This window comes from Dorea amylophila, from assembly GCF_025567265.1.
In the GTDB taxonomy this organism is placed as follows: Bacteria; Bacillota; Clostridia; order Lachnospirales; family Lachnospiraceae; genus Dorea_A; species Dorea_A amylophila.
Genome location: NZ_JAOQJW010000003.1, coordinates 57,672 through 115,342, shown reverse-complemented (window position 1 = coordinate 115,342; position 57,671 = coordinate 57,672). Strand labels below are relative to the sequence as shown.

Below are 57,671 nucleotides of genomic sequence, written 5' to 3'. Positions count from 1 at the left end.
TCGGCGGAGGTACATCCGATATTGCCGTCATTTCACTTGGCGGAACGGTTGTAAATACATCCTTAAAGATTGCCGGAGATGATTTCGACGAGGCAATCGTCCGCTATATGCGAAAAAAACATAATCTTCTGATCGGTGAAAGAACAGCGGAAGATATTAAAATCAAGATCGGTACAACCTATCCAATGATCGAAGATGAGACGCTGGAAGTCAGAGGAAGAAACCTGGTAACAGGACTTCCGAAGACGGTAACGGTAACTTCGACAGAGACAGAAGAAGCACTCCGGGAGACAACGGGACAGATCGTAGAAGCTGTTATCAGCGTGCTGGAGAGAACACCACCGGAGCTTTCCGCAGATATCCTTGACAGAGGGATTATGCTGACCGGAGGCGGATCTATGTTACGTGGTATGGAAGAACTGATCGAGGAAAAGACAGGCATCAACACGATGACGGCGGATGATCCGATGAAGGTTGTTGCCATCGGAACCGGAGAATACGTAGAGTTTATGGGTGACAGAAAAGGAATCTAGATTCAGATAGGAATCCGGGTGAGTGAAATCGAATGGAAGAAATAAAAGGATACGTAGAACATATTGTTTACCGCAATGAAGACAACGGGTACACGGTATTCCATCTGAATAATTCAGATGGAGAAGTGACCTGTGTCGGAAGTTTTCATTATATTGAAGAAGGTGAACTGTTAAGACTGAAAGGAGGCTATACAACGCATAAGATGTATGGCCTTCAGTTCGCTGTGGAGGAATCGGAGATATGTGAGCCGGAAGATCTGGTATCCATCGAACGGTATCTGGGTTCCGGTGCGATCAAAGGAGTCGGAGCTTCTCTGGCGGGAAAGATAGTGAAAAAATTCAAAGAAGATACCTTCCGGATCATCGAAGAGGAGCCGGAACGACTGGCAGAGATCAAAGGAATCAGTGAACGGAAAGCAAGAGAGATCGCTTCACAGGTAGAAGAGAAGAAGGATATGCGGCAGGCAATGATCTATCTGCAGAAATTCGGCATTTCTACAACACTGGCAGCAAAGATCTATCAGCATTACGGACGTAATGTCTACCGCACGATAGAGGAGAATCCGTATCATCTGGCAGACCATGTGCCGGGAGTGGGATTTAAGACTGCCGATGAGATTGCAATGAAGATTGGCATACACACAGATTCTGATTTCCGGATCCGCAGCGGAATCTTTTATACCTTACAACAGAGTGTGAATGAAGGACACGTCTATCTGTATCAGGACGTGTTGCTGAAAGAGACGGGAGACCTTCTTGGAGTACAGATACAAGATATGGAAAAGTATCTTATGGATCTTATGATGGAAAAGAAGATCGTCATGAAGCAGTCAGAGCAGGGGGTGAGAGTGTATACTTCCCATTATTATTATATGGAGTTGAATACTGCGAAGATGCTGCATGATCTGAATCTTGATTTTGAAGCAGCTGATGTGACACTTCTTCACAGGATCAATCAGATTGAAAAGAACACAGAACTGTATCTGGACGAGATGCAGAAAGATGCAGTAATGGAAGCAGTCAGGCATGGTCTGATGATACTGACCGGAGGACCGGGTACTGGTAAGACAACGACCATCAATGCGATGATTCATTTCTTCGAAAGCGAAGGACTGGACATCTATCTGGCAGCACCGACAGGGAGAGCAGCAAAGCGTATGACGGAAGCAACCGGATGCGAGGCACAGACGATTCACCGGCTGTTGGAAGTGTCCGGTAATCCGGATGATGAGACAGTTGGTGGTTTCCAGCGCAATGCAGAGAATCCGCTGGAAGCAGATGTGATCATCATAGACGAGATGTCAATGGTAGATCTGCCGTTGATGTATGCACTTTTGAATGCGATCGTGCCGGGAACCCGTGTGATTCTGGTGGGAGATGTGAACCAGCTTCCGAGTGTAGGACCGGGAAGCGTACTGAAAGACATTATTTCATCCGGATGTTTTCCGGTGGTAAAGCTTACGAAGATATTCCGGCAGGCAGGCGAAAGTGATATTATCGTCAATGCCCACAAGATCAATCGGGGTGAACCGGTTGTGTTGGATAACAAAAGCATGGATTTCTTCTTCCTGAAACGTGATGATACAAATATGATCATCAGTAATATCATCACACTGATCCAGAAGAAACTTCCCAAATTCGTATCTGCATCAGAAGCAGACATTCAGGTTCTGACGCCGATGCGAAAGGGCCTGCTCGGAGTGGAACGGATCAATAAGATCCTGCAGGAATATCTGAATCCGCCGAAGCCTGGCAAACAGGAAAAAGAATATGGAGATCATCTGTTCCGTGAGGGGGATAAGGTGATGCAGATCAAGAATAATTACCAGCTTGAGTGGGAGATCACCACCCGGTACGGAATGACGATCGATAAAGGGATCGGTGTATTTAACGGGGATATGGGGATCATCAAAAAGATCAATACATATGAAGAGACCGTGACGGTCGAATATGATGAAAAGAAGCAGGTAAAATATCCATACAATCTGCTGGATGAACTGGAACTGGCTTATGCGATCACAATCCATAAAGCGCAGGGAAGCGAATATCCTGCAGTCATTATCCCTTTGTTACAGGGACCAAGACAGCTTTATTATAGAAATCTGCTCTATACGGCTGTCACAAGAGCGAGAAAATGTGTGACGGTGATCGGAAGTGAAAGCGTATTCCAGGAGATGATACAAAACACAAACCAGCAGAACCGCAATACGAGTCTCGCAGAGCGAATCCGTGAATTTAATGAATAAAAGTATCATACAAGATATCAAAGAAAATATAATTGTTCTGTTCTGGCCGGAAACCTGTCCATTCTGTCAGAAAGTCTGTAAAGAGGGCATCTGTACAGAATGCAGGGAAAGGCTGGAATTCTTAAGAATCAGAGAACCAAGGTGTATGCAATGCGGCAAGCAGATCCGTAGTATGGAAAAGGAATACTGTTATGACTGTATGCATACACATCATTATTATGAGCAGGGATTAAGCTTATGGAATCATAAAGCTCCTGTGAATCAATCTATCTATCAGTTCAAATACCACAATCAGAGAAGATACGGGGAACTGTACAGTCAGGAACTCGTGAAAAATTTTCAGAAAGAAATCCGGCGATGGAACCCGGATGTGATCATACCGGTTCCGCTGCACCGGGCGAGACGTAGAAAACGGGGGTATAATCAGGCACAGATTCTTGCAGAAAACCTGGGAAGGTTGCTGTGCATTCCAGTGGACAGTAAAAGCCTGGCAAGAAGAAAGAAGACCAGTCCGCAGAAGAAACTTGGACATAATGAGAGAAAAAAGAACCTGAAAAATGCATTTGCGGTAACACCGGCATTTCGCCCTGTCCGGAAGGTGCTGCTGGTGGATGACATATATACGACCGGCAATACACTGGATGCGGCGGCAAAAGCATTAAAGGAAAAAGGCGTGGAGAAGGTTTATTTTTTAACTATAAGTATTGGACAAGGGTACTGATATTTGTTATACTTAAAATGATGTTTTTAATGGAATTAATATCATGTTGAGGTGGATATATGTTAGATGAGAGAAAAGTAAAATTAATGACAAAGCTTGCTCTCTATGAAGAGACTTATGGAAAAGAAGATTTTAAGATCAGTTCCTATTATAGAAAAGATTATGCAAGCCTGCACGTTATATATGCATTTCTGAGCGTATCAGTCGGTTATGTGTGTCTGGTGGCGCTGCTTTTACTGGCCGGTGTGGAGGATATAATGAGTAATATGTCGAATGGTCTGATCCTGTTCCTTTTTCTGATCATTCTGGCAGGCTATGTGGGTGTGGTGATCGTATATTGCGGAATTGCCAGTCACATTTATAATGAGAAACACAAAAAGGCAAGGAAAAGAGTGAAAAAGTATAATCATAATCTGATTCAACTGCTGAAAATGTATGAAAAGGAGAAAAGATAGATGGACAATATATATGTAATACGTGAAAGAATAGAAGCGGTTTATGGGAAGCATTCCAAATCGTTTGATAAAGCCTTTCAGTTCATACTGGCAATGATAATATTTACAATGATCAATCAGAATACAGGATTTATGAAATCACTTTCCTCACCGGTGATCTCTCTGGGGCTGGCTGTGGTTGCTACTTTCCTGCCGCCGGCGGTTCTAGTGGTACTTGCAACGATACTGCTGCTTGCACATACACTGGCAGCGTCCATAGGTATATTCGCAGTGTCTGCACTGATCTTCCTGATCATGTATATATTTTATATCAGACTGGCACCGAAGATGGCATTTGTTGTGCTTCTGACACCAATTGCATTTGCACTTAAGATACCGTTTGTGGTACCGGTTGCATGTGCATTGATCTATACACCGGTAAGTCTTGTACCGATGGGATGTGGAACTGTTGTATATTATATGATGGAATATCTTAAGAAAATAAGTGCGGCATCTAAGACGTCTGGAAGTAAGGCAATGCTTGCCGAGATCAGCACATACGTACAGAAAGTGTTCCAGAATAAAGAAATGTGGCTCTACATAGTTGCATTTATCATTGGATTTTTTATCATTTATACCATCCGCAGACAGGAACTGGATCATGCCTGGAAGATTGGGATTATTGCGGGAGCAATTGCCAATGTGGTCGTAACGGCAATGGGAAGTATTGCACTGGGCGTAAACACCTCCTATGGTCCGCTGATCATAGGAAATATTGTGGCAGCCGTTGCAGGACTTGTGCTGGAATTATTCCTGTTCTCGGTAGATTATGCAAGAAGTGAACGTCTGCAGTTTGAAGACGATGAATATTATTACTATGTAAAAGCAATACCGAAGGTTGCCATGACAACGCCGGAGAAGACTGTGAAGAAAATCAATGAACGTCAGGAGACGGAGATCATCGATGCAGAAGCGGTAAAACGTTTGTCGCAGGATACGGCGGAAGAAGAGACAAAAGCCATCGATCTGGAAGTACATGCGGGACATGGACAGAAAAGAGAAGCAGAACGGAAGCCGTCATATGGTGATGCAGACTACAGAAGTCCGGCACAGATCCGGGCAAGTCAGGCAAGAAAGCATTCGCCGAAGAGAGGACCGGCACCGAAAAAGCATGACATGAAAGATGTAGATAAGATGCTTCTGACACAGAGTCTGGAAAATGAATTTCATGCAGGCAACCGCAGAAAAAGATAGAAAGACAGAAAAAATCATTAAAAACCATGCAGGGAGGTGAGAGGAATGGGACAGACAATTGCAGATTTTATTGATAAATATGGAATTGGACTTTATATTCCGAGAGTGCATATCACAGATATCATAGAAGTTCTGATCCTCACTTTTCTGATCTATCAGATCATCATATGGATAAAGAATACGAAAGCATGGATGCTGCTCAGAGGAATCATTGTACTTGCGGGCTTTATTCTTCTCGCAGCTATATTCAAGATGCATACGATCCTATTTATCGCGAGAAATTCACTGACGGTCATGGCTACAGCGGCAATTGTAGTATTTCAGCCGGAACTGCGGAGGGCATTGGAAAAGCTTGGAGAGAAGCAATTCCTGACATCAGTTGTTCCTTTTGAACAGAACCGGGAGATACGTTTCAGTGAAGAGACAAGAGAGGATATTATCCGTGCATGCTTTGCTATGGGAAAAGTCAAGACAGGGGCTCTGATCGTCGTAGAACAGGCAATACGGCTTACGGAATATGAAAGTACCGGAATCCAGATGGACTGCCTGGTATCGAGTCAGGTGCTGATCAATATTTTCGAACATAATACACCGCTTCATGATGGTGCGATCATCGTAAGAGGTGACAGGATCGTCTCGGCAACCTGCTATCTTCCCCTCTCGGATAATATGGGGATCAGCAAGGATCTGGGCACCAGACACCGTGCGGCAGTAGGAATGAGCGAAGTCAGTGATGCACTGGTCATTACGGTATCAGAAGAGACAGGAGCTGTGTCAGTCGCACAGGGAGGAGAGCTTACAAGAAGTATCAATGAAGCAGAACTTCGTGCGAAGCTGGAAGAAGTACAGCATAAGAGCAGTGAAACCAACAGAATAAAGGCAATGTGGAAAGGATGGCGGAAGCATGCGAAAAAGAATAACTAACAATCTTGCGCTGAAAATACTGGCTTTCCTGATTGCGGCATTCTTATGGCTGGTTGTAGTGAATATCGATGATCCGGTGGATGACAAGACATTTTCCAATATCCCGGTGCAGGTAACGCATGAAGAAGTGATTACAGACAATAATAATACGTATCAGATCGTGGATAACACACAGGAGATTAATGTAACAGTTACGGCACAGCGGTCGGTACTGGATAAGATCAGGACAGAGGATATTGTTGCGACAGCGAACATGAAAGAACTGACGCTTCGTACACAGGTGCCGATTGAAGTAACGGTCAAAGGATATACAGGAAAATATGAAAAGGCAACGGCAAATCCAAGAAACCTGCAGATCCAGATCGATGAGGAAGCGAAGAATAATTTCCCAATCACACCGACAACAACAGGAACGGTAAGAAACGGATATGAAGTGGGAAGCCTGAAAGCACTTCCAGAAAAAGTAACACTTCGCGGACCGAAGAGAATCATTAACAATATTGCAAAAGTAACAGCAGAAGCAAACGTATCCGGATTATCCGAAGATGAGACAGTAGAAGCGAAACTGGTACTGTATGATGCCAATAATAATGTGATCGACCAGACACTTCTTGCAAACAACCTTGGAAAAGAAGGTGTCAGTGTTGAGGTAGAACTGCTTCAGGTAAAAAGTGTGCCGCTTAAAGTGGATACATCAGAGGTGTCGGCAGCAGAAGGGTATAAACTTGGCAAGATTACGGTAGAACCGCAGGAAGTGGAAGTGACAGGTGATAAGAGTACGCTTGCCGAGATCTCGGAGATCGATATTCCACCGAGTGCCCTGAAATTGGAAAAACTGACACAGAGAACGGAGCAGACCATTGATATCTCATCTTATCTTCCGAGCGGTGTGTCCCTTGCGGAAGAGAATGCGAATAAGGTGGTAATATCCATCCAGGTACAACAGCCGGGAACAAAGAGCTTTGAGATATCGACAGGATCGATCATCCTGGAGAATATAGCGGACGGACTGAGCATCAATTACGGATCTACCGTTGATCTGGAGATACAGGTGAAGGGACCGAATGATGTGCTGAATCTGTTCTCACCTGCGAAGAAAGTCAGCATTGATCTTAAGAATTATACAGAGCCTGGTACATATACTGTTCCGGTGTCTGTCGAACTGCCGGATGGCTGCACACTTGTGAATGAAGTGAATGTGGAGATCACACTTGAAAATTCAAAGCAGAGCAGTAAAACACAGGGTGAAAGCCAGAACAGCAGTCAGTCAAAGACAGATGAAAACAATCAGAACGGCCAGAGCGAATAACAGACAGAAATGGGGAGAATACATTATGATCAGACAGAAAGTTACAATAACAAATCCGACGGGACTGCATCTCAGACCTGCAGGGATGTTCTGTAACATAGCAAGCAGATACAAATGCAAAGTAGAATTCATGTATAACGATGACACTGCAGCAAATGCGAAAAGTGTATTGAGTGTCCTTGGAGCATGCGTGAAATCGGGAGATGAAATCGAGCTTATCTGCGACGGGGAAGATGAAGAAGAGGCCATGAAAGCAATGATGGATGCGGTCGAAAGCGGGCTTGGAGAGTAAGAAAAAGTAATAAGGAAATATGACAGGCGGCTTGTGTGTGACATAAGCCGTTTGTTGTGTCTTGGTCTGTAATAATATATGATTCATAATAAGAAGTTGAATACTGTTATGAACATTAGAAATGTGAAACAACGAGAAGGGAAGAATAGGTAATTATGAAAGAAAAAATAAAAAATATGCTGGATATTACATTCTGGAAATTTGTATTGGTGGGAATTGTGAATACTCTGGTGGGTACAGGGGTAATGTTTGCTGCTTATAATCTTTTGCATCTGAGCTACTGGGTATCTTCTGCATCGAATTATGTGGTGGGAAGTATTGTGAGTTATTTCCTGAATAAATACTTTACGTTCCAGAATAAAGAAAAATCCTGGAAGCAGCTGGGAATGTTCGTGATAAATATTACAATATGTTATCTGTTGGCATATGGGATGGCGAAGCCGGTTGTGTCATGGATCCTTCATAATCAGAGTAAGAGTGTGCAGGAAAATCTGTCTATGCTGGTTGGAATGGGAGCATTTGTGGTATTTAATTATGGGGGGCAGAGGTTGGTTGTGTTTAAAAAGTAATTTGTATAAAGTGTGAAAAAAAGATGAAATTTTAATGATTTTGGTTGTAACACTTGTAAAAATTGTATATAATGTTTTCCGTCTAAAAACGAAAAATTAAGTGAAAAGAGAAGAATAATGAAGAAAAAACATAAGATAATCTTAGTTGCAGGGCTGGTTTTAAGCACAATACTGGCGTTGTTAGCATCGCTTCTTGCATTCAGTGCAAAATGGATGTTTAAAACATGGACAAATCTGACAATGGATGAACTGGTATATCATCTTACAGCACCTTTAGAGGGTACAAACACCGATATGATCAAAGACTATTGTAATGAATGTGCAGTTCCGGCGATATTGATTTTGGGATGTATTCTTTTTGTAATAGCGGCAAATAGAAAGCATGCAGGAATCTTGAAGAAAATTGCTATAGTATGTTTTGCAGGAGCTGTTGCAGTGACAGGAATTACAGTAGGTGTAACATGGAATGGATTAGATGTTTCGAATTATATGAAGGGGCAGAGTACATATTCTACATTTATTGATGATAATTATATAGATCCGTCAAGTGTAAATATTACCTTTCCGGAGCAGAAGCGTAATTTGATATATATTTTCCTGGAATCAATGGAAATGACGTATGCAGACAAAGAAAACGGTGGTGCATTTAAACAGAATGTAATTCCGGAACTGACACAGCTTGCTCAGGAAAATGAAGATTTTTCAGGGAAAAGCAATAAATTGAATGGCGGCTATTCCATGCCGGGGACGACTTGGACGATGGGGGCGATGTTTGGGCAGACATCGGGGCTGCCGTTGAATACCTCGATTGATGCGAATGGTATGGATACGCAGGATTCATTTTTCCCGGGAATAACAACGTTGGGAGATATTCTTCAAAACGAAGGATACTCACAGACACTTTTAATCGGTTCAGAAGCAACATTCGGTGGACGAAAATTATATTTTACAGATCATGGTCAATATGACATCATGGATTACGATTATGCACATGATAATGGTCTGATTTCGGAAGATTATAAAGTCTGGTGGGGATATGAAGATGAAAAATTGTTCGGATTTGCAAAAGAAAAATTATTAGAACTGTCTCAGCAGGATAATCCGTTTAATCTTACGATGCTGACAGTGGATACACATTTTGAAGATGGATATGTATGTGATATTTGTCCGGATACATTCGGAGATAATCAGTATGCGAATGTAATGGCTTGTTCAAGCAGACAAGTAAAAGAATTTGTTGACTGGGTACAGCAGCAGGATTTTGCTGCAGATACAACGATCGTCATATCAGGAGATCATCCAACGATGGACAGTGACTTTTGTGAGGATGTGGATAAGGATTACGAAAGACGGGTCTACACCACATATATTAATGCCGGAGCAGAGAAACAAACTAATGAGAAAAGAAATTATACGACCTTTGATAATTTTCCGACAACACTTGCTGCAATGGGAGTTGAGATAGAGGGTGATCGTCTGGGACTTGGAACGAATTTATATTCGACACAACAGACTTTAACAGAGCGGTTTGGAATCGAAAAAGAAGAAAAAGAATTGAAAAGAAAGTCTAAATTATTGAATCAGATGGCACAGATAGATAAGAAAAAATATGAAGAAGAGATAGCTGCGCAGACGGATCCGACAGCGAAGGCTAAGGCAGGAAAATACAATGCTGAAACAGAAGAAATTCCAATCACAGTAAAAAAAGTACAGTATGCGGATAAGGGAATACAGTCTATCATGGCGGCAGTTTGGAAATATGATGATCAGAGTGATCTTCAGTGGGTACCATTGGCGATGTATGATGGAGATGTATGGAAAGGTAATATCAACATAAGTGGATATGATTCACCAGAAGGGGCATACAATATTCATTTATATCTCGTGGATGGAAATGGAGATCTGTATAATATTGCATGTACATCGAAAAATATAAAAATAAATAATGAATAAAATGAAGATGCCTTTATCGGTGAAAAAACGATAAAGGCATTTTGTCTTCTCTAAAATTTGAATTTTGTGAGTAAATCGTGTATACTAGATGAGATTGTAATGGAAAGAAGGTTCATAATGAAGAAAATAATAAAAACAGGAATAGCAGTTGGAACTGTGATGATTTTTGTACAGATTGGAAATCTGATATATGCAGAAGAGAATCCAATACAAAACACAGAATATGTCGTTGAAAGTGAGAATGTATCAGAGAATACAGAAAATGTAACTGAGAGTTATACAGAAGATGTTGCAGGAACAGATGAATATGCAATAAAAAAAACGGGCTGGAATTTGGAAGGGAACGTATGGTATTATTATAATACAGATGGGACACAGAAAACAGGCTGGTTAAGATATAATAATAACTGGTATTATCTAGATACAGCAAATGCAGGGGCTATGCTTACTGATTGTAAGAAATACATAGGTGGTGCAACATACAGCTTTGATACAACCGGAATTATGCAGACAGGCTGGATCAAAAAGGCAGAAGGCTGGTACTGGACAAATTCAAGTGGGATTATGCAGACAGGCTGGCAGTTAATAGGGGGAGTTTGGTATTATCTGGACGAAAATAATACAACGTATCCGGGGTTGATGGCAGCGAATCAAAAATGTACAATAAACGGAGCCCGATATAGTTTCAATGCGAGTGGAGCAATGCAGACAGGCTGGATCCAAAGCGCAGAAGGTTGGTATTATGCCAATGAAAATGGAGTAATAGTAAGCGGATGGAAACAAATTGGCAGGACATGGTATTATTTGGATGGAAATAATACGACATATCCGGGGCTGATGGAAGCGAATCAAAAATGTATAATAAACGGAACCAGATATAGCTTCAATGCAAGTGGAGCAATGCAGACTGGTTGGATTAAAAGTGCAGAAGGCTGGTATTATGCCAATACAAATGGAGCAATAACAGAAGGCTGGCAGAAAATTAACGGAAAATGGTATTATTTGAATCCGGAAAAAGCTGGTATTATGAGCACTGGCTGGATTCGATTAGGAAATAACTGGTACTGGCTGGATAATAGCGGAGCAATGAAAACTGGTTGGAATAACGGTTACTATTTGGGTAGTGACGGAGCAATGCGGACAGGCTGGCAGTTAATTGATAATAAATGGTATTATTTTTATAAAGCGAATGATCCGAACACATCAGGATATAAAGAAGGACTAATGGCTACAAATACTGAGATCGATGGCTGGACGATTGGAAACAGTGGCGTTGCTGTTGAAAGTATCGAAAAGAAAATTGAAGAAATAAAAAAATATGTAACAACCCCTTACCTTTATGGAGGAGCTACAACGAAAGGCTGGGATTGCAGTGGATTTACACAATGGGCATTAAAATATCTGGGAATAACGATTCCAAGATCTTCATATGATCAGGCAACAGAAGGAATTGCAATCAGTAAAAAGGATAAGAGCTTATGGAAATCAGGGGATATTTTACTGTATGCTGACAAATCTGGAAGTATCAGCCATGTTGCGCTGTATCTGGGAGATGGAATGTTGATGCACGCACTTAATTCCAAGTACGGAACACTGATTCAGGGAGTAGACTATTATGAAACCTGGGATAAAGGGAATTCCTTAGTTGGAGTAAGAAGATATTTATAAGGACAAGGAGGAGTATTATGAAAAAGAGAAGGAAGGTTCTGGTTGCGTTGGCAATGGCTGTAACTATGCTGACACCGACAGGCATATCGGCAGCAGAATACGGTCAGGTGTCCGGACTGCCAAATGCACAGGAAGAGGTACAGGATGCAGACGGGATCACTAATGATTCGAATGAATTATCGATTGTTGATGAAAAAGATCAGGATAAAGAGAATCCGGATGAACCAAAAGACAATGAAGAAAAAGAACCAATTCATATCGGATGGTATCAGGCCGAAAGTGGAGAGTGGTATCTGTATGACGAAGCAGGAAACCTGAAAACAGGGTGGTGTCTGCAGGGAAATACATGGTATTATCTGGACGGTGAGAATCCGGAACATCCGGGAATGATGACAGCAGACCAGATTAAAGAAATCAATGGAAAGTATTACGGATTTGATGCAAGTGGAGCAATGCAGACCGGCTGGATTCTGAAAGAGGAAGGCTGGTATTATGCGCAGACAGACGGAACATTTGTAAACGGCTGGAATAATATTGGCGGAGCATGGTATTATCTGGATGGAAATAATGCAGAACACCCGGATCTGATGGTTGCAGGGCAGCAGAAAGTCATTGATGGAAATACGTATTTCTTTGCTGAAACTGGAACTATGAAAAGTGGTTGGCAACAGTATCCGGAAGGTTGGTATTATGCGACACCGGATGGTGCAAAAATCTATGGATGGAGAAATATCAACAGAGAGTGGTATTATCTGGACGAAAATAATATAGAATACCCGGGACTGATGGTTAATGATCCTGAGAAAATAATTGATGGAACCACTTATTATTTTAATGCAGATGGTGCAATGGTAAGAGGATGGAAACAATATCCGGAAGGTTGGTACTATCAGGATCCGTCAGGGGTCAGAGCGACAGGATGGAGAAGAGTAGCTGGAGCGTGGTACTATCTGGATGGAAATAATACAGAATATCCGGGGTTGCTTGTGACAAATTGCTCAAAAGTGATAAATGGTGTTACATATCATTTTGACAAAGCAGGAGCTATGCGTGAAGGATGGTATGCAGAAAATGGAGCGTGGTATTATTATAACGAATCAGGTCTGCCGGCATCCGGTTGGAAAAATGTGAATGGAACATGGTATTATTTAGATCCGCAGAATAATAATAAGATGGTATCCGGCGGCTGGAAAGCAGTCAATGGAAGCTGGTATTATTTCAATGGAAGCGGAGCAATGGCTAAGAACTGGCTGGCAGCAGGATCTGACTGGTATTATCTTGGCGAAGATGGTGCCATGAAGACTGGTTGGCAGTTAGTAGGTGGAAGATGGTACTATATGTATTACCAGAATGATTCGCATGGCGGAATCTGGGGTATGATGGCAAAGAACAGATATATTGACGGATACTACCTTGGAGCCAGCGGAGCAATGGTTCCGACAGACATGGCTATGATGACTGCAAAGGCACAGGCATATGCAAGTAATACCAATTATCTGATTCTGGTTAACAGGGCAACCTGCAGAGTTGGAATATTTAATGGTCGTTTAGGAGCATGGAATATGAGTAAATTTTGGCAGTGTGCACCGGGAGCAGCAGCAACACCGACCGTATCCGGAACATTTACGGTTCAGTCAAAGGGATATTATTTTGATTCCGGTTCAGCGAGATGTTACTGGTATACACAGTTTTATGGAAATTATCTGTTCCATAGTGTACTGTATAACAAGCGTAATGGAAGCCTGATGGATGGAAGAGTTGGAATTCCTCTGTCACATGGCTGCGTAAGATTGGAAATCCAGAATGCAAAATGGATTTATGATAATATTCCTGCTGGAACAAAAGTTGTTGTATATTAGAAGTAAAAAAGGGATCGCTACACATTTTTGTGTAGCGGTCCCTTTTTGTATGCTATAGATCAAAAAAATTAGTTGTTATTTATAATGAGGAGTTTCAGGAGTGGCCACACCGTTCTCATCAAAAGTGTAAATGACACCATCGATCTTATATCGAGTATTGGTTAATAAGAAACCGTGGGAAACATAGTATTTCTTTCCGTCTTCTTCATACCATCCTGTGATTGCTTTTCCGTCCTTGTCAAAACAAAGCAACCGATTGGAACCGGTTTTTGTATTGACATATTTATGACGACCAATCAGCATAATGCCATTTTCATCAAAGCCATATGTGGAACCGTCTATATCGCGAAGTGCGATATTTTCACCGATGTGTGGATCACTTGGATCACTTTTTGCTATATAACCATAGCTGTTGGCCCAATATTTTTTCCCATCGACAGAAAGCCATCCGGTATGTAATGTCCCGTCTTTGTCAAAATATAATTTACTGATATAGTCGGAACCATCATCTGCCCATCTGCTTTTTTCAGTATACCAACCAGTCAACATGCTTCCATCAGAATTGAAACAATACTCTTTGCCATTAATTGTCGATCTTCCGGTATACATATATGTATAGTCTTCATCAAAATAATATTTTACATTATTTAGAGTTAGCCATCCTTTATGTGCTTTTCCGGATCCTTCGTCACAATAGTGCCATAGGCCTGCTTGAAACCAACCGGTATGCATGGTGCCATCGGAATTGAAACTATAATAGTCACCATCTATTTCTGCCAGTGAGTCGCTATATTTCCAACCTTCTTCTTTATGGAAATAGTACCAGTTTCCATCAATTTTTTTCCAGCCAGTGACCATAGCACCGGACTCATCGTAATAATACCAGGTATCCAGCCATCCAGTATGCATGCTGCCGTCTTCGTTGAAATAATATTTTTTATTGTCAATTGTTTGGTTACCGGTCAGCATGATGCCGTTTCCATCAAAGTAATACCATGATCCACCGACTTTTTTCCAGTCGTTTGTTATCAGATAACCGGCAGAATCAAAATAGTACCAGTTATTATTGATTTCTTTCCAGGTATTTGCCGGATAAGATCCATCTTCGTTACGGTACCACCATTTCCCGTTTGTCTGCATCCATTTCGCAGGTTGGTAGTTCGTAAGCCAGACACCGTTAGAATCAACATAATAGTCACCAATCCAGGTATTGGTCAGCATGGTTCCATCTTCACCCATATAATAATATTTTCCGGATGATACAATCCAAGTATTGCTCTGCATTATACCGCTTCCGTTAAAATAATACCATTTCCCATTAATGATCTGCCAGCCGGAAGCCATATAACCAGAATTGTCAAAATAGTACTGCGTTCCATTGATTGTTTCCCAGGTGCCATGCGGATAAGATCCATCTTCGTTGCGATACCACCATTTCCCGTTTGTCTGCATCCATTTCGCAGGTTGGTAGTTCGTAAGCCAGACACCGTTAGAATCAACATAATAATTACCAATCCAGGTATTCGTCTGCATAGACCCATCTTCGCCCAAATAGTAATATTGACCGCCTGATGTAATCCAGGTATTTGTTAACAGAATACCGTCTTTGTAGTAGTACCAGGTGCCATCTTGAAGTGACCATCCGTTTTGTGTTGCGTTAACATCTAAAACAGTAAGGGTATCTTCTGCGTATGCATTTGTCGGAAAGCCTGTTAATAATGACGTTCCAAGAATGCTGGCTGCAAAAGTTAATTTTAGATATTGGGGAATCTTTTTGTTCATTACCATTTCCTCCTTTGATTTCTATTACATTATTATACAGGATAATAACATTTAATTAAAGAATTTTTTGCGGTAAAAATAGAATTATGAAAAAGTATGAAAAATATATGGAATAAGTGTGGAAATAAGTTAAAAAAAGATAATTTGTATGATAAAATGAGACATAATCATTTATACTATTAGGAGGAGAAGTGAATGAAACGGAAAAAGGTATGTGCATTGTTATGCATAACGGCAATCAGTACAGCAACAGTAACACCTGTTATGGCAACTGAAGGCAACACGGCGCAGGTGCAGAACGAAGCCAATCAAGAACAGAGGAATGTGACAGATGGAGCGGAGAATGATGAAGTGTCGGAGAATGCCGGGATAGGTAACAAGGAGACGACTGATCATACGGATCCAGAAGAAGCGATAGAGAATTCCGAACAGGCAGATGAAAACCAAGACAGTGTACAAGGTCAGAAGGATCAGCATACAATAATAGAAGAAGTGCCGGAACAATCAGAAACCCAGAGCGCAGATGAGGAAGAAAAAAATATTCCGAAAGAAGGGTGGTATGTTGATCAAAAAGGCAATACATATTATTATGAATATGGTGTGGCACTTGAAAATACAATAAAAGAAATAGCTTCGGAAGATGGCGTGAAGGCATTTTATTTTGATTATAATGGTATTATGCTGAAAGATACGTGGAGACAGATAGCATATTTGAAAGACGGGACATGGGTATCGGGATGGATTCGTGCAGATGAAAATGGATGCTTGCAACATGGATGGTTTAATGGTGATGATGAGTACTACGGAGAAGATTATTTCAGATATAATGATAAATTCCTGGAAGAAGATGGAAAATTATATTATTTCAATGGAGATGGCCGTCTGATTAAGAATACAGAGATTATTATTGAAGGGAAAAGATATAAGGCAGATGAAAATGGAATCTTAACGCTTGTTGATACGTCTAAGGAAAATGGATGGCGTTTAGCTGGAAATAACTGGTATTATTATGAGAACGGAGCATTAATCAAAGATTCTTTTAAAGAGATAAATGGAGTTAGATATCATTTTGAAAAAGATGGTAAGATGTCTACAGGAGCATTTTATCCAGATCCGATGTCTCCAATCTGTTATCTGGCAGAACCAAATGGAGAAGTTGTGAATGGTAAACATGGATGGTATCATTCTAGCCAAACAGATAAATGGTATTGGTTTAATGGTGCTGATTCATTGATATTGAACAGTTTCGTGAAAGATGCAGGAAAGAAATATTATGTTGGCTATGATGGAGCAATGCAGACAGGAGTATTCTGGATTTCTACATATGACGAAGATAAAAAAGAATATGTAAGTAAACAGATATATGCGGATGGATCGGGAATTATTAATGAACAACAGGGATGGAAAAAGGATTCTGCTGGAAATTGGTATTATGTGAAGAAAGATGGATCGGCAGCTATAAATGAGATCGTAGAGATAGGAAGTGAAAAATATTATCTTGATTATAATGGACAGATGGAAACTGGAAAGATAAATATATATGACAGTGAATCTGGAGATTATAATTATTATGTTACGGATAGCAATGGGGCGTTTATAAAGGATAACTGGGTAAGAACAGACCTGGAGTGGTACTATGCCGGAAAAGACGGAAAGTTATATCGGAACCAGTGGGCAAAGGGCTATTATTTCATGGATGATGGCAGTATGGCAGTCGGAGCAGCTGAGATTGATGGAAAGACATATGTTTTTGATGAAAACGGAAAAAAAGAAGGCATTGTCGGAGAGAAAGACGGATGGCAGCTGTATGACGGAAACTGGTATTACACAAAAGACGGAGAAGCCTATGATGGATGGCTGGATGGAACATACTATATATCTGATGGGAAAATGGCAACTAATATAGAAGTTCCGGCAGAAAATGCAGAAGATAGATACTGCTACGTTGGAGCAGACGGAAAAGTGCAAAAGGGATGGCGGTATGACAGTGGTCTGCATGAATGGCAGTACGCAGACAAAGATGAAAAAACAAAGGAATATCTGCTTGCAAAGCAGGAATGGAAACAGATAAATGGAACCTGGTATTATTTTGATGAATATTCAATTATGGTATCAAATACGATAAAAAATATAAATGAAAAATTATACGAATTTGCTAACAGCGGAGCATGGATTCCAAGAGATCTTTCAGCACAAGGGTGGAAACAATCAGAAACAGGAGCATGGTATTATGTTAATGCAGATGGTTCTCTGAATACAAAGGAGAAAAAGAAAATCGGTAATCTGACGTATTATTTTTATAATGATGGCGAAATGATATCTAATTCATTATATTCAGAATATTCCAGCGATGGATTTAAATATTACTGGATTAATTTAAATGGAAACATAGATGAAGGAACCGGATGGAGACAGACAAAATGGGGAAGCTGGTATTATCTTGAAAATGGAAATATTGTTACCGGAAATAAAAAAGTGAATGGTTCAGAATATTATTTTAATCCGTCTATGTATATAGGAATGCGGGAAGACAATGGAAGATGTTATCTGTATGATGATTCCGGATCCAGACAGGTGTGTACAAACGGATGGTATCAGGCAAAAGTTTATGGTGAAACATGTTGGTATTACTTTGTATCAGGAAAACCGGCAAGTGGATGGTTAAATGGCTATTATTTTGGCTATAACGGATATATGACATCCGGATATGTATCTACAATGTCAGGAATATATATGTTTGATAAGGACGGACATCTGAGAACGAATGGATGGATTTGTGAAAACGGAACCTGGTATTATGCAGGAAAGACCGGAAGATTGTATACCGGCGAAAGAAAGATAGGAGGCGTTACATACCTGTTTGATGATATGGGACGATGGGTTAGATAAAAAAGAACAAGAGTTTAAAGGAAGACGGCATTGCTGTCTTCCTTTTTTGAACTAAAAACAAAATTGAGAAAAAAGTGTGAAAAATATATGAAAAAAGTGTGATAAAACTGTGAAAAATGTATGAAAAATATATTTTAAAACAGAGAATTGTATGATAAAATAAACATATAACGAACCCACAGGAGGAAAAAGGTATGAAAAAACAAAAAGTATGCGCATTGCTGTGCGTAGCAGCGTTAAGTACAGCAACCGTAACACCTACTATGGCAGCGGACAATGTGGCAGATGCACAAGCCATCACACAGAGCAGCGAAGTGACGGAAAAGACAGAAGCTTCTGAGGCAACACCGGATGTGCAGGAAGAGCAGGATAGCCAGAATGCAGACGAGACAGTACAAGAAGAAACTCCGGAACAGGAAGAACAAAAGGGTACCGTTCAAAATGCTCAGGATGCAGGCAATACACCATCTGCAAATGAAAATTCAGCGCTAACGGCACAGAACGGAACAGCAGCTGCTCAAAGCGGTGAAGGTGAAGAAGAAGCTGAAGTGAAAAATGGCTGGTATGAAGACGAAGACGGCAATTACTTTTATTATGAAAATGATAAGATGTTCACCAATGTGATTGCAGAAATCGAAGACGAAGACGGTACACATGGCTATTACTTTGGTGATAATGGAATCATGCTAAGAGACAGCCAGGAATGGATTTCATACTGGGATAAGGAAAAACAGGAATGGATCACAGGGTATATTTGGGCAGATGAAAACGGATATTTAAGACAAGGCTGGTACGGAGATGAATATTTCGGAAGTGATTATACAAAGTATCGCAATCAAGTCTTGGAAGAAGGAGATAATTATTACTACTTCGATAGTGACGGAAAAATGTTAAGAAATCAGGAAGTAGTCGTACAGGGTGTACTTTACCGTGCAGGTGATGACGGCATATTAACACTTGTTGATACAAAGGGACAAAACGGATGGAAGAAGTCAGGAGAAGACTGGTATTATTATAAAGATGGAAAGATGTTACAGGATACATTTGAAGTGATTAACGGATCCAAGTATTATTTCTATTATAATGGAGTAATGGCATCAGGACACTTCTGGGTAAATGATAATGAATATTGGGCAGAACCTGGTGGACAGATTGTTGAAAAGAAGAATACATGGCATTATTCAGGTCAGCTTGGTAAATGGCTTTGGTTTAATTCAGAAGGAGTAGTAGTAAGAAATCAGGTATTAAAAATTGGTAATGCTGAGTACTATTTTGATTGGGACGGCATAATGCAGACAGGTGTGTTTACATGTTATGTTGACGGTGAGGAAGACAAGGTACTGTATGCAAATACGAAGGGTGCAATTGACAGATCACAGGGATGGAAGTTAGTAAACGGTTCCTGGTATTATGTAAAAGCTAATGGAGAAGCAGCCCGTGATGAGTTCATTACAGTTGGCGGAAAACGTTATTATATGGACTCTGAAGGAATCATGCAGAGCGGAAATTTCTATGTCTGGGATGGAGAGAAAAGTTACGAATATTATACTGATAACAGCGGTGTAATCATCACAAACAACTGGGTACTGGATCAGTTGGAATGGTATTTTACAGATAACGAAGGAAATATTCTTAAAAACCAGTGGCATGGAGACTTTTATCTGACTGAAACCGGATCTATGGCAGTCGGAGTGACGCAAATAGGTGATAAGACATTTATCTTTGACGAAAATGGTCATAAAGTGATGACTTTGGAAGATCAGAAGACCGGATGGCATCTGGCCGATGGTGACTGGTATTATGTGGATAACGGTACATTACCGACCGGATGGAAAGATGATATGTATTATCTTGAAAACGGCAAGATGCTTACGAATAGCCTCGTTCCGGCAAAAAATACTCCTGGCAGATACTCTTATGTCGGACAGGATGGGACATGTGTATCCGGTTGGGTACAGAGAATGAATGATTGGATGTATCTGGAAAAAGATGAAAAAACCGGAGATATTGTTGCAGTTAATGATGGCTGGAGGAATATTAACGGCACAAGATATTATTTTGAAGATGGATTTATGGTTTCCAATGATCTTGTAGAGATTAACGGTACATTAAATAAGTTTTCTGGCAGTGGCGCATGGCAAGGCGAAGTAAAGGGAACTTGCTGGGTATTGATGGAATACGGTGACTGGCGTTATGTGGAAAATGGTTCTCCAGTTGAGCCAGGCAAAAAAACAATAAACGGAGCAACCTATTACTTTGAAGGTCGTGGCTATATGAAACGGAATTCCGCTTTGTGCGATGAAAAGACGGGAAATTATTATTGGATTAACAATGACGGACATCTGGATACAACTGCTGGTTGGAAGAAAACACCGTGGAATGAATGGTTTTACGTAGAAAACGGAAAACTGGTATCTGGAACTACAAAGAAAATAGGCGGTACAGAATACACATTCTATACTGGCGGTCATATGATAGCAAGTACTCTTGAATATAATAGTGAAAGTGGTAAATACTTCCTGCACGATGAAAGTGGAAAGAAAATAGATGTTTCCAGAGAGGGCTGGTATAAGGTTACATATGAGGGAGAAGCAATCTGGTACTATTTTAAAGATGGAAAGCCATATGATGGAATGCTTGGAAATTACTTCTTGTCTTATGGAAGAATGATTACAGGAATATATGGAACGTCTAAGGGCTTATACCTGTTTGATCAGAACGGAATTCTTCAGAAAAATGGCTGGAAATTATATGACGGCAGCTGGTATTATGCAGGAACAACCGGAAGATTATACACAGGTGAGCATAGAATCGGTGGAGTAAAATATGTATTTGATCGGAATGGAAGATGGGTCAAGTAATTGAATAAGGAAGTAGAGAAAGGCGGCACAAGCGAGTGCCGCCTTCTTTCTTTGACTTTTCGTAGATAGAATGCTATGATATACGAGTAAAAAAAGGTAAAAAGCTGAAGAAGAAAGGAGAAACAATGAAAAAAAGACACATGCGTGGTATCATCTCGGTAATGCTGTGTGTTGCAATGGTATTGTCACTTCTGACGGTGTCGAGTGTAGAGGCTTCCGAGCAGGGCAAAAGCACAGAACCGGCACTGGAATATGTAGTCGTAGACAAACCAAGCGTGACAACACCGGGAACGCAGAAAATTGTAGTTGGGTATAACAAAGATACGGTTCTTACAGGAGCGGTATTAAGATACAAAAACACATCGACCAATGAAGAGTATTCGGTAGAAGCTTCAGAGATTCAGGAATCAGCGGCAGTGTTCGAGATGACATATGAAGATGAATCCTGGACAGGAACATATAGTATAGAAGATATCACATATACGGCAGATGGAAAAGAATATTCTTTGAACTTCAAAAAATGTGGAATCGAAGGAAAATTCGCAGTCAATCAGATCTGTGAGACAGATCCGGATGCTGTTGTAGAAGGGGAAAAGACAGAGGAAAATACAGACATTAGTGACGCAGATATATCCTTCACAGCAATCACACAGGATGGAAGCGTACATGAGGAAGACAGCATTGCGGATGTGATCAACGATGCGATCGATACACAGTCTGCCGATACACAGATTGCGACATATGCAGGACGTACATCGACAAGACTGGTTGTGGTACTTGATCCGGGACACGGAGGATTCGATCCGGGAACAAGTGGAAACGGAGCGAATGAGAAGACACTAACACTTAAGATCGCAAAATACTGCAAAGAGGCATTGGAGAAAAACGGAAGAATTCAGGTCTATATGACACGAGAATCTGATACCAGTGTCGGAGGTGCTACGGATGTAAGCTCAGATCTGAGAAACAGAATCACATTTGCAGTGAGTAAGAATGCAGATCTGTTCGTCAGCATTCATCTGAATTCAGCAGGAGCAAGTGCATACGGTGCGGAAGTCTATTATCCGAATAGCAATTATCGCTCCAATATTGGACAGGAAGGTCAGAAACTTGCCTCAAGTATCCAAAAGCAGCTGGTCAGCCTGGGATTATACAACCGGGGAGTGAAGATCAATAACTCGGCAAACAGTAAATATCCGGATGGTTCAGTACAGGATTATTATTATGTGATCCAGCAGAGCAAACGCAACGGATTCCCGGGAATTATCGTGGAGCATGCATTTTTGAGCAATGCAAGCGATTATCAGAAGTATCTCAGCTCAGACGAGAAGCTGAAAGCACTGGGAGAGGCCGATGCGAGAGGAATCCTGGAATATATCAACAGTAACGTACAGTTTGGTAACTGGCAGCAGAATGGCTCACAGTGGAAATTCGTATATTACAACGGAAAGTATGCTGTGAATTGCTGGGAGAAGATTGACGGATTTTGGTACCATTTTGATGGAAACGGAATTATGCAGACAGGGTGGCTGAACTTAAGTGGCACCTGGTATTATCTGAATCCAAACGGAGCAATGCAGACAGGCTGGCTGAAACTGAACAATGTCTGGTATTATCTGAATGCCAGCGGGGCGATGCAGGTTGGTTGGCTTAATTTAGGTGGTACCTGGTATTACCTGAATGGCGGCGGCGTCATGCAGACAGGGTGGCTGAATTTAAACGGCACCTGGTATTATCTGAATCCGAACGGAGCGATGCAGACGGGCTGGCTGAAACTGGATGGCATCTGGTATTACTTTAACACCAGCGGAGCAAGAATCAGCAATTGCTGGTACTGGATAGGAAATCAGTGCTATTATTTCGACAAAGACGGAAAGATGGCGAGTGACACCTGGGTAGGAGAGTATTATGTAAATGCATCCGGAGCCTGGGTACCTGGAAAAGAAAAACCGGTAGATAAATGGATCAACTCTTCCGGACGCTGGTGGTATCGTCATGCAGATGGAAGTTATACAAAGTCAAATTGGGAAACAATCGGCGGTCAGAACTATTATTTTGACAAAGACGGCTGGATGGTAACAGGCTGGCTGAAACTGAATAATATCTGGTATTATCTGAACACCAGTGGGGCAAGAGTCAGCGACGGCTGGTACTGGGTAGGAAATCAGTGTTATTATTTCGACAAAGACGGAAAGATGGCGAGTGATACCTGGGTAGGCGAGTATTATGTAAATGTATCCGGAGCCTGGGAACCGGGAAAGAAAAAAGAAAACAATGAGTCTGTACAGAAGCCGGAACAAAAACCGGCAATGGCTCCTGCAAAGGCACAGTGGGTTAATACTTCCGGACGTTGGTGGTATCGTCATGCAGATGGCAGTTGTACAAAATCCGGATGGGAATACATAGAAAACGAATGGTATTATTTTGATAAAGATGGCTGGATGACAACCGGATACCAGAATGTAGATGGAACCTGGTATTATTTAAGAAAAGATGGTGCGTTAACTTATACTGGTGTGACACCGATCATGGGCAGTTCAGATATCAGCGGTGACAAGAATACGGTTGTAAATAAGATGGTAAAAATGTACCAGAAAAGTGGCAGAACTTATCCGGCCGCACAGCTGGCAAACGGAGGAGCAGCAAGTCTTGAGCAGTTCTGTCAGATCGTATACGATGAAGCTGCAAAAGAAGGTGTGAAGCCGGAGGTCGTATTCGGACAGGCAATGAAGGAGACCGGATATTTACAGTTCGGTGGATCTGTGAAGATTGAACAGTTCAACTTTGCAGGACTTGGAGCAACAGATGTGAATCCGACACCGGCAAGCTTTCCGGATGTTGCGACAGGAATCAGGGCTCAGGTACAGCATCTGAAAGCATATGCATCAAAAGATAACCTGACACAGGCAAATGTCGATCCAAGATTTTCACTCGTGACAAGAGGAACCGCAATGTATGTAGAATGGCTTGGACAAAAGGAAAATCCAAACGGAAAGGGCTGGGCAACAGCCTGGAACTACGGAATCAGTCTGATGAACCAGTATGTGAGACCAATGTATTCATTGTAGATAACAATATTGTGAAATGAAAGATAGGGGCTGTCGGGAAATAGGTAGTTCCAAAACAGGGAGGGTATGACTCACAACGAGTCATACCCTCCCTGAATTTATCTGAAAAAAGAAAAAAGATGGCCAATGACAACCATCTTTCTCTCCGTTACATGTTGTAATGTAACTATGCTAACCAATAATTATTATAATGATTTTTTTGAATTAGGGCAACAGAAAATTAACTTTAGTTTCTTCGAATTGAGTTTACCTAACGACGATCCAGTCTATACCCTGAAAAAAGTGATGGAGGAATTAGATTTTTCTGGCTTGTATCCATTACCATCTTGCGGGTCTCCTGGATTCTATCGACCAGCTTTTTGGAAAATATAATGCTTTTTTGCAGGAGAATGATTATGGGGTAAAGTATGGGCTGGGAAATACACAGATGTTTGTGATTGAAGGAATGGACAAGGTGCGGGAAGTGATCGAAAAGAACAGAAAACGAAAGCTTGTAAAAGATAAAAAACTCTCCAATAACCGTATTATAGAGATTGATAACTGTTCCCCACTCGAAATACGGAAACTCCAGAACAATCTCACGATGATCGCAGACAACGAGGGAATCGAATTCGTTTACGGAAAAGGAAAAAGAAAACTTGCACTTCAACAGTTGCATGAGGAACTGGAACAATACGGAAAACGACTGATGAAATATAAAGAATGCTTTCGGGAGTATTCTGGAAGAAGTAACTGCGGACAGCGGGTACTGTAGTGAAAAAAATCTGCTTTATTTAAAACAGAATGATATACACAGACCTTTGAGGTATATGGCTGCGCAGACTGCAACGGATGTGAACACAAAGCCCGCTGTCTGTATAAGTATGATGCGGAGAAAGATGCCGAAAAGAACAAAATCTTGAAGATCAATGAACAATGGGAGGAACTGAAAGAAAGATCCCATGCTAATATCCAGAGCGAACGGGGAATCCTGAAACGCCAGACACGTTCCATTCAGACGGAAGGACATTTTGGAGATATCAAGGAAAATGAGAACTTCCGGCGTTTTAATTACCGCTCGTTAGATAAGGTATATAAAGAATTCATGCTGTATGCTATTGGCAGAAATATAAATAAATACCATCGTTTTTTATACGAAAAACTAAAAAAATTTTGAGGGAAAAACTGCCTGGAAAAAATGTGGCCGTAAAAATCCAACCGAAGATTTTTTGCGGCCAAAAATAGAATGTATTTACCAAAATAAAAATATCCTGAACAAGTTGTAGAGCCAGAAAGCCTTGTAACTGTCAGGATATTTTTGTTTGGTGCTGTCAGCTCTAAAAAACGTTATTTACCGACAGTCCCTCTTTTAATGGGTTCTGTTGTTGATGGAAGAAAACAACTTATCATTAAAGAATCTAAAAATTTTACATATTCTAGTTAAAGAAAACCTACCGCAAAATTTTGCGGTAGGTTTCTTTTTATTCGAATTTGTCACATGAAAACATTTGTGAAAAATAATTTTCATACCCATAATCTGTTTTAGCGCAAAATACACCAACACCCATTGTATTATAGCTATTATTTGTAATATTTCTCAAATGACTTTCTGATGCAAACCATGCATAACAAACATCATAAGCCGATGTAAATCCTTCTGCTAGATTTTCTCCATCTACATTGAAAGAAGTAATTCCTCTTTCTCCATTTGGACGTGTATGAGAATAACTATAAGTAATTTCATATGCACGAATATTTGCAGCATTTTGAAGAGAAGAGTCCATTGGTGGTAAACTTAATTGTTTTGATCCAAAAATTGCTCTTTTTTTATTTACTAAATCTAGAATTTCTTGTCTCATTTCCAAATCAAAGTGTCCCACAACTGTTGTTGTTTTACCATTTCCTAAGTCAATGGTATAAGTTTGATCATTAAATTCTTTTTTAGTTGCACCACATTCTTTACATTTATAATAAATATATTGTAAATCTCTTCCAGTTTCTTCATATGTATGATTATCTGGATTGAGTGGAAGTTCCACTGTCTTGATGTCTCCACAAACCTTACAAGCATAATTGATATGTCCTTTGGTTGTACAAGTAGAGTCTACTCTTTCAATCTCTGTATTCATATCATAATCATGAGGGATTAAATCATACATTGTCTTCTGTGTTTCTTCACATCTGCTACACTTGTAGATATCATATCCTTGCTCTACACAAGTAGAATCCTTATGCTCTACAAGAACTGAAAAGTCGTGTCCAAGTTTTGCAATCGTTGTACGATAAGAGTCTTTACACATGCTGCAAGTGTATTCTTTATAGCCATCCGTTGTACAGGTTACATCAGCTTTTTTAGTCAGTTTGTAATCATGGTCTACCTTTGCGATGTCTACCTTTTTCGTCTCATTGCATCGGCTGCATTTATAGAGATCGTATCCGGCAGCCTGACAGTTGGCATCTTTGTGATCCTTCTTTACGGAGAAATCATGACCGAGTTTCTTAGCCGTTACTTCTTTCTTCACATTTCCACACATGCTGCAGGTATATTCCTTGTAACCGTCAGCCGTGCAAGTAGCAGCTGCGTTCTTAGTCAGTTTGTAATCATGGTGCACTTTTGCAAGTTTCTCTTGATAAGAATCACCACACATGGTACAAGTATACTCCTTGTAACCGTCGTTCTGGCAGGTAGCTTTCACTGTTTTAGTTAACAGATAATTATGATCGACTTTTGCGATGTCTACCTTTTTCGTCTCATTGCATCGGCTGCATTTATAGAGATCGTATCCGGCAGCCTGACAGGTGGCATCTTTGTGTTCTTTCTTTATGGAAAAATCATGCCCGAGCTTCTTAGTCGTTATTTCTTTCTTGATATTTCCACACATGGTACAAGTATACTCTTTGTATCCATCAGCAGTGCATGTTGCATCGACTTTCTTTGTCAATTTATAGTCATGATCGATTTTTGCAATCGTAACTTTCTTCGTTTCATCGCATTTACTACACTTGTAGATATCATACCCTTCTGTCTGACAGGTGGCATTTTTGTGGTCTACTTTTTCAGTGAACTCATGTTTATGCTCATAATTCGGTACCCATGCACCTGATGGGTTCACATAGTCATCACCGATCCAGGTATCCGATGCCATCGCTCCGGATTCATACATGTAATAGCAGGAACCTCCGATCCAATGCCAGCCCTGTCCTAACATTGCACCGCTTGACTCCATATAATACCAGTCATTTCCTAATTTCTGCCAACCGGTCAGCATCCATCCTGCAGAGTCAAACAGATACCAGTTATCTCCGATAAGTTCCCAGCCGTTTCTGGTATAATTTCCGTCTGCATGGCGATACCACCAGCGGTCTCCGCTTTTTATCCACTTCGCCTGTTCCTTTGTCTTTCCCTGTACCCAGGCACCTGACGCATTTACATAATAATCGCCAATCCATGTGTTGGATGCCATTGCTCCGGATTCATACATGTAATAGCAAGAACCTCCGATCCAGTTCCAGCCGGTTACCATGTAACCATTTCCGTTAAACCAGTACCATTGCCCGTTCACCTGTTTCCATTGATTCCTAGGGTAAGCGCCATTATCTTCCTGATACCACCACCCGACACTGTCCTTCTGCCAGCCGGCTGCACTGACCGGCATCACTGCTATGCTGGTGCTTAGCACGGCCGCAAGAAGAATACTACATATTTTCTTTTTCCTCATTTTGCACAACCTCCCTCTGTAGTATTCTTTTATTTTATCATACATGCACAAAACAAAAAACCATTATTTCTCTTGAGCTTTAGCTTGATATGCTTTCTTTTGTATGTACACTACAAATGGATTTACAGTAAATGCTAAGACCCATTAATGATGTTGAACTGAATTTTCTGAAACAATTGAATAAAAATATCAAAAACAACATTAATTTACTGATATTTTTGGAATTGTCTTAAATAACACTTCTTCAATAACAATATTTATGATAGAATAAATATAAGATTACGATGGGAGGCAAAGCTATGAGCAATAATGATGTACAAGCAGAGAATGTCCTGTTTTTCAATTTAAGTGTATTGGCAAAAGAATGCAAGATGAACAAGTATCAGGGAACATTAAAAAAGGAACGGACAATGTGAATGCCAAGAGAAATAATAAAGTATTGAAGACGTGCAGACGTTATCTTACGCATGTACAGAGGTCTGTCTTTGAAGGGACGATTACGGAAGCAAGGCTTGGCAGGTTGAAACGGGAGATACGACGTGTGATCGATACATCTGAGGACAGTGTGATGATCTACCGGTTTGAGACATTGAAATATTCGAGTAAAGAAGTCATAGGGACGTACGAGGTGTCAGATAATTTTTTGTGAATTTTTATTCCAAAAGTGTTATAATTCTATTGTTGAAATATTATCAGAAATGTGAAACGAGGAATGGAAATGGAATTATATCTGTACACACTGCCAATTGTGCTGGCCGGATTATTACAGGGAGGATATTTTGTCTACACATCGGCAATTTTGAATGCGGTAATGCTGATAGGAATCTTTGTCTGTGTTATGAAAAATAAGAAGGTATATCTGGCATTCAATATGAATCTGCTGAGTATTTTTATCGTATGCCTGATGTATTTTCTCACGGCACTGTGGGGGATTGACAGCGGGATGTCTCTGATGGGAGGAGTAAAGTTCCTTCCGTTATTGTTGTGGTTTCTTTTGATCGCGGGAAAGAAAGACAGAAAAGAAAGACTGATAGAGACTCTTCCTGTATTAGGAGCGTGTATGACGCTCTTTTCGTTTGTAATGATGCAGTTTTCTATATTTGAAAAAAGCGTGTCAGTTGCAGGAAGACTTGCAGGATTTTTCCAGTATCCGAATACATATGCGCTATTCATGCTGATCTGCCTGGTCATTGCGGTAGATAAGCTGAATTGGGATAAGATAGATTGGCTCTGGTGTGCATACGCGGGAATCGCTGTATTTGGAATAATTATGAGCGGAAGCAGAACGGTTCTTCTGCTTATGCTGGTTCTGGGCGCCTGGTATTGTGTAAAAAGGAAACTGCCGGGGAAGGTTCTTCTGATGGCGGCCGGAGGATGTGCGGTGTTGGTCGTTCTTCTATGGATCACAGGAGTGGGAAAAGAGGTGCTGATCAGGGTGTTCAGCACGAATGGCAGTACATTCTGGGGACGATTACTGTATATGAAGGATGCAGCCGGAATGATTCTGACACATCCGTTCGGACTGGGATATTATGGATATCATTATCTGCAGACTTCCTGTCAGACAGGTGTATATTCGGTTGTAAGTGTACACAATGAATTGCTGCAATTGATGCTTGATGTAGGGATCCTTCCGGCGATTCTCTTTTATGGAATGCTGGTAAAATCCTGTATTTCCAAAAATGTGAGTGGGCGTAACCGGCTTTTGTTACTTATAGTGATATTACACAGTTTGTTTGATTATGACTTCCAGTTCCTGGTTATCGGAATGGTTGTGATTCTGCTTCTGGAAGATGAAAATGTGAAAGAGATCTCGATTTCCTGGTTTACAAGGATATGCAGTCTGTTTGCTGCAATTGGTGTGATGGCTGTCTCTTACAGGACGGGATTATCCGATTATTATTATATGAAGAATATGCCGCAAAAGGCATTGAAGACATATCAGGGGAACACAGAAGCAAGGATTGAATTGCTGAAAAAAGCGGATACGGTAAAAAAGATGAAAAGGATATCCGATAAAATCATTGAAGACAATTCGAAGGTTGCGGTTGCTTACAGTGCAAGAGCGCAGGTATGCTTTGCCGAAGGTGATATGGAAGGATATATAAAGAATAAGCTGATCGCGATACAGCTTGCTCCGTATCAATATGAAGAATACGAGGATTATCTGGACACGTTAGCATATGCAGAAGGAGAATATCTAAAGGGCAAAGATACAAAAAGTGCACAGGAGTGTGTCAAACGTGCGAACACCATTCCGGGATTGTTAAACGATGTAAAAGAAAAGACGAGCAGCCTGGGATGGAAGATCAATGATACGCCGACGGTGTTGCTGTCGCATGAGAAGCTGGAACTGATAAAAGAAATGGAAAAGAAGATCAATGAATAAAAAAAGAGCAGTGGGAATAGGAATTGTCGGATGTGTATGTGTGGGGATTGCAATCGCAGGGAGCAGGATGGAGAATAAGGAGAATTCTGTTATCACAGATAAAGAAGGGAAAGTGATCGCAGAATTGTATTATCATGACGGGAAACTGCAATATCAATGTGACGATAAATACGATGCCTATGTCGATATAACATGTAAAGATCTACTGAAGATCGTAGAGAAAAAAGAACATCTCTCTGAAAAAAAAGCAGGGAAGAAAATAGTGGCGGATAAAATGAAGATTCATACGGCACTGGAGGAAAAGAAACTGGAGGCTATTCAGAAAGGACATGAGAGTGCCGAAACTATCAGCGGAGATAATTTCGCAGCGCTTGTAAGTGACTACACAGGAAAGATAACCGCCTGCTACAGTGAAGGAGAGAACGGGATTAATTATGTGGATCATGCGACATACGCCGGATCGACGATAAAACCGCTGAGTGTATATGCCCCGGGAATCGAACATAATCAGATTACCTGGTCGTCTATGTGTGAAGACAGTCCATATACGAAAGTAAAAGATTCGGATGGAAATATGACGGACTGGCCACAGAATACGAAGCCTTATACGAATCAGCCGGTTACCGTGGAGCAGGCACTCAAAGAATCGAATAACGCAATCGCAGTAAAAACACTGAAATTGTGTGGAGTAGAGGAGGCCTGCAGATTCATGGACAGTGATCTGCAGATAGCTACCGGGAAAGAACAGAAAATTATGCAAAAAGAGGGAGAGGACAGTGTCCTTTCGAATATTGCACTGGGCTATCTGAAAAACGGAGTTACAATGCGTGGACTGCAGAGTGCGTATTTGATGTTCGGAAATGGCGGAAAAAGATATGATCTGTATACGATCGAGAAGGTTCAGGTGAACGGGAGTGTGTACTATGAGTCTTGGGACAAGTCTGGAAAGCAGGTGATAGCGGAGGAGACAGCGTACGTTATGAATCGACTGCTGAAAGAAGTTGTATCCAAAGATGGAACAGGGAAAGCAGCAGCGCTCAAGAATGTGGAAGTCTGTGGAAAGACAGGGACGAGCCGGGATTATAAAGATAACTGGTTTGTAGGAATGACACCGGAATATTCCTGCACAGTGTGGTATGAAGAAAAAAAACCGGAGGCTTACATAGAAAATGAATCTCCGGTTATTTTCCACAATATATTGAAGAATATGAAGATCGATACACAGAAGGAATTCCCGGATTGCAAAAATGTAGTAAAGATGAAGTATTGCAAGAAAACAGGACTTATAGCGAATGAACATTGTGCAGAAACTGCGGACGGATACTATAATGTCAAGAATGTTCCGGATGTATGCACTTGTGAATAGAGTGTACTTTTGAAGGAGGTGATGGAAAGAAGAGCAGGTAATCAAGAAAGAAGGAGGAAAGAGGAATGATTACAAAAGCGGAAAGACAAATTGTGGCAATTGTGATGGCTGCAATGACTTGTACTGCGACGGTATCGACAACAGGATTGGCTGTCTATGCAGAAGATAATCCTGCTTCAGTCGAAAGTGTTGAAAGTGGAAAGCAGTATGAGACAACGGTAGAGTCTGCGAAAGATATCCAGAAATATCGCTTCTCGCCGGATGAGACGGGAACATATCGCTTCTACTCGACCGGAAATGAAGATACCTACGGTTATGTCTATGATGCAGATCAGAATATGATCGCTTCGGACAATGACAGCGGAGAAGGGTTAAACTTCAGTATTGATATGGAATTGACAGCCGGAGAAGAGTATTATCTGGCAGCAGGATATTTCCTGGATGATCAGACCGGAAAGATTTCATGGACGGTTGAGCAGGAAGATACAGTGAGTCAGCAAGTCGATAGCAAAGAAGAGGATGATCAGAATGACAGTAAGGTCGCAACAGAAGATCAGACAGCAGTGCAGAGTAAAGCGGACGCAGAACAGATAGCAGTGCAGAACGAGACCGGTTCGGAACAGAGCTATGACTATGCAGTGCTGGGAGACGGAACGGTTGAGATTACAGGATACAAGGGAAATGATAAGAATCTTACAATCCCGGATACACTGGCGGATAAAAAGGTCAGTGCGATAGGAAAAGAAGCATTTTTTGAGAATAATACGATAGAAAGTGCTACCATTCCGAAGAGTGTAACCTCTCTGCAATACCAGTCATTTGCATCTTGTAAGAATCTGAAGAACATCACGTTTGCTTCTGGAAGTGAATTGGGAAAGATTGAAGATGCCGTATTCTATGATGACAGCAAGCTGGAAAAAATTACATGTCCTCAGAAATTACAGAGCATCGGAGAAAATGCGTTTGGTGGCTGTGGAAGTCTTGCAGAAGTAGAACTGAATGATGGACTGAAAGAAATCGGCGTTCTGGCATTTTGCGGAAGTGGAATACGATCAATTGATATTAAGGATAGCGTGACGAATCTGGAACAATATGCTTTTTATTATTGTAAAGATCTACAGAATGTAAGACTCGGAAAAGGAATAAAAGAAATTAAAGACTCCACATTCAATTTTTGTTCTAAGTTGAAAACCATAAAGATTCCAGAGAATGTAACAAGCATTGGCCAATTCGCATTTGAAAGAAGTGGACTTACAGAGATTGACATTCCTGATACAGTAACAAGTATTGGAGAGGTAGCATTTGGAAATTGTGAGAATTTACAAGATGTTACGATCGGTAATGGAATTGCATATGTGCCTGAATCTGCATTCTGGAATACAGGTGTTACAAATGTAAAAATTGGTAGTAACGTAAAATCTTTGCATAAGTATGCTTTTGAGTACAGCAAAAATCTGAAGCAGATCAGTATCCCTGAGAATGTCACGGAGATTCAGTATGCAGTATTCAGAGGATGTGAATCGTTAGAGAAAATTGATATTCCGGACACCATAGAGAAGATTGGCGGTAACAGTTTCAAGGGAACAAAATGGTATGCCAATCAGAAAGACGGAGTGGTATATGCCGGAAAAGTTCTGTATAACTATAAAGGAACTATGCCAAAAGGCACTGCGGTTACTGTAAAAGCAGGAACAAAGGGAATCTCAAGCTTCGCATTTGCGGACGAAGAGAACTTGAAAGCAATTACTATTCCGGATGGCGTGACGAATATCGGAGATTATGCATTCCACAACTGTCCGTCTATGACGACAATTTCTATTCCGGACAGTGTGAAGGAAATTGGAGAATTTGCCATTGGATATAAAGAGGTAGCAGATGAAACACAGGGAGAACACTATTCGTCAGACTATGCAACGTTTGGATACCATACGGTTATTCCGGGATTTGTAATCTACGGAGAAGCAGGGTCGGAAGCAGAGCAATATGCAGCACAGCATAGCATTGATTTTGAGAAGAACGTACATACGGTTATTTTCAAAGACGGAGATACGGTTATATCTACACAACAGGTGGTATCCGGAGAAGATGCAACAGCTCCGGATCTGCAGACAGAAGGATATACATTAACCGGATGGTCCGGAGATTATACGAACGTAAAGGCAGACATTACAGTTACTGCACAGTGGGCTGCAAAGAATGGATGGACAAAGCAGGATGGTAAATGGTACTACTATCAGAATGGTAAAAAGCAGAAAAATACATGGATCCAGGATAATGGAAACTATTATTATGTAGATGAATCGGGAGCAATGCTGACAGATGCATGGATCGGTGATTATTATGTAGATGCTAACGGTGTGTGGGTCAAAAATTACAGACCGGCCAAATGGATGCAGACAAACGGACGCTGGTGGTACCGCAATGTTGATGGAAGTTATCCAAAGAATTGCTGGATGAAGATCTCTGATAATTGGTATAGATTTGACCAGAATGGCTATATGGTGACTGGCTGGTGTATCGTTGGAAACCAGTGGTATTATATGATTCCTTCGGGAGTGATGCAGACGAAATGGCAGATAATCGGAGGAACCTGGTATTACTTTAATGCCGGAGGAGCGATGATAACAGGCTGGCAGAATATCGATGATAACTGGTATTATATGGATAACTCAGGAGCGATGGCAGCCGGAAGATGGATTGACAATTATTATGTAGAAGCCAACGGTGTGATGGCTACTAATAAATGGATCGGTAACTATTATGTGGACAATACCGGATGCTGGACAAAGACCAGAGTGACAGCACAGTGGATGGTCAGCGGAAATCGTTGGTGGTATCGCCATTCCGATGGAAGCTATGCATGCAACGGCTGGGAGAGCATCGGGGGAAAGGATTACCTCTTTGATGCAAACGGCTGGATGCTGACAGGCTGGCAGAATGTCGACGGAAACTGGTATTACCTGGAAAACTCCGGTGCGAAAGCAACGAATAAGTGGGTAAACGGTAATTATTATGTTGATGCCGACGGAGTTTGGAATCCTGACAAAAAATAAATAAGAAGTTACTGAAAAATGGTGCTGGGCATAAGACCCAACACCATTTTTGTCTACAGTCTCTCGGAAGCGGAACTAACAAATCAATGCTTTTCTGCTGTTGCCACTCCATTTTCATCAAAATTATAAATCACACCATCAATCATGTAACGAGTACTTACCAGCATAAATCCATGTGACATATAATGCTGCTGACCATCAATCTCGATCCAGCCGGTATGATCCGGGTCCTGACGTCCTTGTTCGTCAAAGAAATAATCGGCAGTCTTCCCGGTTCTCTTATCTACTGATTGCTGGTACCCTGTCAACATGACACCGTTTTCATCAAATCCATACCAATATCCATCAATCTTACGAATTGCGATGGACTCATATCTATCCGGATAACTTTTGGTAACATAGCCATAATCACCTGTCCAATAGGTTTTTCCGTCTACTGTAAGCCATTTCTTATGTAACTTTCCATCCGGATCGAAATACAGAAAGTCAATACAGTCAGAATTATCATCGGCCCATTTGTTAATCTCTTTATACCAGCCGGTGTGCATACTTCCATCTGAATTGAAACAATATCCCTCACCATCAATCTTCCGGCGACCTGTAACCATATATCCATTTGATTCATCAAAATAATACATCGTATGATTCAATTCTTTCCAGCCTTTTGCAGGAGCTCCCGTATCAGGATCAAAATAATACCATAAGCCATGCGCTACCCAGCCGGTCTGCATCTTTCCGTCGGCAGCGAAACTGTAATAGGTACCGTTGATCTGGAACATTCCATCTAAACACATTGCCCCATATAGTTTTTCTCTGTTTTCTCTGAAATAATACCAGGCTCCACCGATTTTTTTCCAACCGGTTACCATATAGCCTGATCCATCAAAGTAGTACCACCAATCCCTGTTTCCGGCATCAAGAAGCATCCACTCATTCGCAGGATAGCTTCCGTCTTCTCTGCGGTACCATCTTTTCCCATTCTTTTCTTCAACCCACTGCGCCGGACGATAATTCTGCTGCCATACTCCGTTGGAATCAACATAACAATCCTCAATCCAGGTATCGTGCTGCATTGCACCGCCGGAAGTAAAATAATACCAGTTTCCGCTGATCTGTGCCCATTGATTCTCTATCATACTTCCATCTGACCGCAGATAATACCATGTGCTTCCGATCTTCTGCCATCCGGTAGCCATTACGCCGCTGCTGCCGAGGTAATAGCATGATTCACCGATCATCTGCCATCCGGTAGCCATTGCGCCGCTGTCGCCAAGGTAATACCAGGCTCCGCTGATCTTTTCCCAGCCGGTTGCCATCTCACCACCGGATTTTAAGTAGTACCAGATTCCGTTTAGTGTTAGCCAGCCGGTCTGCATGTAACCGTTGGAGTCAAAGTGATAGCATTGTTCGTTGATCATCTGCCACTGGTTTCTCGGATAGCTCCCATCTGCATTTTGATACCACCAGCCGGTGCTGTCCTTCTTCCACTGGCCCGTTGTCAGTGCCTGTACGGAGATTTGCTGACTGGTATCACTTCCAGGCATCTCTTCCGCCAGTACCGCCATCGGTGCCTGGATACACATTGCCGTACAAGTCAGAACTGCAAAACTTTTCTTTAAGTACTTCTTCATGTCATTTCCTCCATATAAAATTGTATAGCTTCATTTTACTATATTCTGCGAGTATTGCAAGCAGTTACCGAAAAGGTTTTTTGTTTGAAAAATGAAAAAATAAAAATATTGTTAAAAGTAAGAAAAAAGCAGTATTCTATGATAGAATAAAAAACGAAACTTACAGACGAGGTGAAAAGCGTGAAAAATATTCGTAAAAAAGCTGTCAGAATCATGCTGCTTTTTGCATGGGCACTATTCTTTCTACACATAGATACCTATGCGGCATCTGGCAACACAACAAGATATATCACTGTACGGGGCATCGGATGCCATTTTGCTGGAGAGTAACGGTCATTTCGGAATGGTCGACTCCGGAGAAGACTGGGATTATCCGAGTGGTTCTACGGGAAGTAAATATCCATATCGATATGGAATTACCACGAATGAAGGATATGAGCAGCAGGTCGTCCACTATTTGAAACAACTTGGTGTGGAAAAGCTGGATTTTTACATTGCAACGCATGCGCACAGTGATCACATCGGAAGTGGAGATGAGATTATAGAACATTTTCCGGTGGATAGCCTGTATATCGCAGAGTATGATGATTCGTATCAGTTGGCGGCACATGGGAAAGATGTGACAGATCCATATTACTACGAGGATGCGGATGAGGATACGCTGTGGGATAATCAATATGTTTATGACAGAATCATACAGGCAGCGCAAGACCGTCATGTAGAGATCATCACAGATCTGGATCTCGAAGAGAATGCCGTCTATCGCAGATTCCGAATAGGAAATATGAACATCAGCATTATGAACTACGAGAGAAAAAGAGATGCGGATGGAAATATCATTCCGGTTACGAATGAGAATGATAACTCACTGGTGGTGAGAGTCAATGCATATGGAATTGCTACGGAATATGTAAAGACAGAAAGTGAATGGGGCCTGCTGGACGGAACCTATTATTATTTTGACTCGAACGGGCGTGTGACAACAGGATGGGGCTATATTGGTAATGCCTGGTATTATTTCGATGAAAAAGGAGAGATACAGCGTGGCTGGCAGAAGATAGGTGGTAGCTGATATTTCTTCGAGGTGAGCGGTGCAATGGATCACGATATGTGGATTCAAGGCGTATGCTACCTGAAGTCAAGCGGTGCGATGGCTGTCTCGGAATGGGTAGATTATAATCGATATTATGTAGACGAACGGGGGATCTGGGCTCCTTAGGGCGAAAAAAAGAACAGAGGCGGGAAACAGCAGTTGTATGGCTATAATCCTGGCCTCTGTTCTTTTTATATTTTTATTCGTTTTTCATTTCCTGCAAATATTTTTTCGCATCTTTCAGAAAACTGAGTGCTATCATTACGATGACGGCACCAATCGGAAAGGCTGCGACGATGCTGACCGATTGCAGATTGCTCATAGAACTTTCAGCAAATAACAGTGCGATCGGAAGTAAGATAAGCAGGATACACCACATAAGCTGAATTCCTTTGTTTGGCTGTTCCCCGTCTTCCAGAGTGTGATAGCTATAGCAGGAAGCGGTTAATGCGATAGAATCAAAGGAGGTGGCGTAGAAAGCGATCATTGTGAGCAATACGACGACCATGATAACCGGAGCGCAAGGCAAGGTCTTGATGATACTTACGATCATGCCATACAGATCACCGTTATCGAGATACTGCTTAATGAAATCTGCTTTTTCAGTTACCTGCATTCCCATAGAATAATTTCCAAGGACGATAAAGCTTGTCAATGTAGAACCTACACCGAATACGTATCCGCCAAGAATAGTCTGACGTACGGTTCTTCCGCGTGAGATACTTCCGATAAAGAATGGGGCTGCAACACACCATACCATCCAGTAAGCCCAGTAATAGATCGTCCAGTTCTGCGGAAAATTAGAAGTACGCAACGGGTCTGTGAAGGTGGACAGATCGATAAAGTTCTGCATCATCCGGCCGAGAGAAGAGAATCCTGTCTCGATAATGTAGCGGGTCTCACCACCGAATAATAATACGAATGCAATCAGACCAAAGAACATATAGATGCAGATATTGGCTAATTTGCTGATTCCCTTGAATCCGTGCAGTAAGGAATAAGTATATACGGCGCATGTAATCAGAAGAATGATAATATTGATAACGGTTCTGCTGACTGCAATATGAAAGAGCTCGCCGATGATGGTTGCCATCAGTGGAGTGGCTACGCTGAATGTAGTTGCGGTACCGGCAAGCAGTGCGAATACTGCCAACAGATCGATGATACGTCCGGCTAAGCCATCGGTGTGTTTCCCGAGGATCGGACGGCAGGCTTCGGAGTATTTCTGGCGATTTCTTTTTCTGACATGAAGCATGAAACCGAAAGCGACTGCCAGCACCAGATAGAATCCCCAAGGGATAAAGCTCCAGTGGAAGAGCGGATATACACCGGCCCAGTCCTGGATACTTCCCATTTCTTTGATATGCGGATCGGTAGCATAGAGTACCCATTCGGAGAATGAGTAGAATAAGATGTCAGCTGCAAGTCCACAGGTGAACATCATAGATCCCCATGCAAAGAAAGAATACTTTGGCTTTTCGTCGGGTTCGCCGAGAACGATGTTACCATATCTGGAACCGGCTATGTACAGGGACAGGATAAAGATTCCAAGACCGATGACCAGATAGTAAGTGCCGAAAGTGTCGCCGAAGAAGAACCGGATCTGGCTTAATACTGCATTGGATTGTTTCGGCAGGAAGAAGAAGAGGATGCAAAGTGCGATGACGATGCCTAGCGGAAGCAGTGTGATCATCCAGTCTATTTTTCCTTGTGATTTTTTTGTGTTCATATTATTGCGCCTCCATATATTGTTGGTAGCTGGAATCCAGAGCGGCCAGCTCGCTTAGATTGTCAATTTCTATAATATCGTCTTTCTTCATCGGATAGATTCCCAGATGGTATTCTCCCGGATAACAGAACATGGCAATATCATCCCAGTAGATCTGACGGTTTTTGTTTTGCTCAAATTCAATTTCCAGATGTTGTTTTAGTTTTCTGCCGTCTTCGACGGACCAGCGTGAGATGCTGTAGAGCTGCCAGCCACCTATTCCGCCGGTCTGGCTGCAGGAGGTTACGACTCCGTCTTTGACAGTCATGAGCCACTCATCGGTCTGCGAATTGGTCCAGACGCAGTTATAACCGGAACGCTCGAAGGAAGGATCCAGAATCTTGTCATTGTAGATTATCTGATCTCCATCGAGAATCATTACATCTTCCAGATGCTCGCGTGCAACATAAAGAGAAGAAATGTTATTACAGGTGTCATAATAAGGGTTCTCGATGATCTTCACACCGGGATACTGTGTTTCCAATGCATAGAACTGTTCTTTCAGATATCCTGCAACGATGTAGATTTCCTGAATACCATTGTGATGTAATCCCTGAATTACCGTATCGATCATACGCATCCCGTTTACTTTGACGAGAGGTTTTGGGGTTGTTAATGTGACAGGCTGCATTCTGGAACCGAATCCGGCAGCCATGATAATTGCTCTTTTTACAGTGTGCATGATTTGATGCTCCTTAGCTTGAATGTTTTATTTGGTAATGTTGTTTAATTCGTTTTGTACAATGCGGTAATATTCTTTGGCGTATCGGTACTGACGCAGGGAATATTCGCCGAAATCGACACCGAGATGTCTTTTATACTCGCACCAGTTGCTCCAGAGAAGTCCGGCAGAGGCAATGTAACAATAGATCTTGATACGGATAGCGTCTGGACATCCTTCTGAAAAATACAGAGAGATCAGCTGATCCACCTGCTCCTTGTTATAAAGTGAATAGATACAGAACATGGCGATGTCCAGATGGGGATCCTGCATTCCGGCATATTCCCAGTCAATCAGGCGGATATCTTCGTTACCGTCGGTATTAGTCGTAAATAAGAAATTATCAGGAACGGCATCTATATGGGTGAGAACATCTTCTGATTTGTATCGCTCTATATAAGATTGCAGTGAAAATACATTCTCTTTTGTTTTCTGATAATCCCGATATGCGGAACTGCGCCCGTTCCATAGTTTTTCATAAAAATCGATCTGGCCAAACAGATCAAAACGGTGATCCACCTTTAATTTCATCTCATGAAACTGTCTCAGACGATGCATACATTTTTGAATATCGTCTAAGTTGTGTGGATCACATACACGGGCGTGATCCAGAAAACGAGTAATTTTGTATCCGTTTTCCGGATTGATGTATTCGATGTGATCACATAAGTGCTTATCACGGATGATCTGGTATACCTGTGCTTCTTCGCGACGATTGATGAGCTGATCGGTTCCCTCGCCGGGAATACGCATGATATGCTTGCATCCATTGCAGTCAAACAGGAAAGAACGGTTGGTCATACCTTTTTTCAGAACCGTGATATTCGAGATGTCTTCCAGTTGTGTGTGTAGTGCTTCGGCAGCAATTTCAAGAACATCAGACTGCAAATGATTGGAATTGCTGTCCAATTCCCGGAGCTGTTCAAATGTATTGATTTCTACGATATTAGCGGCATGTACGACTTTGGCAGGAACGATCATTTTGCCTTTTTCGTACAGGGTTTCTTCCCAGAATTTATCAGCATATGCCGGATCTTTGTCATATCTTTCCAGTCGTTCCTGAATGACCCTGGCATCTTTACTGAGAAGATAACTGATGCCGACCATCGAGTTGCCCCCGGAAGAAGCAGAGATCGTAGTCAGTTCCAGCTTACGGTTTACACGGACCGAACTGTCGTTATCTACCAGATCACTGACCATGTACCAGGAATAAAGTTCGTGCCTGCGGAATGGACTTTGATCACACCAGATATCGCATGGAATCACATATGCATTTAACAAATGTTCTCTCGCAAGATACAGAGAGTGGAGATTATTCTTTTCCGCATAGTCCGGATTCACGATCAGCTCTACACTGTAATCATCCATGAGATATTCGTATTGTTCTTTCATGAAGCCGACGACGATGTAGATTTCGTGAATGCCGGCAGCATGTAGCTGCCGAATCTGACGCTCGATCAATGGTTCGCCGTGTACCTCAAGAAGCCCCTTTGGTGCTTCTGTATTGATCGGAACCATCCGCATCCCGAAGCCGGCAGCGAGAATAATGGCTCTTTCCGGGGAAGCCTCTGTGAGTTCACGGATAGCTTTCTGCGTTGGCTGGATGGATTCGTCCAGATAACCTTCGGCAATCAATGTCTTGATAGAACGATTGACAATTCCAAGGGAATGACCGGAGTCCTCTGCCAGTGTTCTTTGATTTGTATATGTATTGGATAATATTAAGTTCAAAATATCACACTCTTGTGTGTTCATGTACTGCACCACCTTATAATTTTATGAACATATGGGTATTATACAGTTTGGAAAGGCATGTGTCAATAAGAAATGTAACTCTAAATGGTTTTTGCCAGGTTTTGGTGTTCGCTCTGGTAAAGAAATACAAGATATGATATAATCAATCGGTATGAGTAATGAGTAGGAGAGTAATGAATGAAGACCGAGAGGAATATAGGAATAGATTTGTTGAAGATTGTATCTATGCTGATGATTGTAACATTACATATGCTAGGTCATGGAGGTGTACTGGATGATATGCCGCCCATGTCTCGATGCTATCAGGTAGCATGGTTAATTGAAATCGCATGTTATGGAGCAGTGAATTGCTATGCATTGGCAAGTGGCTTTCTGACTGCACGGTGTAACATTCGTAAGCTCATGGAATTGTGGTTACAAGTTATGTTTTATAGTTTAATGATTACGATTGTTATGGACTGTACAGTGTTACATGGAACGATTTCAAGAGAAGAGTGGATTTATTCATTTTTTCCTGTTACATCAGGAAAAAACTGGTATGTTACAGCTTATTTTGGAATGATGTGTCTGATACCGATGATACGGTTGGCGATGGACTATATTGACCAGAGAATATATAAGTACATGCTGATTGGAATATTTGCAATATATATTGCTCTACCGACTCTGGTCAGTTATTTGTTGCAGGGTTCATACTATCCGGATCCTTTTAATGTGAATCGAGGATATTCATCCTTGTGGTTATGTATCATGTACCTGTTTGGGGCATATATACGTAAATATTTCAATTACCATGCAGTTAAGAAAAGATTGTCTTTGTCAGTTTTTGGATGCATGGTGCTTCTTACATTTTTGAGTAAGATTATAATGGAAAAAGTTGGCAATACAGAGAATGCAAATGTGTTGGTTGATTATACATCTCCGACAATTGTTCTTGGAAGTATTGCGCTGTTGATATTTTTTGTAAATATCAGAGTTGACAGTACAAAGCTTAAACAGGTGATCACGATTTTATCAGGTGTGACATTAGGAGTGTATCTGATTCATGATAATGGTTTGATCCGGAATGAAGTAGTAGCGCATTTGTTTGAAGATGAACTGAAAAGTGGTGTGTATAAATGGGCATTAGTTAAATTAATTATAGTAGTGCCAGCTGTATATGTGATTTGCAGTTTGATGGATTTGATCCGAAGTAAGTTGTTTGACTGTGTGAAACGAGTTGCCGCAAGATTTTGTGTGGAATAAAATAATGGAGAAGAAAGAATGCAATCGATAAAAAATCAACCGACAGAAAAGGAAATATATATATGGAACATTACGGGAAGTATGGCAAATGCGTTACTTTCTGTTGTTGCATTAATGCTGGTAACCAGAATGCTTAACAAAGAAGATACGGATATCTTCAGTATCGCATGGTCGATCAGTCAGCTGATGGTTACAATTGGAACATTTCAGATCAGAGTATATCAGGCAACAGACGTAAAGCAAACGTTTCAGTTCAAACAATATTGCGTATTCAGGTTCCTGACAGTTGTGGCAATGTTGATAAGTAGTGCTGTTTATATAAGAATGTGTGGGTATGTAGATTATAAAGCGCAGATAGTAATGATTGTCTGTGCATATAGAGCTGTGGATTCAATTGCTGACGTGTATGAAGGTTGGTTTCAGCAAAAAGAGAGACTGGACCTGGCGGGTAAGGCGCTTACATACAGAATTGTCTTTTCAAGTATTGTATTTGGTGTGATATTGGCTAATACACACAATCTTCTGTATGCTTGCTGGAGTCTCGTAATTATATATGTAATATGTTTCTTTGCATTTGATGTGAGCTATCAGAAACGTGTTGCGGCTCTGAAATCAAGTGGCAATTTAGGAAAGAATGTGAAATGGATCGTTGCCCTTTTTCGAGAAGGTCTTCCATTGTTTGTAAATGCATTTATTATCATGTCTATTATGAATACGCCTAAGATGGTGATTGATACGGCGATACAGGATGGAAGGATTGAACAGGGGGCACAAACGGTATTTAATATTCTTTTTATGCCGGCATCTGTATTGTCATTGGCGTATATCGTGTTCAGACCGTTGATTACACAGATGGCGATTGTATGGGGAGATAAAAAGTATCGTGAGTTCATTAAAATATTAGGAAGAATCTTGCTGTGCCTGTTCGGAATGGCAATTGTGCTGATCATCGGAAGTGCGATTTTGGGGATTCCGGTGCTTTCTGTTATTTATGGAATGAACCTTGATAAATATAAGAGTCAGTTGCTGCTGATTATTGTCGGCGGATGCTGCTATACATTTGCGGCGGTTCTGGATAATGCATTGGTCGTTATCCGCAAGCAATATCTTCTGATCGTTTCTTATATTGTGTCATGGATATACATAAAGGTTGTGGCAGAACCATTTGTGAATAAATGGAAAATGTTTGGGGCATCCATGGGATATACCACGGCGATGCTTATATTTTTGGTAGTAACGGCAATGATATTTGTGATTTGTTTCTATATGGAAACACACAAAGAGAGAGGAAAAAAGAGTGAAAAAATACAGTAGGTCAAAACAATACGATGAAACAGTTCTGAAAAAGTTGCATGGTGTTCAGGTGGAAATGCTACATGACTTTGCGCAAGTATGTGAGAAATACGAACTACCATATTTTGCGGTATATGGCACAGCCATCGGTGCAGTCAGACATGCCGGATTTATTCCGTGGGATGATGATATAGATGTCGGAATGCTAAGAGTGGATTATGATAAATTCATGGAAATTTTCTCAAAGGAGATGTCTGATAAATATAATCTGCTGACACCGCAGATAGATGGACGATATAGCTGTACCGTAACACATATCCAAAGGAAAAATACGAAATTTGTGTCAGAAGTAACACAGGATTTAAAATGTGAACAGTGTATTTTCATGGATATCTTTCCGTTTGACTATGTGCCGCGGGACAGAAAAAAGCAGGTCGCACAGAGCAGAAAAGCAAATATACTTGGAAAGTTGTTGTTTCTATCCGGCAATCCGAATCCTATTATTGACTACGACGGAATAAAAGGAGAGATTATGAGTCTGGGATGTCGGTTGGCTTATGTTGCATTGAAACTTTTGAGGATAAAACCTTCTTGGATTTATAAGAAATATGTAGACAATGCTACAAAGTATAATAAAAGTGATGAGAAAGGAAGATATGTAACATCTTATGAATATGTGGGAAGTTTGAAAGATAAGATTGTTGCGAAGGATATCTTTCCGTTGAAGAAAGTTCCGTTTGAAAATACAGAGATAAATATTCCGAATAATAATGATAAATTCTTGAAAAAAGTATATGGTGATTATATGAAGATTCCGCCGGAAAATGAACGGGTCAATCATATGCCATTAATCATTCAGTTTGAAGGAGAGGAGCCGATATATGCAGAAAAGTAAGACATATTGCATATTTGCAGCACAATATTTTCCGCATTTGGGAGGTGTGGAAAGATATACATACAATCTTGCCAAGCAGTTGATACAGGATGGGAATAAGGTAATCATTGTAACATCTAATGTATATCATCTGAAAAATCACGAGTTGGTAAATGGAATACCGGTATATAGAATACCGTGTTATAATCTGCTGGAAGGACGATATCCGGTAATCAAATTCAATAAGGAATTCTGGCGGATTCACAGAAAATTGAAAAGTAAGAAAATAGACATGGTAATTGTGAATACGAGGTTTTATCTACATTCATTATATGGAATGCTTTTTGCCAGACAGAAAAAGGCGAAATGTATTACTTTGGATCATGGGACAAGCCATTTGTCGGTGCATAATAGATTCTGGGATACGGTCGGTGAAATATTTGAACATGCATTTACTAAGATTGACTATTTGTTCTGCAAGGAGTATTATGGGGTGTCGAAAGCTTGCAACCGATGGCTGGGACATTTTCATATCAAAGCCAAGGGGGTATTATACAATTCTATTGATTTGGAAGAGGTAGAAGAGATAAAGGACAAGGTAACAACTTCTTATAAAAAAGAGTATAATATTCCGGAAGATACTGTAGTTATAACCTTTACGGGAAGACTGCTGAAAGAAAAAGGGTTACCTAGTCTTCTCAATGTAATGGACAGATTAAATGAAGATGGAATAAAAGTGTGCCTTTTTATCGCGGGAGACGGAGATATGCAGCAGGAAATCGAGGAAAGAAAGACGGATTATATTATTCCGGTGGGAAGACTTGATTTTGAACATATTGTAGCTCTGCTGAAGGAAAGTGATATATTCTGCCTTCCATCTTTCTCGGAAGGCTTTTCAACATCTATACTGGAAGCTTCGGCGTGTGGATGTTACATTGTCACAACTGCCAGGGGTGGTGCGAAAGAGTTGTTGATCAATGAAGACTATGGATGTATTATACCTAACAATCAAGAAGACGTCCTTTATAAGGCGTTGAGGGATGTGATTGCAGATCCTGACAGGAGAGAAAAAGGCATAGAATTAACGTATGAGATGATAAAAAATCATTTTACCTGGAAAATTGTCGCAAAACAGGTAGAACGTATTTGTGAGGAGAAATAAAGTGAAGAAGTTGATTATTATACCCGCATACAATGAGTCGGCCAATATAGAAAAGACGGTGGCTTCGATTAAGAAGGATGCGAAAGGGTTTGACTATGTAATAATAAATGACTGCTCGATTGACAATACCAGAAAAATCTGTGAAGATAATGGGTTCAATATTGTGAATCTTCCGATTAATCTGGGAATCGGAGGAGCTGTGCAGACAGGATACAGATATGCGTATGAGCATGGATATGATGTGGCGGTTCAGGTAGATGGCGATGGTCAGCATGATCCGGAATTCCTTGATACGATGGCTACATATCTGGTCAATCATAATCTGGATATGGTGATCGGATCAAGATTTATTGAAAAGAAAGGATTTCAGTCTTCTTATACCAGAAGAATGGGAATCAAATTTTTCACCGGTCTGATTAAATTGATGACCGGAAAGACGATAACAGATCCGACATCCGGGTTGCGTATGATCGGAAGAAATGCAATGGGACTGTTTGCTTATGATTATCCGAGGGATTACCCTGAACCGGAAAGTGTAGTTGCGATTCTGAGAAGAAATATGAAGGTGGAAGAGATCCCGGTAGTCATGAAGGCGAGAGAAGGAGGAGTTTCTTCGATTTCTCTGAAAAAGTCGGTCTACTATATGATAAAAGTTCCTTTGGCGATTTTGATTGAAAGAATTAGAAAGTATTAGGAGAAGAAAAATGAATATCAGATTACAGATTATAGTAGCAATTATTTTGATTATTGCGTTATGCGTCATTGTGAATATGATTCGCAAGAAACGATTGGAATTGCGTTATGCGCTGGCATGGCTGATAGTTGGCGTGGGAACACTGGTACTGGATTGTTTTCCTATATTAACTACGGAATTGGCAGAATTGATTGGTGTGGCGAGTCCGATTAATATGCTGTTCTTTTTGGGATTCTGTTTTTCTCTGGTGATTATATTTGTACTTACAGTTGCAATTTCAAGAGTATCGATCAGAATGAAACAGTTGACACAGGAACTGGCATTGTATGAGAAGAAGGTCAATGATGAATTAAAAAATAGATAATCGTTTGGGGAAATGTAAATGAAAGAGTATTGGAAGAAAAAAGGTAAGTTGTTGATTATCGCGTGTATAGCGGTGATAGCCGGATTTATCGTAATGGGAGCATATGCGGGAATACATTATACAAAAGCAGGCGATAATAAAGGTAAGACAGAAATCGGCAATGAGAATGTATTGATTAAGGGAGATATAAAAAGACGTAACGGGAAGTATTATATCGGGAAAAAAGGTGGAGAGATGTTAATAAAACTCCACAAAGAATACGTAAATAAATTATCGTATGAATATACTTCGGAATACTTTTCAAAAGCACATCTAAGAATACGCAAACAGAATATATATGGTGCTTATAAAGATATGCATATAGAAGATGAATATATGAAAGATATGCCACGTTCTGTTGTGAATGTAGGCGGAAAAGTAGCAGAGATTGAAATAAAGTTTGAAAAATCGGAAAATGAAGTTGTGATTAATCATTTCGAAGTAGATAACACATTGAAACTGAACCCGATTTTAGGCGTGTTTACGGCTGCATGTGTGTTTGCTTTTCTGTTTATACTTTCTTTTAGAAAGGAAAATAAAAGACATCCGGCAATTACATTCTTTGTATGCAGTTTTGTGGCAGGCATCTGTCTGATGTTGCTGGAGCCGATATATGTAACAGGATTTGATGAACAGATACATTATTTGAACGCACATTGGATCGGGTGTACGAAATATGAAGAACCGTCTACTCAGGTTGAAGATTATTATTACGGATATCCATGGGAAATCAATACGACGACCATTAGTGCAAACGAGTCGATCGAAGAGCGAATGGATTTCTTTAGAGTCATGAATGATAAGACAAGATATACGGGAGTGATGACTGATAAGTATGAATTCAAACTTAGTAGTGAGGATACCTGAATCAGGCATTTCTGCTAAAAATCGGTCAAATTTTGCATTTGCCATTTTATTTCCAATGGTTATTAGGAAAGCTTGGAAATTTATTGCTTTATGCAGTGGTTATGAGCTTTGCGATAGCGATTCTTCCAATAGGAAAACGTTTGCTGATGGTAATCGGTATGATGCCGGAACTGATCTTCCAGGGAACGGTATATACATATGATATATGGGTGGTTGCATTCCTGGTATTGGGCAGCAGTATACTGATCAGAGAACATGTGAATAAGACGGAAAAGTTTGAGTATAAGTGGAGAATATTAATGATAGCATGCTTTGTTCTGGGATGTCTTCCGAAAGCAGTGTATGCACCATTGATACTGAGCGGTCTGTTCCTTGGAAAAGACAAGTTCTATTCAAAGAGGGATGAATATATCTTTAAAGGTGGTATTATAATAGCATTTTTAGCGTTGATGGCTTCATTTGTATTGCCGGCACTGAATCCATCCAATGATATGTCAGATTCCAGGGGAAGCAAAACGGATAGTGGACAACAGATGAAATATATTCTGGGGCAGCCAATTGCATATGCAATTGTGTGGTTGAAGAATGTATTGAAAACTTTCCAGGAATACATCATGGGAGGTTCAGCTTTTACAAGTTTTGGCTATTTAGGCGGAGGCAGTCTGTCGACATGTTGTGCAGCACTGGTGGTAGGAACAACACTGACAGACACTTATGGAGATGGAAAAAGTAAAGAAAGAGTACTGGACATTAAGACGAAGTGTATATTTGCAATAGAGATGATTCTGGTAATAGGTCTGGTATGGACGGCATTGTATATATCATTTACGGAGGCGGGTATTGAAGAAATACTAGGAACACAGGCAAGGTATTATTATCCGTTTATATTTATATTTTATCTTTGCTTCCAGACTGATAAAATAAAAAATACAATAGAACTGGAAAAATATCAGATGATGATTATGCTTGCAAGTAATTTCATCATATTCCAGCAAATGTGGGAAGTCTTACTGGTAAGAAAATGTTTGTAGTGATTTTATAAAAATAAGAGGAGCTGAATATGAAACAATATATCCAGAATTTTAAGAAATTCCAGCCACTATTGGAAGAGCTGGTTGCTAGAGATATAAAAATTAAATATCGTAGATCTGTTTTGGGAGTGTTATGGACACTCCTGAATCCATTATTGATGATGATCGTATTATCTGTTGTTTTCTCAAATCTGTTTAAATTTGATGTGGAGAATTTCCCGTTGTTTATTTTGAGTGGACAGGTAATCTTTAACTTTTTCTCTGAATCAACGACAAATGCGATGGGAGCAATTCTTGGAAATGCATCTCTGATCAGAAAGATTTATGTACCAAAATACTTATTTGTTATTTCGAGAATCTTTTCAAGCTTTATTAACCTGATGGCCTCTTTTACAGCGCTGATTCTGGTTATGGTTGCGACAAGAGCGGAATTGCACTGGACAGTAATCCTTGTTCCGATTCCATTGGTATTGTTAGTAATATTCTCTATGGGAATTGGACTGATTCTTTCGGCAATTGCTGTAAAGTTCAGAGATATCATGCATTTATACTCTGTATTCATTACAGCACTGATGTATCTGACACCGATTATTTATCCAATGTCAATTTTGCCGGCATGGCTGAAACCAATCGTAAATTTGAATCCAATTACCAATATCCTGCTGATGTTCAGAGATGTGATGTTGGATTATACAATCTTTGATGCAAAATCAATTATTATTGCGGTGATAGAAGCAGGACTTGCACTTGTAATCGGACTCAGAGTATTCTACAAAGCACAGGATGAATTTATTTTGAACATATAGGGAGCGGTGAAAATATGGAAAAACAGGCGATCATAAAAGTAGAAGATGTTTCGATGAAGTTCAATCTTTCATCTGAAAAATTCGACAGCTTTAAAGAGTATGTGATCAAAAGATTAAAAAAACAGGTGAAGTTTGATGAGTTCTGGGCATTGAAGAATGTATCATTTGAAGTATATAAAGGTGAATCACTTGGACTGATCGGACTTAATGGTAGTGGAAAAAGTACAATGTTGAAAACAATTGCAGGAGTTTTAAAACCAACGACGGGTAAAGTTGAAGTTTGCGGGACAGTTGCTCCGCTGATCGAGCTTGGTGCCGGATTTGATATGGATCTTACTGCAAGAGAAAATGTATTTTTGAATGGTGCATTGTTGGGATACGGAAGAGAAGAGATGGAAAAGCATTACGATAATATTGTGGAATTCTCAGAACTCCAGAATTTTATGGATGTTCCGGTCAAAAACTTTTCTTCAGGTATGGTGTCAAGGCTTGCGTTTGCAATTGCGACGATCGGGACACCGGACATATTGATCGTTGATGAAGTGCTTTCGGTTGGTGATTTCCGATTCCAACAGAAGTGTGAAGAGCGCATCAGAAAAATGATGGAACATGGGACAACTATTTTATTTGTATCGCATAGTATTGCACAGGTTGAAAGTTTGTGTGAGAAAATTGTATGGCTTGAACACGGGCATGTGAAAAGGTTTGGCGATGCAGATGAAATTTGTAAAGAATATAGTCAGTCATAATAGATGAGGTAATAGCATGAAAAAAAAGATTCAGGTAATAATTGCAGGGATTATTATTGTTGCAGGTTTGTTCTTATATGCACATATAGGGAAGAATAATTATATATATGACAGAGCAGTGGATACCAGCGAATATATAACAACAGGATCATTCCTGAATGAAACTGTACAGGAACGGTTCAAAAGTAATGAAGATACATTGGATGGTGTTAGGGTAAAATGCAGGATTACAGGTACACCATCAGATACGGTTATCAAATATAGTCTTACAGATGCAGAAACGCAGAAAGTAGTTGCGAATGGCGAAACGAAAGCGACGGATCTGGAAAGTGGAAAATTCTATAATTTTAAATTTGATACTGTGAAAAACTGTAAAGATAAAGAATATATTTTTTCTATCGGCACAGAAGGAGAAATTCCGGACAATGCAGTATTGTTTTGTTTTGAAAGAAAAACAGAACAAGGAACAAAGTTCTGGATCAATGATGAAGAGACAGACGGAACATTGATCATGAAAGCGGTTACGAACCGGTTTGATGTAGAGACATTTTGTGTATTATTGTTATTTATCATTTACGTAATAGCTTTTATGAAATTCTTATATAAATTATTCAAATAGTGGAGTACAAAAGTGAAAATTAAGAAAGTAATAAAGATGTTGATAAAACAGGGACCATTTGCAGTCCTTAGAGCAATAAGAGATCATTACAGAAAAAAAAGAGAAGAAGAGAAATTCAGGAACCGGGTGCGTTCACTTCATCTGATTTCGGATGGTGAGCGGGAAAATCAAAAAAACAGGAAATTTCTGGCACCGGTATCATTTAGTATTATTACACCACTGTATAATACACCAGAGAATTATCTGAGAGAATTATTGGAATCGCTGCAAAAGCAGACTTATCCAAAATGGCAGTTATGTCTGGCAGATGGAAGTGATAAGGAGCATGAATACGTAGGTGAAATATGCAGAGAATATGCTTCAAAAGACTCAAGAATCTGCTATGAGGTATTAGAAGAAAACAAAGGAATATCGGAAAATACCAATGAATGTCTGAAATTTGCAACAGGAGACTACATAGGTCTTTTGGATCATGATGATATCTTGCATGAGTCAGCATTATATGAAATGATGAAAGTAATTGAAGAGGAAAAAGCAGATTTCTTATATTCGGATGAAGTAAAGTTCTCTGGAAAAATCGAGGATGCATCAGACTTTAACTTCAAACCTGGATTTGGAAAAGATGAATTAAGAGCCCATAATTATATTTGTCATTTTACAGTATTCAAAAAATCACTTTTAGATCAGATTGGACAGGCATACAGACCGGAATTTGACGGCAGCCAGGATCATGATATGGTTTTAAGACTGACGGAAAAGGCAGAAAAGATTGTACACATTCCAAAGGTTCTGTATTACTGGAGAGTTCATCCACAGTCAGTTTCGATGAATCTGGATTCAAAAAGTTACGCGGTTGATGCGGCAATACATGCAGTCAGCGAACAGTTAGAAAGAACGAAAGAGCCGGGGAAAGTTGAAAGTAATCTTCCGTATCGGACTATTTACCGTGTACATTACGAAATTCCGGACAATGCAGGTGTGCTGCTTATTTTGCATGGAGCAGAAAAGAACACAGAATATGACAGGGCAAAAGAAAAGATTTTGGAAAAAACCACATATAAAAATATTCGTGTCGTATATGCAAATAAAGAGAACGGTACATTTGCTGATAATGTAAATAAGCAGATAGACAGTATGAAAGAAGAATACGCAGTTATGATAAATGTTCATTGTCTGCCAATGAATCCGGACTGGGTAGAAGAAATGCTGATGTTTGCACAGAGGCAAGATGTATGTGCCGTATCCCCGAAAGTATATTTTGAAAATAATCTGATTGCATACGCAGGTATTGCTTTGGATGTCAGAGATAATGCGAAAGTGAAATTCTTGTGCCAGGGGATTAACGGCGCAGAACAGGGATATGAAGCAATGTTACGGCATGTCCGTAATACTACGGCAGCATGGAAAGATTGCTGCATGATATCGAAGAATGCGTGGAGAAATCTTGGAGGATTGAAAGAAGATGTTCCGGGATACGAAATAATTGATTATTGTCTGAATGGAGAAAAACAGGGACTTTGGACTGTATGGACATGTTTTGCAGAATTTTCTTATTCCAAAGCATTGACAATTGAGGTTGATGATACAGAGATTCAGAAGTTTATTTCAAAATGGGAAAGCAGAATCAGTAAAAAAGATAATTTTTACAATCAAAATCTGGCAGAACTGGGTATTTTATAATTATTAGGAGGAAACGATGGCAGATATACGAGAGTTAACGGCGAAAACACTTCATACATTGAAAGAAGAAGGAATTATCAGTGTCGGAAGAAAAGCAAAGAGTTACGTTCATACGGCAAGAACGGTAGGAAGAGATGCAAAAGACAGAGTCTATAAAGATGTATTATTCATCAATGGTTGTGACGAAAGTGTACCTCATCCGGCGAGATACCGTGTGACACATCAGAGAGAACAGCTGGCAGCGAATAATATTTCTACAGGAGAAGTATATTATGTAAACCTGCAGTTGGATCAGGTCAGATATTATCGTACATTTGTCTTTTTCAGATGTCCATACACAGATATGATCGGTGAATTTATAAAATTAGCCAAGAAGTTGAATAAAAGAGTACTATTTGATATTGATGATCTTGTGGTTGATACAAAGTACACAGATACGATCAAATATCTTGATTCTATGTCGAAAGAAGAACGAGCTTTATACGATGATGGCGTTATGCGCATGGGCAGAACATTAAAATTATGTGATGCCGCAATTACAACGACAGAAAGACTCGCTGAAGAGTTGGGGCATTATGTACCGGAAGTATTTATTAACCGAAATACGGCCTCAGAAGAAATGTGTGCGTTATCCAAAGAAGCGTTAAAAAATAAAACCCGTAAAGATGATCATGTGGGAATCGGATATTTTAGTGGAAGCCTGACACACAACGATGATTTTGAACTTGTATTACCGGCACTGACTAAAGTAATGGAAAAATATCCACAGGTTCAGCTGCATGTGGTTGGAGAACTGGATCTTCCGGAAGCGTTACAGCAGTATAAAGCACGTGTGGTATCTCATCCGTTTGTTGACTGGAAGAAATTACCGTCGCTGATTGCGGAAGTGGATATTAATCTGGCACCGTTAGAGCAGAGCATCTTTAACGAAGCAAAATCCGAAAATAAATGGGTGGAAGCAGCACTGGTGAAAGTTCCAACGGTAGCAAGTAATGTGGGTGCATTTCAGAGAATGATCGTATCAGGAGAGACAGGAATTCTCTGTGATACAGAAGAAGAATGGGTAGAACAGTTAAGCAGACTGGTAGAAGATAAGAAAGAAAGAGACCGGATTGCAGAAAATGCGCATAAATATTGTACAAAAAAATGTGTAACTGTATATACAGGATTCCCACTGGTTAAATTTATAAAAAAATACACGACACCAAATATTGCATTTATACTGCCTTCTCTGAATATCAGTGGCGGAATTATGGTGGCACTGTGGCATGCTGTTATGCTTCAGGATGCGGGAATGGATGTCACACTTTTTAATGTAGATAATTCAATTCAATGGTGTACGTTTAAAGAGCATCAGATACCAGTAATGAGTCAGGATCTTAGACTGGTAGAAGGAAGAATTGACAAAGCTGTTGCGACTATGTGGACGACGGTTGCATTTCTTGAAAATTATCAGAATATCGAAAAGAGATATTATCTGGTACAGAATTTTGAAACGGATTTCTATGAGCCGGGAGTTCCGCTCAGGGTATTTGCAAATCAGAGTTATATCCCGAAGGTGCCAATCCAGTATCTTACCATTTCAAAGTGGTGTGAAGACTGGTTAAGAGACGATTATGAACAGATTGCCAGATATGCACCAAATGGAATTGAAAAAGCAAACTTCCCACACCATAAACGTGAGATGAACGGAAAGATCCGTATTCTGATCGAGGGAGATTGCGGAGTAGAGTACAAAAATGTTGACGAAAGTTTCAAAATCACAAATGAACTCGATAAAGAAAAGTATGAGATATGGTATATGTCTTATAATGCAGAACCAAAAGACTGGTATCGTGTAGATAAATTCCTTCATAAGGTACCGTTTGATCAGGTGGCTGATGTATATAATCAGTGTGATATTCTGTTAAAGACAAGCTACCTGGAAAGTTTTTCATATCCGCCGTTAGAAATGATGGCAACAGGTGGATATGCAGTGGTTGTTCCGAATGATGGAAATAAAGAATATCTGGTAGATGGTGAAAACTGCCTGCTTTATCCACTTGGCAAGATTGAAAAAGGAATTGCCGCAATTGAAAGAATCTGTACAGACAAAGGATTACAGGAGCACCTGTATGAAGGTGGTATCAAAACTGCACAGTCAAGAGACTGGGAAAGTATCCGCAAAGAAATCGTAGCTTTATACGAAGATTAATGAAAGTAAAGGAACGATTATAAATGAGTAAGATTGACATCTTAAAAAGGTATTATCATTATTATGGAATGAAAATGTTATTATTAAAGCTTTTCAGAAATCATTCTGCAGAAAATTTCGATTATGATTCATGGCTGAAAAAAAATGCGATTACTGAAGCAGAACTGGAAAAGCAAAAAAAATATGAATTCGCTTATAATCCTAAAATAAGTATAATCGTTCCGACTTATGAAACACCGGAAATGTTTTTAAGAGAGATGATTGAGTCGGTACAGCAGCAAACATATTCAAACTGGGAGTTATGTATTGCGGATGGAAGTGTATCTGATCAGGTAATGCAGGTGATACAGGCATATGCAAAGGCAGATAAAAGGATAATTGTAAAGAAGTTAACGAAAAATAAAGGAATTGCGGATAATACCAATGCTGCAATCGCAATAGCGTCAGGAGAATATATTGCATTGCTGGATCATGATGATCTTCTGGCACCAGATGCACTGTTTGAAGTAGTGCGGTGTGTAAATGATAATGAAAAGGCAGATGTTATTTACAGTGATGAAGATAAAATTACTGCCGACAGTGCAAGAAGATTTGAACCTCATTTTAAAACGGATTTTAATATTGAATTGTTAAGATCCAATAATTATATTTGTCATCTGTTTGTTGTAAAAAGATTGATTGTAGAAGAGATAGGTGGATTCCGGAATGATTTTGATGGAGCACAGGATTATGACTTGATCTTGCGGTGCATAGAAAAGGCAGAGGGGATATATCATATTCCTAAGATATTGTATCATTGGCGAGTACATCAAAGTTCAACAGCAGAGAATCCGGAAAGTAAATTGTATGCATATGATGCGGGAAAGCGTGCGATAGAAGAACATCTTAAACGTGTTGACAGACCTGGAAAAGTACGGGAATTGTATTATCGTGGCTTTTATCATGTAACATATAAAGTGAAAGAGAAAACAGGAGTTACTGTCTGCTTTGTAGGTAACAATAAAACAGATGTGAAAAAATGCATGAAATCAATAAAAAAAACAGCCGGAAAAGTGAAATGCCAGTTCATAGAAGTAAAATCTATAAAAGAAGTAAAAGAAGAACAAATCAGATATGAATATGTTTTATTTGTAGATTCTTCTATCAGAATGATCAGCAAAAACTGGATGCGAGAAATGATCGGTATCTGTCAGTTCCCGGAAAATGGAGTGGTTGGAATCCAATTGATAAATAAAAAGAATCAGACAATATACCATAATGGGTTCTTAAAAGGACAAAAAGGGTATGCATTTCAGGGACAGCCTGTAGAAGCGGTTGGTTATTTTCATAGAGATGAATTGACACAATGTGTAGATGGTGTTACCGATAAGTTCATGATGATGAAAACGGAGCAGTTGTCAACAGAACTTTTGAAAAAATATGAAAAAGATATCATTGTTGAAAAAGTGAATGGAAATTTTGTTGTAGATCCTCAGATTAAAGCATATTTTAACATATAAAAAGTATGGAGATGAGAAATGAAGAACTTTTTAAGTAAAATAAAAACGGAAAGAGTATATGTGTTTTTAATACTGTTATTTGGAATGATTTCTGTTTTTGTGACATTTCCTTTGGGAAATGGAGATGAAGGGTATCATTTAAGTAAAAGTTATAATATATTTTCGATGAATCATCCAAAATCAATGAAGAAGACAGTCGTACGTCAACTGGAATATCAGGCAATAGGATTAGACGGGGATATGAAAGATTTTGATGTTGAGACTTTTTATATAAAAAAGTTAAAAGATGTAGAAAAAGATAGTTTCTGTTTTAATATAGCTTATGATCGAAATATTACAATGCAAATAGATATCGCACATATACCGGCAGCAATTGGAGTTATGGTGGGAAGGGTGATATATCCTAGTTATGGCATTATGTTGTTGTGCTCAAGAATCAGTTCACTGCTCTTTTTTGCATTATGTATGGGTGCGATTATAAAAAAGAGTACCGTGGGGAAATGGACATTGTTTATGTTATTTTCTATACCTTGCATTCAAAAACTGGCAAGTCCTAGTTATGACGTGTTTTCTTATGTTGTTTTTGCAATGTATAGTATGAATATTTTTGAACTGGCAAAGCTGCGAACAATAAAAGAGATAAGTAAACAAAAATTATTATATACGCTTATTACAATTATATTACTACTGTTCTGCAAGAAAAATTATTTATTTGCATT

The 57,671-nt window shown here is 40.2% G+C and carries 42 protein-coding genes and 1 pseudogene (2 of these 43 cut by a window edge); 37 read left to right on the top strand and 6 right to left on the bottom strand.

The genetic code is table 11. From position 1 onward, the window contains the following. The 12 genes from mreB to OCV72_RS02390 all read left to right on the top strand — a co-directional run. Positions 1-533 carry the 3' portion of a rod shape-determining protein gene (mreB, locus tag OCV72_RS02445; RefSeq protein WP_028087432.1) on the top strand. Its footprint begins 457 nt before the window's first position, so 533 of the gene's 990 nt are visible here — the last part of the coding sequence; the start codon falls outside the window, past its left edge; it ends in the stop codon at positions 531-533. A 32-nt stretch (positions 534-565) separates the two neighbouring features. Further along, positions 566-2,779, top strand: a complete 2,214-nt coding sequence (gene recD2 / locus OCV72_RS02440) for an SF1B family DNA helicase RecD2 (protein WP_055281684.1) — start codon at positions 566-568, stop codon at positions 2,777-2,779. Further along, the gene (locus tag OCV72_RS02435; RefSeq protein WP_055281681.1) at positions 2,772-3,500 is read left to right on the top strand and encodes a ComF family protein; all 729 of its coding nucleotides are present in this window, start codon (positions 2,772-2,774) and stop codon (positions 3,498-3,500) included. The genes recD2 and OCV72_RS02435 overlap by 8 nt, the downstream gene beginning before the upstream one ends. A gap of 59 nt (positions 3,501-3,559) precedes the next feature. After that, positions 3,560-3,955 (top strand): hypothetical protein, encoded by a 396-nt coding sequence (locus tag OCV72_RS02430; protein ID WP_028087429.1) that lies wholly within the window; start codon positions 3,560-3,562, stop codon positions 3,953-3,955. Next, positions 3,956-5,188 carry a hypothetical protein gene (locus tag OCV72_RS02425; RefSeq protein ID WP_055281679.1) on the top strand — a complete coding sequence of 411 codons (1,233 nt, stop codon included), beginning with the start codon at positions 3,956-3,958 and terminating at the stop codon, positions 5,186-5,188. It abuts the gene before it with no gap. Positions 5,189-5,233: 45 nt separating this feature from the next. Next, positions 5,234-6,112 (top strand): diadenylate cyclase CdaA, encoded by an 879-nt coding sequence (cdaA, locus tag OCV72_RS02420; protein ID WP_055281676.1) that lies wholly within the window; start codon positions 5,234-5,236, stop codon positions 6,110-6,112. Further along, complete coding sequence (locus OCV72_RS02415) at positions 6,093-7,421, top strand: CdaR family protein (RefSeq protein WP_055281674.1); 1,329 nt, start codon at positions 6,093-6,095, stop codon at positions 7,419-7,421. The genes cdaA and OCV72_RS02415 overlap by 20 nt, the downstream gene beginning before the upstream one ends. A gap of 25 nt (positions 7,422-7,446) precedes the next feature. Continuing rightward, positions 7,447-7,713: an HPr family phosphocarrier protein gene (locus tag OCV72_RS02410; protein ID WP_055281752.1), complete on the top strand. Its 267-nt coding sequence runs from the start codon at positions 7,447-7,449 to the stop codon at positions 7,711-7,713. Between the two features lie 155 nt (positions 7,714-7,868). Continuing rightward, on the top strand, positions 7,869-8,282 hold the full coding sequence (locus OCV72_RS02405) for a GtrA family protein (RefSeq protein WP_055281672.1): 414 nt from the start codon (positions 7,869-7,871) through the stop codon (positions 8,280-8,282). Between the two features lie 117 nt (positions 8,283-8,399). Continuing rightward, entirely contained in the window at positions 8,400-10,235 is a 1,836-nt protein-coding gene (locus tag OCV72_RS02400) for a sulfatase-like hydrolase/transferase (RefSeq protein WP_055281670.1), read from the top strand. A 117-nt stretch (positions 10,236-10,352) separates the two neighbouring features. Then, on the top strand, positions 10,353-11,903 hold the full coding sequence (locus OCV72_RS02395; protein WP_055281667.1) for an NlpC/P60 family protein: 1,551 nt from the start codon (positions 10,353-10,355) through the stop codon (positions 11,901-11,903). A gap of 17 nt (positions 11,904-11,920) precedes the next feature. Further along, positions 11,921-13,762, top strand: a complete 1,842-nt coding sequence (locus OCV72_RS02390; protein ID WP_055281664.1) for a L,D-transpeptidase family protein — start codon at positions 11,921-11,923, stop codon at positions 13,760-13,762. A gap of 75 nt (positions 13,763-13,837) precedes the next feature. Here the strand turns inward: OCV72_RS02390 and OCV72_RS02385 are convergent, their stop codons facing one another. Then, positions 13,838-15,544: a hypothetical protein gene (locus OCV72_RS02385; protein ID WP_055281662.1), complete on the bottom strand. Its 1,707-nt coding sequence runs from the start codon at positions 15,542-15,544 to the stop codon at positions 13,838-13,840. A 195-nt stretch (positions 15,545-15,739) separates the two neighbouring features. Between OCV72_RS02385 and OCV72_RS02380 the strand changes: the two genes are divergently transcribed. The 4 genes and pseudogenes from OCV72_RS02380 to OCV72_RS16915 form a co-directional block, all read left to right on the top strand. Then, positions 15,740-18,433 carry a hypothetical protein gene (locus OCV72_RS02380; protein ID WP_055281660.1) on the top strand — a complete coding sequence of 898 codons (2,694 nt, stop codon included), beginning with the start codon at positions 15,740-15,742 and terminating at the stop codon, positions 18,431-18,433. Positions 18,434-18,627: 194 nt separating this feature from the next. After that, on the top strand, positions 18,628-21,294 hold the full coding sequence (locus OCV72_RS02375; RefSeq protein ID WP_055281657.1) for a hypothetical protein: 2,667 nt from the start codon (positions 18,628-18,630) through the stop codon (positions 21,292-21,294). A 125-nt stretch (positions 21,295-21,419) separates the two neighbouring features. Further along, positions 21,420-24,362 carry an N-acetylmuramoyl-L-alanine amidase gene (locus OCV72_RS02370; protein WP_055281655.1) on the top strand — a complete coding sequence of 981 codons (2,943 nt, stop codon included), beginning with the start codon at positions 21,420-21,422 and terminating at the stop codon, positions 24,360-24,362. A 298-nt stretch (positions 24,363-24,660) separates the two neighbouring features. Further along, a pseudogene (locus OCV72_RS16915) lies at positions 24,661-25,543 on the top strand (transposase); the annotation flags it as partial. Between the two features lie 279 nt (positions 25,544-25,822). On the opposite strand, the gene OCV72_RS02360 reads toward OCV72_RS16915, so the two are convergent. Then, positions 25,823-28,060, bottom strand: a complete 2,238-nt coding sequence (locus tag OCV72_RS02360) for a hypothetical protein (protein ID WP_055281653.1) — start codon at positions 28,058-28,060, stop codon at positions 25,823-25,825. A 412-nt stretch (positions 28,061-28,472) separates the two neighbouring features. On the opposite strand from OCV72_RS02360, the gene cas2 reads away from it, so the two are divergent. From cas2 to OCV72_RS02340, 4 genes are all read left to right on the top strand, one after another. Further along, on the top strand, positions 28,473-28,709 hold the full coding sequence (gene cas2, locus OCV72_RS02355; RefSeq protein ID WP_330376542.1) for a CRISPR-associated endonuclease Cas2: 237 nt from the start codon (positions 28,473-28,475) through the stop codon (positions 28,707-28,709). Between the two features lie 69 nt (positions 28,710-28,778). Further along, positions 28,779-30,449 carry an O-antigen ligase family protein gene (locus tag OCV72_RS02350; protein ID WP_055281649.1) on the top strand — a complete coding sequence of 557 codons (1,671 nt, stop codon included), beginning with the start codon at positions 28,779-28,781 and terminating at the stop codon, positions 30,447-30,449. Further along, entirely contained in the window at positions 30,442-31,815 is a 1,374-nt protein-coding gene (locus tag OCV72_RS02345) for a penicillin-binding transpeptidase domain-containing protein (protein ID WP_055281647.1), read from the top strand. Before OCV72_RS02350 ends, OCV72_RS02345 begins: the two co-directional genes overlap by 8 nt. Positions 31,816-31,880: 65 nt before the next feature. Further along, positions 31,881-34,868, top strand: a complete 2,988-nt coding sequence (locus OCV72_RS02340) for a leucine-rich repeat protein (protein ID WP_055281645.1) — start codon at positions 31,881-31,883, stop codon at positions 34,866-34,868. Between the two features lie 83 nt (positions 34,869-34,951). Here OCV72_RS02340 and OCV72_RS02335 read toward each other — a convergent pair whose 3' ends face one another. Then, a complete protein-coding gene (locus tag OCV72_RS02335) occupies positions 34,952-36,499 on the bottom strand; it encodes a hypothetical protein (protein WP_055281643.1) in 1,548 nt (515 codons plus the stop codon). A gap of 259 nt (positions 36,500-36,758) precedes the next feature. Here OCV72_RS02335 and OCV72_RS02330 point away from each other — a divergent pair, with 259 nt between their 5' ends. Together OCV72_RS02330 and OCV72_RS02325 are read left to right on the top strand one after the other, a co-directional pair. Then, on the top strand, positions 36,759-37,571 hold the full coding sequence (locus tag OCV72_RS02330; protein ID WP_055281641.1) for an MBL fold metallo-hydrolase: 813 nt from the start codon (positions 36,759-36,761) through the stop codon (positions 37,569-37,571). A gap of 24 nt (positions 37,572-37,595) precedes the next feature. Beyond that, entirely contained in the window at positions 37,596-37,718 is a 123-nt protein-coding gene (locus OCV72_RS02325) for a hypothetical protein (RefSeq protein ID WP_242859190.1), read from the top strand. Positions 37,719-37,791: 73 nt separating this feature from the next. On the opposite strand, the gene OCV72_RS02320 is transcribed toward OCV72_RS02325, so the two are convergent. Genes OCV72_RS02320 through OCV72_RS02310 form a run of 3 tightly spaced genes read right to left on the bottom strand, consistent with a single transcriptional unit; the run spans position 37,792 to position 41,836 of the window. Beyond that, positions 37,792-39,321: a BCCT family transporter gene (locus OCV72_RS02320; RefSeq protein WP_055281639.1), complete on the bottom strand. Its 1,530-nt coding sequence runs from the start codon at positions 39,319-39,321 to the stop codon at positions 37,792-37,794. A gap of 1 nt (position 39,322) precedes the next feature. Next, positions 39,323-40,042, bottom strand: a complete 720-nt coding sequence (locus OCV72_RS02315) for an NTP transferase domain-containing protein (RefSeq protein ID WP_055281637.1) — start codon at positions 40,040-40,042, stop codon at positions 39,323-39,325. A 27-nt stretch (positions 40,043-40,069) separates the two neighbouring features. After that, entirely contained in the window at positions 40,070-41,836 is a 1,767-nt protein-coding gene (locus OCV72_RS02310; RefSeq protein ID WP_055281635.1) for an NTP transferase domain-containing protein, read from the bottom strand. 177 nt (positions 41,837-42,013) lie between these two features. Here OCV72_RS02310 and OCV72_RS02305 point away from each other — a divergent pair, with 177 nt between their 5' ends. The 15 genes in view from OCV72_RS02305 to OCV72_RS02235 are tightly spaced (at most 32 nt apart) and all read left to right on the top strand, a layout consistent with a single transcriptional unit that may run on beyond the window. After that, a complete protein-coding gene (locus tag OCV72_RS02305) occupies positions 42,014-43,081 on the top strand; it encodes an acyltransferase (protein ID WP_055281632.1) in 1,068 nt (355 codons plus the stop codon). A gap of 18 nt (positions 43,082-43,099) precedes the next feature. Further along, positions 43,100-44,395, top strand: a complete 1,296-nt coding sequence (locus OCV72_RS02300; protein ID WP_055281630.1) for a lipopolysaccharide biosynthesis protein — start codon at positions 43,100-43,102, stop codon at positions 44,393-44,395. Then, positions 44,379-45,269: a LicD family protein gene (locus OCV72_RS02295; RefSeq protein WP_055281628.1), complete on the top strand. Its 891-nt coding sequence runs from the start codon at positions 44,379-44,381 to the stop codon at positions 45,267-45,269. Before OCV72_RS02300 ends, OCV72_RS02295 begins: the two co-directional genes overlap by 17 nt. Continuing rightward, positions 45,256-46,410: a glycosyltransferase family 4 protein gene (locus tag OCV72_RS02290; protein WP_055281626.1), complete on the top strand. Its 1,155-nt coding sequence runs from the start codon at positions 45,256-45,258 to the stop codon at positions 46,408-46,410. The genes OCV72_RS02295 and OCV72_RS02290 overlap by 14 nt, the downstream gene beginning before the upstream one ends. Position 46,411: 1 nt before the next feature. Then, positions 46,412-47,104, top strand: a complete 693-nt coding sequence (locus OCV72_RS02285) for a glycosyltransferase family 2 protein (RefSeq protein WP_055281624.1) — start codon at positions 46,412-46,414, stop codon at positions 47,102-47,104. 10 nt (positions 47,105-47,114) lie between these two features. Further along, on the top strand, positions 47,115-47,468 hold the full coding sequence (locus tag OCV72_RS02280) for a DUF2304 domain-containing protein (RefSeq protein WP_055281622.1): 354 nt from the start codon (positions 47,115-47,117) through the stop codon (positions 47,466-47,468). A gap of 18 nt (positions 47,469-47,486) precedes the next feature. After that, positions 47,487-48,374: a hypothetical protein gene (locus OCV72_RS02275; RefSeq protein WP_055281620.1), complete on the top strand. Its 888-nt coding sequence runs from the start codon at positions 47,487-47,489 to the stop codon at positions 48,372-48,374. A gap of 32 nt (positions 48,375-48,406) precedes the next feature. Next, entirely contained in the window at positions 48,407-49,405 is a 999-nt protein-coding gene (locus OCV72_RS02270) for a DUF2142 domain-containing protein (RefSeq protein WP_172677193.1), read from the top strand. Positions 49,406-49,434: 29 nt separating this feature from the next. Next, positions 49,435-50,211, top strand: coding sequence for an ABC transporter permease (locus OCV72_RS02265; RefSeq protein ID WP_055281616.1), 777 nt, complete (start codon positions 49,435-49,437; stop codon positions 50,209-50,211). Positions 50,212-50,225: 14 nt separating this feature from the next. Continuing rightward, complete coding sequence (locus tag OCV72_RS02260) at positions 50,226-50,960, top strand: ABC transporter ATP-binding protein (protein ID WP_055281614.1); 735 nt, start codon at positions 50,226-50,228, stop codon at positions 50,958-50,960. A gap of 16 nt (positions 50,961-50,976) precedes the next feature. Beyond that, positions 50,977-51,579: a hypothetical protein gene (locus tag OCV72_RS02255; protein WP_055281612.1), complete on the top strand. Its 603-nt coding sequence runs from the start codon at positions 50,977-50,979 to the stop codon at positions 51,577-51,579. Between the two features lie 12 nt (positions 51,580-51,591). Next, positions 51,592-53,259 carry a glycosyltransferase family 2 protein gene (locus tag OCV72_RS02250; protein WP_055281610.1) on the top strand — a complete coding sequence of 556 codons (1,668 nt, stop codon included), beginning with the start codon at positions 51,592-51,594 and terminating at the stop codon, positions 53,257-53,259. A gap of 16 nt (positions 53,260-53,275) precedes the next feature. Beyond that, the gene (locus OCV72_RS02245; RefSeq protein ID WP_055281607.1) at positions 53,276-55,453 is read left to right on the top strand and encodes a glycosyltransferase; all 2,178 of its coding nucleotides are present in this window, start codon (positions 53,276-53,278) and stop codon (positions 55,451-55,453) included. Between the two features lie 23 nt (positions 55,454-55,476). Next, positions 55,477-56,952 (top strand): glycosyltransferase family 2 protein, encoded by a 1,476-nt coding sequence (locus tag OCV72_RS02240; protein WP_055281604.1) that lies wholly within the window; start codon positions 55,477-55,479, stop codon positions 56,950-56,952. 18 nt (positions 56,953-56,970) lie between these two features. Further along, positions 56,971-57,671 carry the 5' portion of a glycosyltransferase family protein gene (locus OCV72_RS02235; protein ID WP_055281602.1) on the top strand. The gene runs 628 nt beyond the window's last position, so only the first 701 of its 1,329 coding nucleotides appear in the window; its start codon is at positions 56,971-56,973; its stop codon lies off the right edge, out of view.

Excerpts from the sequence above, each read along its gene's own strand:
- OCV72_RS02395 (WP_055281667.1), top strand. The coding sequence starts at position 10,353 with ATGAAGAAAATAATAAAAACAGGAATAGCAGTTGGAACTGTGATGATT.
- OCV72_RS02310 (WP_055281635.1), bottom strand. The coding sequence starts at position 41,836 with ATGAACACACAAGAGTGTGATATTTTGAACTTAATATTATCCAATACA.
- OCV72_RS02345 (WP_055281647.1), top strand. The coding sequence starts at position 30,442 with ATGAATAAAAAAAGAGCAGTGGGAATAGGAATTGTCGGATGTGTATGT.
- OCV72_RS02245 (WP_055281607.1), top strand. The coding sequence starts at position 53,276 with ATGGCAGATATACGAGAGTTAACGGCGAAAACACTTCATACATTGAAA.
- OCV72_RS02405 (WP_055281672.1), top strand. The coding sequence starts at position 7,869 with ATGAAAGAAAAAATAAAAAATATGCTGGATATTACATTCTGGAAATTT.
- OCV72_RS02415 (WP_055281674.1), top strand. The coding sequence starts at position 6,093 with ATGCGAAAAAGAATAACTAACAATCTTGCGCTGAAAATACTGGCTTTC.
- OCV72_RS02275 (WP_055281620.1), top strand. The coding sequence starts at position 47,487 with ATGAAAGAGTATTGGAAGAAAAAAGGTAAGTTGTTGATTATCGCGTGT.
- OCV72_RS02255 (WP_055281612.1), top strand. The coding sequence starts at position 50,977 with ATGAAAAAAAAGATTCAGGTAATAATTGCAGGGATTATTATTGTTGCA.
- OCV72_RS02435 (WP_055281681.1), top strand. The coding sequence starts at position 2,772 with ATGAATAAAAGTATCATACAAGATATCAAAGAAAATATAATTGTTCTG.
- OCV72_RS02430 (WP_028087429.1), top strand. The coding sequence starts at position 3,560 with ATGTTAGATGAGAGAAAAGTAAAATTAATGACAAAGCTTGCTCTCTAT.
- OCV72_RS02360 (WP_055281653.1), bottom strand. The coding sequence starts at position 28,060 with ATGAGGAAAAAGAAAATATGTAGTATTCTTCTTGCGGCCGTGCTAAGC.
- OCV72_RS02390 (WP_055281664.1), top strand. The coding sequence starts at position 11,921 with ATGAAAAAGAGAAGGAAGGTTCTGGTTGCGTTGGCAATGGCTGTAACT.
- OCV72_RS02260 (WP_055281614.1), top strand. The coding sequence starts at position 50,226 with ATGGAAAAACAGGCGATCATAAAAGTAGAAGATGTTTCGATGAAGTTC.
- recD2 (WP_055281684.1), top strand. The coding sequence starts at position 566 with ATGGAAGAAATAAAAGGATACGTAGAACATATTGTTTACCGCAATGAA.
- OCV72_RS02330 (WP_055281641.1), top strand. The coding sequence starts at position 36,759 with ATGCGGCATCTGGCAACACAACAAGATATATCACTGTACGGGGCATCG.
- OCV72_RS02340 (WP_055281645.1), top strand. The coding sequence starts at position 31,881 with ATGATTACAAAAGCGGAAAGACAAATTGTGGCAATTGTGATGGCTGCA.
- OCV72_RS02305 (WP_055281632.1), top strand. The coding sequence starts at position 42,014 with ATGAAGACCGAGAGGAATATAGGAATAGATTTGTTGAAGATTGTATCT.
- OCV72_RS02375 (WP_055281657.1), top strand. The coding sequence starts at position 18,628 with ATGAAAAAACAAAAAGTATGCGCATTGCTGTGCGTAGCAGCGTTAAGT.
- cdaA (WP_055281676.1), top strand. The coding sequence starts at position 5,234 with ATGGGACAGACAATTGCAGATTTTATTGATAAATATGGAATTGGACTT.
- OCV72_RS02400 (WP_055281670.1), top strand. The coding sequence starts at position 8,400 with ATGAAGAAAAAACATAAGATAATCTTAGTTGCAGGGCTGGTTTTAAGC.
- OCV72_RS02240 (WP_055281604.1), top strand. The coding sequence starts at position 55,477 with ATGAGTAAGATTGACATCTTAAAAAGGTATTATCATTATTATGGAATG.
- OCV72_RS02385 (WP_055281662.1), bottom strand. The coding sequence starts at position 15,544 with ATGAACAAAAAGATTCCCCAATATCTAAAATTAACTTTTGCAGCCAGC.
- OCV72_RS02370 (WP_055281655.1), top strand. The coding sequence starts at position 21,420 with ATGAAAAAAAGACACATGCGTGGTATCATCTCGGTAATGCTGTGTGTT.
- OCV72_RS02335 (WP_055281643.1), bottom strand. The coding sequence starts at position 36,499 with ATGAAGAAGTACTTAAAGAAAAGTTTTGCAGTTCTGACTTGTACGGCA.
- OCV72_RS02320 (WP_055281639.1), bottom strand. The coding sequence starts at position 39,321 with ATGAACACAAAAAAATCACAAGGAAAAATAGACTGGATGATCACACTG.
- OCV72_RS02325 (WP_242859190.1), top strand. The coding sequence starts at position 37,596 with ATGGATCACGATATGTGGATTCAAGGCGTATGCTACCTGAAGTCAAGC.
- OCV72_RS02280 (WP_055281622.1), top strand. The coding sequence starts at position 47,115 with ATGAATATCAGATTACAGATTATAGTAGCAATTATTTTGATTATTGCG.
- OCV72_RS02410 (WP_055281752.1), top strand. The coding sequence starts at position 7,447 with ATGATCAGACAGAAAGTTACAATAACAAATCCGACGGGACTGCATCTC.
- OCV72_RS02380 (WP_055281660.1), top strand. The coding sequence starts at position 15,740 with ATGAAACGGAAAAAGGTATGTGCATTGTTATGCATAACGGCAATCAGT.
- OCV72_RS02425 (WP_055281679.1), top strand. The coding sequence starts at position 3,956 with ATGGACAATATATATGTAATACGTGAAAGAATAGAAGCGGTTTATGGG.
- OCV72_RS02290 (WP_055281626.1), top strand. The coding sequence starts at position 45,256 with ATGCAGAAAAGTAAGACATATTGCATATTTGCAGCACAATATTTTCCG.
- OCV72_RS02350 (WP_055281649.1), top strand. The coding sequence starts at position 28,779 with ATGGAATTATATCTGTACACACTGCCAATTGTGCTGGCCGGATTATTA.
- OCV72_RS02315 (WP_055281637.1), bottom strand. The coding sequence starts at position 40,042 with ATGCACACTGTAAAAAGAGCAATTATCATGGCTGCCGGATTCGGTTCC.
- OCV72_RS02300 (WP_055281630.1), top strand. The coding sequence starts at position 43,100 with ATGCAATCGATAAAAAATCAACCGACAGAAAAGGAAATATATATATGG.
- OCV72_RS02265 (WP_055281616.1), top strand. The coding sequence starts at position 49,435 with ATGAAACAATATATCCAGAATTTTAAGAAATTCCAGCCACTATTGGAA.